The organism is Scytonema sp. UIC 10036 (genome assembly GCF_009725235.1).
Window position 1 is genome coordinate 1 of sequence record NZ_WJFC01000108.1, and the last position, 43010, is coordinate 43010.

Consider the following 43010-nt stretch of genomic DNA (forward strand, 5'->3'; position numbering starts at 1 on the left):
CCCTTGTCCCCCCTGTCTCCCCTGTCCCCTTGTTGCTGCCAAGCGAGAAAAAGCAAGACAAAAACTTCAGTGCAAAGAGTTAATGTAAAAAAGTAATGAGAAGCAATGCCCAAAGCATTAATTCCCGTCCAAGAAAGGGCAATCCATAGGGGTAACTGAGTGCGCTCTTTAATACATCGCGTCGTAACAACCAGGCACGCGAGAGAAGCAATAACCCATACAATTGCTAAAGTATAATGACGGGATTCCTGTGCTAGAAAAATGGCATAGGGAGAGGTAGCCGCGATTGCTGCAGCTATATGGCTGACTACACGGGAACGAAAAGTAAGCCTAGATAAGGCATAAATTGCGGGGACAGACAATGCACCCAAAAAAGCAGCAAGCGATCGTGCTCCCCAGAGAGAAACCAAACCATCTTGGGTAGGAAATAATTTTGTCCAGTAGTGAGTCAGAATAAAGTAAAGCGGTGGATGATTGCTTTCGCTCAATAAGTGCCTCAGTACGTCTTTAACCCCTACACCAATTTGGGGTTGCAATGGGTGCAACAAGATATCGGTAGGAATCGGTTTATCTAAAGGGACTGGTAAAAAACTATTACCCAAGCTGAATACTAGAGTAGAAAATTCATCTGTCCAAGGAGGCTTGGCAGTCAAATTCATCAGGCGCAAACCAATACCAATAAGCAGCCACACCAATAACAGTGGTAGGGTGTTAAGTTTTGAGTTTTGAGTTTTGAATCTTAAATACATAAATTATTTGCGATCGCTCATAACTTATAACTCACAACTCCTAGCACTTTGTTCCTGGATCGATCTCTAATCCCTCAAGAACTACTTCACCTGTGTCACTCGCCAACTCAACTTTAGGTTAACCCAAAAGTTCCAGATGGTGGCAACTGCAATTGCAATTAAGTTAGCAACGTAGAGATTGCGAATAATAAAGGTTAAAGCTAGCTGTAAGATGAATACATTTAATGTTAAACCAGCAAGGCAAATAAGATTGAATTTGAAAAACCGTAAAATGCGTTGATGCCATTGATTTTGTTGACTTGAGACATCACTAAAAGTCCAAATGTCATTCCACAAAAAGTTATTAAAAATTGCAATTTCTCCTGCAATGATTTTGCTGAGAGTTGGGGGCAAAGCTAAAGTCGTAGAATCACCAAGCAAATAAAGCACAGTCATATCTACAAAAACGCCACTCAACCCTACCAAACCAAAGCGAACAAAGCGACCGATAGGAAAACCCAAGCGTTGACTAAATCGTCCCAGCTTTCCGGTAGACAGGCGTAAGCGTATCAAATGATGCAAGTAGTCAAAATAATGTTTCCATGTCACTTTACTTTCACCCTGTTTGCGCTCGCAAAATACATATCCTACTTCACCAACTTGGTTTACATCACCCCGCCCAATAACTTCCAAAAGAATTTTATAACCAACGGGATTCAAAGTTTGACCGACAAGGCAGTTTCGGCGTACTAAAAAATAACCACTCATGGGATCGGAAACCCTACCAAGAACACCTGGTAAAACGATCAATCCCAAGACTTGAGCACCACGGGATAAGAAACGCCTAATAAAACTCCACGTACTAACCCCTCCACCTTCTACATGACGGCTAGCTACTGCTAAATCAGCTCCTCGTTCAATAGTACTTAACAGCTCCAAGAGGACATGAGGCGGATGTTGCAAATCACCATCAATCACTCCTAGAATATCGCCTTGTGACACTTGCCAGCCACGAACTACTGCACTAGAAAGTCCTTTTTCGTGTTGACGCCGCATCACTCGGAGTTGGGGGTATTCTCGCATCAACGATTTGGCAATATCCCATGTACCATCTGGACTATTATCATCAACTACAATCAGTTCGTAGTGACCGGGAATAGATTCATCTAGCAACCCACTCAATACCTCAATTATTTTTTTGATATTTGCCGCTTCGTTATAAGTTGGGATAACCAGGGAAAAGAGAACTGCTTCACCTCCTATGCGCGGGCTTTTGGGTGGCAATTCAGAAATCCTCAAAGGACCTGTCGGTACTAACAAAAGTGAATTAGGTTGGATGATACTCATTGAAAGGGAATAGGGAATAGGGAATAGGGAATAGGGAATAGTGATTTCATTCCCCTGCTATAATGCGATCGCTAGTGGGTGTTTGGCTTGAAATAATTTGATTAAAGGTTAAAGGTTATTCTCTTATAATTTCTTCAAAAATTCTATTTTCCAGGAATTTTTGTTAGTAATAAGTCATGTTTTATACTAATAACAGTGACATCGGTCACTGGTCACTGGTTACTGGTTACTGGTTACTGGTCACTGAAAAAAATGTTAACCGTCTGCTTCTACTAACCTGTGGTTACTGTAACTGTTGATGCTATCCTTGACCGTACCCTTGGGGGGTATGATTTGTCTCCTGAAGAAGGACTGACATTGTTAAAACAAACCGATCCGACTGCCATTGCTGCCATTCGCGCTACATCTGATAAATTGCGTCAACAGCAAACAGGAGATATTGTAACTTACGTTATTAACCGCAATATTAACTTTACCAATATTTGCGAGCAGCATTGTAGCTTCTGTGCTTTTCGCCGAGATTCAACAGAAGAGGGGTCTTACTGGCTAGATTGGACACAAATTTTGGAAAAGGCAACAGATGCTGTGCGGCGAGGCGCAACCGAAATTTGTATGCAGGGGGGATTGAACCTCGAAGCCAAGGTGAATGGCAAATCATTGCCTTACTACCTTAAGCTTGTAGAAACTATCAAGGCAAAATTTCCCAAGATACACCTACACGCGTTCTCTCCTCAAGAAGTGCAATTTATAGCAAGAGAAGATGGGCTAGAGTTGAGTGATGTTATTCTAGCTTTGCATGAATCTGGTGTGGATTCCATGCCAGGAACAGCAGCTGAAGTTCTAGATGACGAAGTCAGACGTATTCTTTGCCCAGAGAAAATAAATACAGCTACTTGGCTGGAAATTGTGACAACAGCTCACAAACTGGGTTTACATACTACCAGTACGATGTTATCGGGTCATATTGAGACCCCAGAGCAACAAATAAAACATTTGGAAAAATTGCGGCATCTCCAACAAGTGGCTATTCATGGCGAGTATCCAGCTTGCATCACCGAATTTATACTGTTACCATTTGTTGGCAAAGAAGCTCCCAAATCCTTGCGCCGCCGTGTGGGACGAGATCAACCTGTTTTGGCAGATGCACTGTTACTAACTGCCGTGGCAAGGATTTTCTTAGGACATTGGATACCCAACCATCAACCGAGTTGGGTAAAACTGGGATTAAGTGGAGCAACAGAAGCTTTAAAGTGGGGTTGTAACGATATCGGTGGCACATTAATGGAGGAACACATTACCTCAATGGCAGGTGCTCGAGGTGGTACGAATATGGAAGTCGAAACCTTACAAAGTGCCATCGCATCCACAAATCGTCCTTACCAGCAGAGAGATACGCTTTATCGATTGTTGATTGCTGATTGCTAATTGCTAATTGCTAATTGCTAATTGTTCGTTGTTCGCCATTAGCCATTAGCCATTAACCATTAGACTAACCAATCTCTTGATCCCCAGGATACCATTCCAGGATAGGATGGACGTTGATTTAGGTATTGTTTCACTTGTTGCATATGAAGCGCTATTGGTCACGTCTACTTGCCCTGGTTTTGGTAGTCGTTGTTGGTCTAGTGGGCTGTTCTACTAACGAAGTGGGTGCTTTAACAGGGGATTACTCTCAAGACACCTTAACTGTAGTTAGTGCCTTAAGAACTGCCTTGAACATAACAGAAGACGCACCAAACAAAACAGCAGTTCAAACAGAAGCACGTAAAAAGATAAATGATTTTGCCGCCCGCTATCAGCGCGATCCTTCTATCTCTGGACTGAATTCCTTTACAACCATGCGAACAGCTCTTAACTCTCTAGCTGGACACTATAGTTCCTATCCCAATCGGCCCGTACCGAAAAAACTTAAAGACCGTTTGGAACAAGAGTTTCAGCAGGTTGAATCAGCACTCCGGCGTGGTGCATAAGTGCCATTTGTCACAGCATTCTGTTTTCCTCAGTCATGGTTTAGATCGCCGACTTCTTGAAGAAATTGGGGGTCTAAACTCCTTTTATATAAGTAAAGTTTATCACAGTTGATTCAGTAAAATTTCTAAATATTAATTAATCCTTTAGGACAGTACGTTGGCTGAAAATTGTAATTAAAGTATTATATTTAACTTACTTATGTACTTAAAGTAAATTGTAGAATATGGCAACAGAAATCTAGCTTTAGAAGTCTATGGCACATGGACTTCTAAACCTTATACTATGGCATTCAATATACATTTCCTTATTTGAATGAATACAAGTTGAGGTTCAATACTGCAAGGACTCTCGAATTTTTGTAGGTTGGGTAAACCCGTGGTGACATCCAACAAATTCCTGTGAATGTTGGGTTTCGTTCCTCAACCCAACCTACGTGTTTTCGTATTTTTACGCTTAACCGACAAGTATTGAGTTGAGGTTGATGATTGTTTTGTACTTATAGTTCTACGTATGTCTAAACGTTTTTTGAGTGTTGTAAAACCAATATTTTTTTGGCAACGCCTGTTAGCGGCTGCTCTTTTCACTAGCGGTTTGCTGATTCCTTGGATTGATAATCAATCTGCAAAAGCACAATTAACCGAATATTGCCAGCTTACGCCAGAGGCAACGCAAGAAAAAGAAAACTTACGTTTGTCAGCCCTTAAAGGCAAACAAGCTGCTCAAAAGCGCTACCAGCAATTGGTACAAAAACAAGCACGAGATTTACAGGAATGCCGAAATCGTAATTGGCCGCAAATCCAAGCGATTTGGTTGCGTTTATATCCTTGTGATGCTCGCTCTGGAGCCATTGACCAAGTTATGGATCGGATTGTGAACAAGGGTTATAACCAAGTTTATTTGGAAGTTTTTTATGATGGACAGGTACTACTACCAACAGGGGCGAACCCAACAGTTTGGCCTTCTGTTGTTCGCACACCAGGGACAGAAAAAACCGACTTGCTTGCTGAAGCTATTCAAAAAGGGCGAGAACGAGGTCTCAAGGTTTATGCTTGGATGTTTACAACTAATTTTGGCTATACTTACGCGCAACGTCCAGATCGGGAAGGCGCAATAGCTCGTAATGGGAAGGGGCAAACGAGCTTATATGTTGTAGATAATAATTCTCAAGTTTTTATTGACCCCTATAACTTACAAGCAAAACGCGACTACTACCAAATGTTGCAAGAGGTGTTGCGCCGTCGTCCAGATGGAGTGCTCTTTGACTATGTACGTTACCCACGACAGGCGGGAAGTGACTCGATCGCAACGAAAGTGACAGATTTATGGTTGTACAGTGATGCCACTCAACAAGCCTTATTCCAACGAGCACTTAATTACAAGGGGCTAGATTTAATTCGGCGTTTTTTGGGCAAGGGATATGTAACAGCAGGCGATATTGCTGAAGTCGATCAACTCTATCCTCAAGAAGGAGAACCCTTGTGGCAGGGTCGAACTTCAGCCACAGAACAAAAGTCCATCATTCCTCCCAACCAAAGGCAACCACAACTGCAGTTAGAGTTGTGGCAGCTATCCGTTGCCCATGCCATGCAAGGCATTCTAGATTTTGTCAACCTAGCTGCTTATCCGGCACAACAGATGGGAATTCCAGCTGGCGCTGTTTTCTTCCCCGATGGTAACCAAATGGTAGGTCGGGGGTATGACTCCCGCTTACAACCTTGGGATAAATTCTCAAGTTCTTTGGAGTGGCATCCCATGTCGTATGCAAATTGTTCTAATGCTGATTGTATTGTGGCTCAAGTACAACGAGTTTTAAACGTAGCACCACCAAACACTGTAGTTATTCCAGCTTTAGCTGGTAATTGGGGAGAATCTGTAAGCAACCGTCCATCCCTAGAAGTACAAATGCAAGCACTTCGCCAAGTGACTCCGCAATTAAGGGAGTTAGCCATTTTGCCTATTCTTGGCAAGATCCAGAGCATGATAATGAGCGCAAGTTCTGTCGGAATTAGGGGGTAGAGGGTAGGGGTAGGGGGTAGGAGTAGGGAGTGGGGATTACCCACCCTATCCCTATCCTTAAAGACCTGTAAAGCAAATGAGATCATCGATAGGAATGTAAAAAACCCAAGAGCATCCAACGTAGTTGTCATGAGCGGACCACTAATTAGGGCAGGATCGAGATTGATTCGCTTCAACCCCATAGGTAATAGCGTTCCTAAGGTGGCAGCTAGGAGGACATTCACGATCATTACCATTCCTGCAATTAGCGATACCCAGCGATCTTGAGGAGGCGACCAAATTAGAGAGAGTGTGCCAAGGGCTAAACCTAGTGCGATGGCTGTACCCACACCTGCCATAACTTCTTTACGCAGAAGCGGAATTGTATCTTTTGATGTGACTTCTCCTACGCCAATGCCTCTGACTGTCACTGACACGACTTGAAAGGCTACGTTGCCACTGCTATTAGCCAAAATTGGCATGATGATTGCCAAAACCGGTACCTGTGAAATGACTCCCTGAAAAGGTGAAATGGCACTGGCTGCACCAATGTACAAAACGATATTTGCTAACAGCCAAGGCAGTCGCTTGCGAATAGTCACGTGGGGAGGGGACAACGCATCTTCATCGCCACCACTTACACCTGCCAATTTTTGAATGTCTTCTGTGGCTTCTTCTTCCAAAATGTCTATGACATCATCAATCGTGACAATTCCTACCAACCTGTCTTCTCGGTCAACTACGGGAATGGCTATCAAGTCATACCGCTTCATAATGCGGGCAACTTCTCCTTGAGATGTTTCTGTCTTGACTCTAACAACGCGATCGCTAGCTATCTCTCGTATTAAGACATCAGGGAAAGTAAATATTAGCTGGCGCAAGGAGACAACACTTACGAGCTTGCGATTATCGTCAGTCACATAGGCGTAGTAGATAGTCTCTTTGTCTTTGTCTTGAAGACGGATTTTGCTGAGAGCTTCCCCTACTGTCAGTCCTTCCCGCAAGCGCACGTATTCTGTTGTCATGACACGTCCTGCAGTGCCTTCAGAATAGCCGAGAATTGTTGCTGTGGCTTGACGTTGTTCTGGACTCAGTGTTTGTAACAGCCGTTTGACAACTCCGGCTGGCAGTTCGTCAAACAATTCTGCCCGTTCATCGGGACTCATTGCTTCAACAATTTGGGCAACTTGAATATCGTGTAGGGAATTTATCAAATCCTCCTGTACGTCCGGAGGTAAGTATTCAAATACGTCGATCGCCTGACATTTGTTGAGTAAGCGAAATGCGATCGCCCTTTTCTTCTTGGGCAATTGTGCAATGTAGTCTCCGGCGTCAACAGGTTGCAAACCATTCAAATCCAACTTAAGTTGATTGAGGTCTGCAATGTCAATGGCTGAATTGCGAATATCCTCAGTGAGCATCATAAAACCTCCTATTGTCTCCCCCGCGCTGGGAGACAAACTCGCCAGCTCAGAGGAGGTTGGTACTGCCGTCGTCTTGGGGATTCTGGTCCATAAACCTAGAAAATCAACATCGACTCCAAAATAACTATGGAATCGCTAAGTTATAATACTAACCCGGATTAGTGTAATCCGGTAGATGCTGAAACTTCAGTATAGGCAACTTCTGATATCCAGACAACCAAATTTCTTACTGCCCTGATGTCTGTTGATCTGAGTAGATTCTACTACTGTGGCTATCTGTGTCAAGCCCATAGGTAAATTTCTTTAACCGCTTTTTAATGTTAAAATCCTTACTCAGCAAGAAGTAGCCTTTATTTGAGCACAAAAATAAAGATTGTGTAATCATACGGAACTCCATGACTTTTCATCGAGAAAATCGAAAAAACCTTCGATACGCGTCACCCTAACGAATTAAATTCCCAAGGTGATTTGTATTGTAAGCTACAATTGGTGAGAGATACGATCGAAATGCATTGCCAAAAAAAGCAGAAGCTGCTACAAGCATTAAATCGCGATATTTAGAAACAGCCATCTGACTTTTGGTGAGATTTGTATCTACCTCATGGTGAGTAGTGTTATCAATCCCAAATATCTTTATTCGCTGTTCACAAATCACTAATTTGTCCAAGCTCCTAAAGTTTTCGCCAGCAAGTTAGAAGGTTTTTGTTGATGTGAAGCCTTCGATACTGCGGCTGTTTATCTTAGGATAAGCGATCTGCTAAAACTCCTCACTACCAAACGATATCAATTATATCGATCTGCTGTTGAGGTGTAAATCAAAGGACGTTTATTTAGTCAATAATACACCAATTTAATTATATAGCAATCCTATTTAATTTGTGAAATACACGTAGGTTGGGTTGAGGAACGAAACCCAACATTTACAGATTTTAGTGAGTGTTACAGCAAATTTCAACTTGATGAGGTACGAAAATTACCCCCCTCTGTCCCCCCGATGCCTTGGGGGATGAAAGGGGGGTGTACCTCATAAGACTGAGAAAGGCTATAACACTTTCAAGTAACACCCTATCTTTTCCGGAAGTTACAAAACCAAAATTTTTTATCTAATCCCAATAAGTCCACTGAAAACATTTTTCCCCTCATTGCCATTCCCTCTTACAGTTTAGAAGACCACCTCCTTAGACAATAAGAAAAACCCCCTACTTAGCTTTTTGGAGTAGGGGGAATGCGCGAGGAGGAAAATAAAATTGCTTTCAAGAGTCAACAGTTAAAAAAATAGTTCTTTAACCGGTCACTGGTTACTAGTCACTGGTCACTGGTAAGTCCAGCGCGTTTCAGAGAACCATCGGCATATAACTCTAGTGGAATAAGTTCAAGCCTACCGTTAACTTTAACTTGGCTGTAGACAACTTTTACAAGTGGCGATTGGTTTTGATTATAACGTAAAGACATGGTTTGCTTCTCCTTTATATATAATTAATTGATAGGTGTCTTCATAGACTTATAACTTATTTATTTTGTTTCCCGAACAATTTTTATTGGCTTATATTTTTGTCCCGATCTATAGATAACAGAGGGAGTATAAAGATAAAGATAAAGTAGACTACTAACTGATAAAGATTTGAAAAAATCTTCAATTTAGAGTATATTTTTCTCAATCGTAGAAAACCAATGAATCAAAAACGAAAAACTCGTCTCCAACTCACGATCTCCCAAGCCAATACTCTGGTTCAGAACTGGTTTTGGTTTGGTGACATCATTTACTTCACAGCCTAATGGTGCTATTCCGAAAACCAGGATAAGACAAGTATGAAAACAGATGCTCAACTGCAAACTCGCCTTGATTCTTATTATCAACAAATCAAGACAATTATCCTTGCCCGTCAGAACCCAATGACTGGATTGCTGCCAGCGAGTACAGCAATAACCGCCCACGGTGATTATACGGATGCTTGGGTACGCGATAACGTTTACAGCATTCTGGCAGTTTGGGGTTTGGCGCTAGCATACCGAAAGGTTGATGAAAGCAAGGGACGGACTTATGAGTTAGAACACAGTGTTGTTAAATTAATGCGGGGACTGCTGTTTGCCATGATGCGGCAAAGTGCCAAAGTCGAGCAATTTAAGCACACTCAAGCTCCCTTAGATGCTTTACACGCCAAATACAACACGGCGACTGGTGACATTGTTGTTGGTGATGATGAATGGGGACATTTACAACTGGATGCAACATCAATCTTTTTGTTGATGTTGGCACAGATGACGGCTTCTGGATTGCAAATTATTTACACTTTTGATGAAGTCAATTTTGTCCAAAACCTGGTATATTACATTGGAAGAGCTTATCGTACTCCAGATTACGGTATTTGGGAGCGAGGTAATAAGATCAATCACGGTAATGCTGAATTAAATGCCAGTTCCATAGGGATGGCAAAAGCCGCCTTGGAAGCTATCAACGGTTTAGATTTATTTGGCGTTCATGGTTGCCAAGCATCAGTTATTCACGCTTTGCCTGATGAAATCGCCCGCACTCGGATTACTCTAGAATCTCTGTTACCTAGAGAATCCGCTTCAAAAGAAATTGACGCAGCATTGTTAAGCATAATTAGTTTTCCTGCGTTTGCAGTAGAAGACGCGCCGTTGCGAGAGCGGACTTACAACGACATTATCAACAAACTTGAAGGAAAATACGGCTGCAAGCGATTTTTGAGAGATGGACACCAAACAGTTTTGGAAGACACAAATCGCTTGCACTACGAACCTTTTGAACTCAAACAGTTTGAAAAGATTGAGTGCGAATGGCCTTTATTTTTTACCTATCTCTTTTTGGATGGGTTGTTTTGTGGCAAACAAGAGCAAGCTAAATACTATCAAGAGCGTTTGGAGTCTTTATTAGTTGAGCGAGATGGCTTGCTCTTGTTACCGGAATTGTATTATGTGCCAGAAGAGTCAATAGAAGTAGAAAAGCAAGCACCTCACAGTCAGTTGCGTTTACCTAATGAGAACATTCCTCTTGTGTGGGCACAAAGTTTATATTTTCTCGGTCAAATGTTGAGTGAAGGTTTGATAGCTGTTGGTGATATCGATCCTTTGGGAAGGTATTTGTACATAGGAAAAAACCAGAGACCTTTAGTTCAAGTTGCCCTGATTGCAGAAGATGAAGATTTACAAGCAAAACTGGCAGTTCATGGTATTGAGACGCAAACACCCAAGCAAGTAGAACCCATTCAAATCAGGCAAGCAATTGACCTTTCAGCGATGTATACCCAAATTGGGCGGAACGATAAATTAGGTTTAACGGGGCGTCCAATACGACGGCTGAGAAGTTTAACAACATCTAAAATTTTTCGCATTCGCGGTGAAACGGTTGTCTTTTTACCTTCGTTTTCCGACTCTCAAGTGTTCTACTTAACTCTGGATTACCATTTTTTGGTGGATCAGATCAGAAGTGAACTAGCGTATATGCAAAAATACTGTACTGAGTTGGGACGACCCACGATAACTTTAATGTTAACTCACACCATATTAGAAACAGGGAGTGAAGCATTACTGTCGCTGATGCAAGAACTAAAGGACGGTATTTGTAATGGTGTTCGGGTAAAATTAGGGCGGCTCAATCAGTTAATGCTAACTGCTGCAACTCAAAGAATTGATGTTCTCCAAGACTTTGAGTTTTCTCAATCATCAGTGCAAAATGCTATGCCTCGCTGTTCTTATTTAGTTTACAATCCACAGAAAAACTGGCAGTTGGGTCATATACGAGAGTTTCAAGTGGAGTGTGAAACAGATCTTGGATTGTTGCTTGTTTCCTTGCGATCGTCAGAAAATCTTTACGAGCAGATCGAGTTGTTACAGACTTTGACTCGTTTGCAAGGGCTGGAGTTTGATACTGGTTTTGGCGGACCGGGACGTCCCGTGACTGTGGGCGATCTGCTAGATGAAGTGTATACAAAAGCCGGAGATGCAGGGATTTGGGCAGTTGTCCGTCGCGCTGCTGGATTACGACAAATGAGTGACATTGGCTTGTCGGATGTAGTGACTAGTATTTTAGTCCGTGGCAAGCAAATTGCAGTCGGTAAAGCTTACAGCGAAGATTCACTTATCACGCTTCCACTGTCTCACAGTGAAATTGTTGAGAAAATTAATATCTTTTGTCGTGAGGATATTCGCGATGGCGTTCTCACTCAAGAAATACTCATTTATTTGAGTGCCTTGATTAAAGCAGAGCCAGAACTTTTTCAAGGGCTGCTGACGCTAAGGATAGGGTATATTATCTTACTTATTACTAGTGAGTTGGCACGAGAGTTATATGTGACTCAGGATGAAGCATACGAACACTTGATGCAGCTTTCTCCTTTTGAGGTGAAAGCGAGAGTGCGTCAGGTGTTGTATGAGTACTCTAGTATGAGCAATTTGTTACGTCAACAAGAGTCCTTACACGTTAAACAAAAAGAAAGCGATATTGATTGGGTGGTGCTACCAACTTTAGTTGATGAAATACAAGATGTTCCACCAGGGGGCTGGCGGCGTTTCCGTCAAGCCGAAGGAACAACCGGACGCGTGCCAAAAGACTTTTTTAAGCAGGTTTGGTTGGTTATGGGACACTGTAAAGGATTGGTCATTGGCGATAAATTAGAGCGACGCAATCGTTTGGATAGTGAAGAAATTTTGTCAGAAATGACTCCAGGGGAAAAGAACTTTGCCCTGCAAATCGAACATCTGTTGAATAAAATAGAAGCTCCTGAGTACAGGCAGGTATGTATTGAGACATTGATGGAATTGGCTGCGATCGCATCTAGTAATCCCAGTTTACAGATTGAAGAATACATAGTGCTAGATGTATTGATCGGTCACGCAGTACGGTTGGCATGGTTGGACAATCATGGTAATAGGCGCGATCGCTATGATGAGGACAAAGCCAGTGCGTGGCGATCGTTTTACAACACTTCCCCCAAAGAATGCGCTAGCTATATTGTCAAAGCATTCCGCTTCTTAACCGAATTTGGTCAAGATTTGGCAGCTTAATATTTGTGCTAGTGGTTCATATCACCTCGTTTCATATCACCTCGTTCCCAGCCTCAGGCTGGGAATGCCTTACACAAGGCTCCGCCTCCTATATCGTTTGGTCGCAATGTCTAAACTGTACGTTCGCTTATTTTGAGATCCAAAGGGGAATTAAAGCCTTAATGTAAAAGGAAAAAGAGGATTTTTACGTGAACCATTATTTTTGTGTAAAATTTGTGACCATTCAAAAAGGCTAAGAGAGGCGGTTATTTAAGCCGTAGGCATAGGATAAATCATAAAATGACCAAAAGCTCCTATGGGACTAAAAATGCCTGAATCCATTTCACAGCCTGAATTACAACCCCTGTAAAGCTTAATTAAATCTTGCGGTTAAAAATGAGCGAACGTACAGTCTAAAAATCCGTTAATAAAGAATTATTTTGACTTTTTAGGAATAGATTCAGGATCGCGAACTTGCGGTAAGTTCTCTAAAATTGCCGTCAGTATAGAAATACCAGTATCCAAATCGGAGTCAACCAACACAGCAGTAACAGGTGTGGCAACGATTGGTTCAATCAATTCTTTGATGCGTGGCTTGAGTAGCTCGTGTAACTCCGAGCGAAATTGCTTCGCGGACTCTATGCGATCTGCATCAAGCAAGGTTCGTTCTGCGGGAGCTAATGTGTCGTGCAGAATCACTACAACTCCATGGTGAAGGATTTGGCAAACTACTTTGGAAGGACGTTGCCCTACGTATTCTCGAAAGAAGGCTTGTAGTTGTTGAGTGATAGTACGTTCAACCTGGGCACAAGTGGGTTTAGTTAAGGACATAGCCATGGGGTATCAAGCTTTTTCGAGTGAATTTCATCTATCCTAAGATGGATTATGAATTAACTGCACTAATATAGCAATAGATGGAGTTGCTAAATAGCTTCTTCCTGTAGTATGAGATATATTATAGGGTCAAATATTCCACATTCTAGCGTCAAATAACTAGCCAACTGCTAGCTTTCAAGTAGCCCAAGCGCATTTGCCTAGTTTAGATGGAAGCGAGCCAGATTCACCGACGTTTTTGTGTTTGGGAATGCCTCGTTGATGCTGTGAATAGCTCTAAGCTCTTTATTGGGTTGAAGCGGCTATCAAGTGTTGCAGATCTTTAAGAGGCAGTTGGTGTCGATGAACTTACATCATCCAGTAAATATTCTGATTATTGTTGATAATCTGACAGATTGTCACACTTACCGACGCTATTTATTGCAAGATCCAAACTGTCAGTATAATGTGCGAGAAGCAGCATCAGGAAAAGATGGGTTAGCCTTGTGCGCTCGGATGTTGTTTGATGCAATTGTTGTGGATTTTCCGCTTCCTGACCTTGACAGTTTGGAATTTTTTACAGAGATCGAGAGACAAGCGAGACACCTTTCCGACAGCGCTATACCAGTCATCTTATTAGTAAAATCAGAGAAGAAAGCAGTTGCTATCCAAGCCATGCAACTTGGCGTGCAAGACTACATAATTAAAGAGCAAGTCAATCGCGAAGTTTTTCTATCAACTGTTTCTGGAGCGATGCTGCAAGGCAGCCGCTACGCGAACGCAAATTTTCGCCCTAGAAATGGTAGATTAAATGATGGCTTTTTTGTTAAGTGGTCTAATAGTAAAAAGCAGGAGTTAGAAATTTCCCAGCAACAGGCAATAGTCTTAGGACAGCAAACGAGTTTACTAAATGATGTGAGTGAAACAATTTTAGAACTCGATCTCGAGACCAGTAAATACAAGCAGATAGAAGATGATTTAGCACAAACAAAAAGTATCTTGCAATCTGTTATTGAAGGGATATCAGATATCGTTTTTGTTAAAGATTTACAAGGGTGTTATGTCCTAGCCAACGATGCTACAGCTTCATGGTTGAATACTACAGTTGAGGCAATGCTTGGTCAAGATGATACTGCTTGGTTTCCTCCAGATGTTGCTCAACGCTTAATGCACATAGATCGGCAAGTTATTCATACTGGAAAAAGTATGACCTATGAGGAGCAAGTTCCCAGACAAGGAATGATGCGATCGCTACTGACAACTAAGTACCCGTGGCGCGATGCACGAGGAAACATTCTAGGAGTAACAGGGATTTCACGAGATATCAGCTCTGGCAAACAAGCAGAGGAAATGCTCAAGCAACGCGACTCAGAATTTCAAGCTCTAGCAGACAACGTGTTGCACCTGTTTTGGACAACTCGCCCTGATGGTTATCACGAATATTTCAATCAGCGTTGGTACGAATATACTGGATTAACGCCAGAACAGTCACGCGGATGGGGCTGGAGTCACCTGTTACATCCAGATGACCGACAAAGGAGTTTGGAAATTTGGCATCAGTCACTGCGTACAGGTGAAAATTATACCATAGAGTATCGATTTCAACGAGCAAGTGATGGACAATACCGTTGGTTTTTAGGTCAGGCATTTCCTTTACGAGATTCCAATGGGCAAATTATCAGGTGGTTTGGCTCTTGTACGGACATTCACGAGCAAAAGTGCGCGACTGAAGAACGCGATCGGGCGTTGGAAAGAGAACGCTTGGCTCGCGAGCAAGCAGAAGTTGTCAACAGTCTTAAAGACGAATTTCTCGCGATACTTTCTCACGAGTTGCGATCGCCACTGAACCCCATTCTAGGTTGGACGCAACTTTTACAAAATCACCAGTTGAGTGAAGCCAAAACTAAACAAGCTCTAGCATCAATTGAGCGCAACGCCAAACTTCAAACTCAACTAATAGACGATTTACTAGATATGGCTAGGATTTTGCGTGGAAAATTGGCGTTGGATCTCGTTCGAGTCAATCTCGTTTTTGCGATTGAAGCTGCTATTGAAACCGTTCGCAAAGCAGCAGATGACAAGTCAATAGCGATTGAAACAAAGTTAGAAAATATTGGGCAAGTATTAGGCGATACAGCTAGGTTACAGCAGATTATTTGGAATTTACTTTCAAATGCAGTAAAGTTTACCCCAAAAGGCGGACGAGTCGAAATTAAACTCCAGCACCTTGGCGATTTTGCCCAGATCTTAGTTAGCGATACGGGTAAAGGAATTCCGCCTGAATTTCTGCCGCACGTATTTGAATACTTCCGCCAGGGGGATGCTTCTATAACCCGTCAGTACGGTGGGCTAGGGTTGGGGTTAGCTATTGTTCATCACCTTGCAAGCGTACATGGGGGTACGGTAACAGCCGATAGTCCTGGAGTTGGGCAAGGAGCTACTTTTACCGTAAAATTACCGTTGTTAAAGAATAAAATTAATACAATAGATGAAGCAAGTCAACTTTCAAACAATCAAATCGATCTCACGGAAGTACGGATACTTTTAGTCGATGATGAGGCAGATTCGCGACACCTTATCGCTTTCGTACTAGAGCAATATGGGGCTGAAGTTATGGCAGTGGCTACAGCAGCAGATGCATTAATTGCCCTTACCTCCTTCAAGCCAGATATATTGATTAGTGACATCGCAATGCCTGTAGAAGATGGTTACACTTTAATGCGTCGCGTGCGATCGCTTCCTCCCGAACAAGGCGGACAAATTCCAGCAATTGCTCTGACAGCTTATGCACGAGAAGAAGATCGGCAAAAATGCTTTGCTGTGGGTTACCAGCATCATCTCTCAAAACCTATTAACTCTGCTACTTTGTTAGCGGCGATCGCGTCACTATTGTTGGCAAGCAAGCTTTGAGTTTCTAGAACCAACAGCACTTGCGGAAGAAAAATATAACTTACTCGTCTATCCTGTACTGATTAACATTCTCAAAAACACAGAGGACGATACTGCAATTGTCAATCGTTATGAGTCGAGCTTTGCCGGATTACAAGCTCGTCAAGATTATCGTGTGATTAATCTGTGGGAAGTTGATGTGGATATAGTTTTCGAGCAACCGCTACCTGCATTGCTGCCATTTGTGCCAATTCTCAAGGGCGGGGCAGAAGAATCGACAATTCAACAAGCGTTGCGACAATTGCGCGACAACGAGCAATTAAATCAGTTAGAAACAGTGCTGGCATTTTTTGCTAGCTTCGTATTAGATAGTGCGGTAGTACAACAAATCATGAGGTGGGATATGGCGGTTTTAAGAGAATCTCCCTGGTATCAGCAAATATTAACAGAGGGTGAAGTACGTGGGGAAGCACGTGGGGAAGCACGTGGGGAACGTAAAGGAATTATATCTGGGATTGAACTAGGGTTGGAAATCAAATTTGGTACTGAAGGGTTGCAATTGATGCCACAAATCTCTCAGATTACCGATCTGCAACAGTTAAAGAGTATTCAACAGGCTATCAAAACTGTGAACTCTTTAGACCAATTGCAGCGATTTATTTCGTAATTATTGCGCGAGTGTACGGTTTGAATTGTTGGTTAAAGCTAATTTTTGAGTTCAATAAGAAGGGAACAGGAAACAGGGAGGAACGACCTGTTTCCCTTTGAACCAATGCTGTTTACCTCCTTGTTCACGAAGGCTGAAACCCTGTTTTTTTCTTTTATTTCTAAAAGTTTGTGGTTTACTGAATGTTGGGTTTCGTTCCTCAACCCAACCTACACAATATATTTGGCGATTTAAGATTTACTTTATAAATGACCTTTCATGTCATAAAATGTGGCGCAGGCGGTTTTGTGAAAGCCGCTTCTACTTAGCTTATCCATTTGTAAAAGTGCTAAATTTATGTACGGCTTTGACTAAATCGTCTGGTGTTCCTATATCTAAATAAGTTCCATCGGGAAATGCTTCTGCTTCCACATGAAAACCTTTTTCAATAGCAGATTGAATAATATCGCCAATAGGTATTTCTGGTAGTTGTGATAGAAGGTTACTTTTTGCCTTGAGAGGCATGAGGTACTCGTGTAAAAATAGTGTGAAAGCTGGTGTCCAAACTGCAATACCCCACATATAACGCAGTTGCGATCGCTTGGGTTTTTCGACTACAAGATGAACTCTACCCATATCGTCAAACTCAACCATTCCCGCTTTATGAGGTTGATGCGTTGGAAATAATCCTAAGACGACATCAGCACCACTCATTTCCAAGCGCGAGAGTACTCGTGCAAAAGCGTCTTCGGGTTGAAACAAAATATCGGGAAAGCCTAAAGCAATTATGGCATCTTGAACAAACGGGTACGCCTGATCCAAGGTGAAAGGGACTCCATATGGTAAACCCATTATCAGGTAACCCAAGTTCATGGAAAGCATAGTGCCATCACCAAAATATGCCGGGATATCCCACTTACCGGGGCGCAGTATAAAATATGCTTTATCAATACCTGCTATCTGCATTTTTTCTAGCAAGTATTGAGAAACGACTTTTGGTCGCCAATCCTGTTGGTTCCCGAAGTCTTGAAAGCCAATAGGATACAACTCTTTACTCAGTGGTAAAGGAGAAATTCGCTTTGCTTGTCCACCGGCTGGCAATAGTCCGATAATTTGGCGCTTGTTCATAGGCGATTGAATTTCCATGATTATACTTTTGCATAATCTATAGCCACAATGCCTAGTCGTCCAGTAACAAAAAAATATCCCTCCCCAAGAAATACTGTTCCAAGCAGCAGTCAAAGGAAGGGTTGCGAAATTTTTATCCTGAAACAGACACTATTTAACAGAAACAGCATCAATATCTATTGTTTCTGTAGTGGAAGTAGAATTTTCTGCGGTACTAGCTGCTTGAACGCCATCTTGAGTCTTACGGGCTTTAAAGCCTTCTATCAATATCTGGGATACCTCGGAAACCAGTAGAGTTAAAATCACTACATCGTCCAGTTCTCCCAAAACTGGAATGAAGTCAGGAGCAATATCAAATGGGCTGACAACGTAAAGTAATGTTCCTAAAACGATCCACCAACGATACTTTGGATTGCGTAGTGTATTGCGATACCAGCTATAAACTGATTGAATGGAAAAGTTCATATTTTTATCCTCCAGTTACCTTTAATTCTGGCAAGATATGCCCTAGATTTCCTGTGGGAATAACCGCCCTAGTTTTTCTGGAATATGCTACATAACGTGTTACTACTTACCACTGATGTTAACAATTAGTTATTGAATTTGTACATTAATCTCTAAAATAAAAGTGCTTTGGGAATAGATACATTATCCTAGGATGGAGGGAGCAAAAACTGTGGATATCTTAGATCTGTTTCAGAAGGGCGGTCCGGCGATGTGGCCATTGCTTGCCCTGTCGATTCTATCTTTAAGTGTCGTTTTCGAGCGTTTGTGGTTCTGGTTGCGGATATTGAACCAAGAAAAACAAATCGTCGATCGCGTCTTGGATGCAGCCCAAACTGATTGGGGCGCAGCACGTGAAATTGCTAAAAAGAGAATCGATCAACCCATAGGAAGATTTCTCTATGCCCCCTTACGCTTGCTGAAAAACGATCCAGAAACTTTTCGACTGGCTTTAGAAGCAACAGCAGAAGATGAATTGGCTGGGATGCGACGGGGAGAAAAAATATTGGAAGCAGTGATTGCTCTTGCACCTTTATTAGGATTATTAGGCACGGTTTTGGGGTTGATTCAATCTCTTGGCGATTTACGAATAGGAGATTTGGGCACCGAAGCTACAGCAAATGTACCTGCAGGTATTGGTCAAGCGCTGATTAGCACGGCATTTGGTTTGATTGTTGCCATAGCAAGTTTAGTATTTTATCGTCTCTTCCAAGGTCTTGTTGTTAATCAAGTCAAGATTTTTCATAAAGCAGGTAACGAGTTAGAGTTGCTGTACCGTCAGTCGCCTCCTGACTACACAGAAACTACACCTGACCCTCTGGCACTACCGCAAAGTATCATGAGAGATTCTCAGGATAGCTTCAACTCTCCCCGAAAAAAAAGTAGAGGTCGGTTTACTGAAACTCCCGAACCACCACCAGAGTCCGATCTCCCAAGACCAAATGATGGCTGACAAAAAGCTCGAATAACCATGAGATTTATAAAATGAAAGTTAACTTACATACCCCTGTAGAAGAAGCTCAAATTCAAATCCTTCCTCTCATTGATGTCATTTTTTGTATTTTGACATTCTTTATTTTGGCTGCTTTGCAATTTACTCGACAGCAGGCAATTAACATCGATTTGCCCAAAGCTAAAACAGGTACTTCTGCTGCCACTGTCGTATCACAAGCAGGACGGGAAATATTACCTGTGACTCTTGATGCTGTTGGTCAAACTTACGTAGAAAAACAACCAATTAATCGGGAACAACTCAGATCTGCTTTAGAGGACTATATCAAAAAGAACCCTAAGGGCGTTTTTGTTCTCAATGCCTCTCGGTCTGCAACCTATAACGATGTGATCGAAATGTTAGACTTATTGCGATCTGTGGGAGGCGATCGCGTTTCTTTGGGAATCATTCCCAGTTCTTCAGGGCTATCGACAGAGCCCTCTTTACCCGCTTCTCCCTCTTTTCCCAATAGTCCCAATGCACCGGGAGGAGCACCTTTACCAAATACCGTGCCCCCCGATCTGTTCAATCTTCCACCTGCGCCCAATCAAATTCCTTCCGGACAAGGTATTACTCCGGTGAATCCATCCGGAAATTCTCCTTCTTCACCTCAAGGAAGTGCAGGTGGAAAACCGAATCCTGCTCCCAAAAGGTAATCGTAGGTAAGCATTTGTCCTCTCGTTCCCAGCCTGAGGCTGGGAATGCCTTCGGTGGAGGCTCCGCCTCCTGTATTGCGAAACAGCTCCAATGAAAAAATTTCATCCCGATAGTGAAAAAGGTAAAGTAGGGTGGGCAATGCTTACCCTACTCCTGTATTGCGAGGCAGAGCCTCGCTTAATGCATTCCCAGGCAGAGCCTGGGCACGAGGGTGAGGCAGAGCCTGGGAACGAGGGTGAGGCGGAGCCTGGTAACGAGGGTTATTAGTTTAAAGAAAGATTTCTGCTAACTTACAAGTTGTTAGTTTTATGTCAGGCTTTGTTTAAGCAATAGATCGAAATCCTTGTGATGAGATCGCCTTTTAGGCGGCTCCCATTGGAAGTATAGCCATTCACATTTGCTAAGAGGTTGTGGCAATGAACATCGGGGCATTATTACTTGTTTGGTTGGTAACAGCCATTGGCTTATTTATTGTTAGCAAGCTACCATTTGGAGTTGAAATTGACTCACCAGAAAAAGCTTTTATTTCCGCAGCCGTTCTGGGAATTGTAACAGCAGTTGTTAGACCAATTTTACGCCTTGTATTTACCGTCCCCAACTTTCTGACTTTTAACTTGTTATCCAGCTTCTTCACGTTTATTATCTCTGTTGTCAGTTTTGGGATTGCAGCTTGGTTAGTACAAGGCTTCCGCCTGCGTTACGGTGCAGGAAGCGCTATTTTAGGAGCTCTTACGCTCTCTATTCTCAGTAGTTTAATTTACCATTTACTAGGAGTATAAAATTTGTTAGTTGTTAGTTGTTAGTTGTTGGTTGTTAATTGTTGGTTGCTCTTAGCTACTAACCACTAACCACTAACCACTAACCACTAACCACTAACCACTAACCACTACTAGACTGCTGACTTCTTTGTTCTCGTCTTTTACGATCTGCAGAAAGCAGATCGGACATAACTGCTAGTGCCTGAGACACTTTATCTAAGTTAGAACGGTAAATTTCCAAATCTTTACTGAGTTTGTCATCAGATAAATGTAATCCATCAGCAATTTTTTTCAGTGCTTCAGTGAGTTGCTTTTGGTCTTTTACAAGTTCTGGATCTGACAATTCTAGTAAAGAAAAAACTCCAATGGCAAACAAGCGATTATACTTAAAGGCTGGGTTTTTGGAAATTGCTTGCAGTGAGGACTGAAGATCGACATCTCGGTCTAAATGCGTTTGTTGACTTAACCACGCAATTAATTCTGAAGGTGGTAAGCTTTTCGCTACAGATTGTAATCTTTGAGCATCTTGTCTGTAACGCTGCGGATCTTCTTCTAATGCCCGAACAAGAGCGTTAAAAATCGACTCCTTATCCCGTTCTGGCTGGTAGCCTTGCATAAAACGCTCAAAGGCTGTGACGACGCCCAGGGCATAAATTGGTTCGTAGCTAAAATCTACATTGACTGACAGCAAATGCATTTCCACCATTAACTCTTCCACAACCCGACGGTAGATTGTATTTATCGGGCGGGTATGAAGGTTATAGAAAGTTCGCTTAGTATCAGAAACAGTACGGACGTTATTCACAAAGCATAATTATAAGGGCGACTTATTTTTATTCTCTCGCTTTACGGCAACTTTGCCAAGTTCGGGTTTTCTCTTTGTATCAAACTCGTCTAGAATTCGGGATCGATAGCTGTTTGCTTCTACACATTATGATTCTTTCGCAACAACTACAGACCCTTGCTAGTTACCTTGTTGGTGAATTTGATAATCGAGAACAAGCTCTTGCAGATCCTGCTTGGTACGTTCATTTGCGCCTGTGGCACAGAAGAGTTCCCCTTTTTCAAGAGGATAGCGTAACCATTTTTGCCGAACAAGCCAACATTGTCACACTTGATAAACCTTACCGTCAGCGAATTCTACGTCTCACTGAAGGACAAGATGCTCATACGTCTATTAAAGCGCAATACTATATGCCAAAAAATCCCAGTTCTTTAATAGGTGCTGGTTGTAACTCTGATTTACTCAATACGCTGACTCCTGACCAATTAGAATTGCTACCAAGCTGCGTACTTGATGTCAGCTATAATACTATAGCTCCAGGCAGCTATAAATTTACTGCTACTCCACCAACTAACACTCTTTGCAGTTTTACTTATGGTGGTAGTACTATACAAGTTTCTTTGGGCTTTGAATCTACTCAAGATAAATTCATGAGTTTTGACAAAGGTATCGACCCGATAACTGGAAAAGCGACTTGGGGTGCAATTTTAGGACCATTTCGATACACTAAACGAGAACGGTTTTAATTTTGGATTTTGGATTTTGGATTTTGGATTTTGGATTTACCGATTTGGGCATTGGGATTTGAATCTAAAATCCAAGCGTTTAGCTAGCAATGCTGCGAGGTATACCTTCTAAAGCTTCCTCTTCAGTTTCAAAGATTTCAAACACAGTGTCCATCATAGTGACTTCAAACACCAGTTTGGCTTCTGGATGGACATTACAGATCCGAAAACTACCTTTGACTTTATCAGCATCGCGCATTCCAGCAACTAAGGATGTTAATCCAGAACTATCAATAAAATTGACCTGACCGAGATTAACTACCACATGGCGGCTGAGTTTGGAAATACATTCTTGCAACTTCAAGCGAAATTGCCAAGCTGTCGTGATATCAAGTCGTCCGGATGGGGTCAGAACGATAACTGTATTCCCATCCTGGGTTGTATAAGTTTGCTGATCGATATAAATCACTGAGTCTCCCCTTAGCACTCCTCAAACATCCTCTTATTTCAAGTAAAATGGACTATTTCTGGCTTTAGCACTAGATGACAAAGCTACAGATCTTGCTGTCATTATTTTTGCTTGGTGCTTACCTTTAGTAGTTTAACTCACTTAATAGGGGTTAGGGGTAGGGGTAGGGGTAGGGGGTAGGGGTTAGGGGGTAGGGGTAGGAGTTAGGGATTGAGGGTGGGTTAAAATTCTTTGTGTAACATTCACTGTTCCCCGTTCCCTGTTCCCTGTTCCTTTTAATTACGAATTATGAAAGTTTGCCCAATCTTGGGGTTTGAGGAAGGTTTCGTACAATTCGGCTTCAGGAGAATTGGGTTCGGGTTGGTAGCCGTATTCCCACCGCACTAGGGGTGGAAGTGACATCAGGATAGATTCGGTGCGTCCGTTGGTTTGCAGCCCGAAAATTGTTCCTCTGTCATACACCAAATTGAATTCTACGTACCTTCCCCGGCGATACAGTTGAAAATTTCGTTGGCGATCGCTATATTCCATCTTGTGTCGCCTTTCCACAATTGGCATGTAGGATGGTAGAAAAGCGTTACCACAATTTTGTACAAAAGCAAACAGTTGTTCCCAAGAGCGTGGTGCCAATTCCCCAATTTCATTGCTGTAAATAGCAGCTGCACTGTCTTTATAGGGACCGCGATACAAAGCTCCGCGTCCATCTTGGTAATCAAAAAATAATCCACCAATACCGCGTGTCTCTTGACGGTGTTTTAAGTAGAAATATTCGTCACACCAACGCTTGAAAACCGGATAATACTCTGGGGAATTGGCATCGCAAGCCTGCTTGAGTGTTTTGTGAAAATGAGATGCATCTTCAGCAAAAGGATAGTATGGTGTGAGGTCGGCTCCGCCTCCAAACCACCAAACGGGTCCTGCTTCAAAGTAGCGGTAATTTAAATGAACTGTTGGTACATAAGGATTGCGAGGGTGTAACACCATTGAAGTGCCTGTGGCATAAAAACCATGCCCTGCCGCTTCTGGACGTTGAGCTATGATAGAGGGCGGCAAGTGAGAACCCCAAACTTCTGAAAAATTTACACCGCCTTGTTCAAATATTGCACCCTCACGCATGACACGAGAGCGTCCACCACCCCCTTCTGGGCGTTCCCATGTGTCCTCTTGAAATTGTCCCATGCCATCGAGTTCTGCCAACGTTTGAGAAATTTGGTCTTGTAACTGTTTCATGAACTGACTGACTCTGGTTTTAGCGTCAGTTGGCAGGGTATGTGTCGGTTCTGCTGGCAAAGTAGGGATTTGGGCGTTGGTCAACATAAACTCTATACAAGTGTTTGGCATGACTACAGTTTAGTTATTTTCTCTCAAATGCGTGTAAGCTTGTATGTTTGTTTATTTTTCTCAACTTATTTGTGGTTGCGTAAAGTTTAAGTATTGTTTCGACCATTTGGCAAACCCCTTTGTATTTCATACTTCATCCTTCAGATGGCTTGCTATGTATGGGGAAATTTTGAGAAAGTTAAATGCGAAGTTTAACGACAGAACAGATGTGTACTGTGTCAAAGTTACCAGTTGTAGCGTGTAGCGAGGAGGAAGACTAGGAAGATGCTAAGTTGTTTATCCAAATTCGTCCGTCGCAAACGTCGTCTGTTTTGCGCTTCTCTGGTACGAACGTATCGAGAGATCAGTTCTGCTTCTGTAGATGAATTATGGCAAAAAGTGGTTGATATAGCAGATGTTTCCTGGCATCCACTGCTTAAAAGTACTAACGTCCCCTATGGCTTAGTCCCGAAACCTGGGTTAATTTATCAAGCAGTCACGCGCTTGTCTCCCATTCCCATCAGAATTTTTGTTGAGAGTGTTAATCCAAGAGAATTATTAAGTATACGAGTGCTAGCTATTCCCGGAGTTGAGGAACGAGTCACGTACAAAGTTGAGTCCACAGTCTGTGGTACTTGTTTATCTTACTCTGTGACTTTACGTGGTTGGCTATCACCTTTAATTTGGCCCTTTTCCCGTCCTTATGCAGTTCGTGTTGCAAGAGCTTTAGTTGAAGCGGCTGAGGTGTCAGGGCAAAGAAAATCTATCAAGGATAGTTGTTTTGGTTAGTGGTTAGTGGTTAGTGGTTAGTGGTATAAAAGTACTAACAACTAACAACTAACAACTAACAACTAACCACTAACAACTATACAATTAAAAATTGTTCGGTATTAGGATAACAAAATACTATGTATGATGTGCTAGATTCTCGTTCAGTTTTAGAAGTATTGCGTCCAGTACAAGATCCAGAACTTCGTAAAAGTCTGGTAGAAATGAATATGATTCGCAATATTAAAATTGATGGCGGTCAAGTTAGCTTTACTTTGGTACTGACAACTCCTGCTTGTCCTTTACGTGAATTTATTGTTGAAGATTGTCAAAAAGCTGTTAAGCAGTTGCCAGGAGTAACAAATGTTTCCGTAGAGGTGACAGCAGAAACGCCTCAGCAAAAAAGTTTGCCGGATCGCAATGGGATTCCTGGTGTAAAAAATATTCTTGCAGTTTCTAGTGGTAAGGGAGGAGTCGGTAAAAGTACGGTTGCCGTTAATGTTGCAGTTGCGCTAGCACAGACAGGAGCAAAAGTTGGGTTGCTTGATGCCGATATCTACGGTCCTAACGATCCCACTATGCTTGGACTTGGTGATGCTGAAATGGTTGTCAGGTCAACACCAAAAGGCGAAATTCTAGAACCTGCTTTCAACCATGGTGTCAAACTCGTCTCCATGGGATTTTTGATTGACCGGGATCAACCTGTTATTTGGCGCGGTCCCATGCTGAATGGAGTGATTCGTCAGTTTCTCTACCAAGTAGAGTGGCAAGAGTTAGACTATTTGATTGTAGATATGCCTCCCGGCACGGGGGATGCTCAGCTAACGTTAGCACAAGCAGTTCCAATGGCAGGGGCAGTGATTGTCACTACCCCACAAACTGTGGCTCTGTTGGATGCTCGTAAGGGTTTGCGGATGTTCCAGCAAATGAACGTTCCAATTTTGGGAATAGTAGAAAATATGAGCTACTTTATTCCACCAGATATGCCAGATAAACAGTATGACATTTTTGGTTCCGGAGGTGGTTCTAAAACTGCAACTGAATTGGGCGTACCATTGCTAGGATGCGTACCTATGGAAATTTCTACCAGAATTGGTGGCGACAGTGGTGTTCCCATTGTTGTTTCTGACCCAGATTCAGCAAGTGCCAAAGCTTTGAGCGCGATCGCACATGCTATTGCCGGTAAAGTATCAGTTGCTGCTTTGACCTAAAATTGTCAAAATTTGTCTGGTTAAAGTACGGGCAACACCGAATACCTATGTCAGATATTTAATTTATTTAAAAACCCACAATGTTGTTAAAACGTTCGCTTCCTAGAGTTCGCTGGAAGTTTTGGTTTAAACCTTGGCAGCAAGTAGATTTGTTGTTATTTATATTACCAGTCGCGCTTACCGTATTTGGCGGTGTCATGATCCGCAGTACAGAATTGAACCAGGGTCTTACGGACTGGTGGTGGCATTGGCTTATGGGCGGTATTGGTCTCGTCCTAGCCCTTTTCATTTCTAGATGCCGTTACGAAAATCTCATTCAGTGGCATTGGATAACATACGCCCTAACAAACGCCAGCTTAATTGCAGTTATGTTGGTTGGTTCCAGCGCTAAAGGCGCACAAAGATGGATTAGTGTTGCGGGCTTTAACGTACAACCTTCAGAATTCGCTAAAATAGGTTTAATCATTACCTTAGCAGTGATGTTACACAAACGCACTGCTTCTAATTTGGATAATGTGATTAGAGCTTTAGGAATTACCGCAGTGCCTTGGGCATTGGTGTTTTTGCAGCCAGATTTGGCAACATCACTTGTATTTGGTGCGATCGTATTGGGGATGTTGTATTGGGCAAACGCTAACCCAGGTTGGTTAATACTGCTAGTTTCTCCTATTTTTGCAGCCATTCTGTTCGGCATACACTGGCCTTTCTCCATTGCGTTATTTGGTGACTTCACTTTGACCCCTTTGGGATTGCTGTGGTCATTTGCTATGGGATTGCTTGGCTTTTTAACTCTTCCCTGGCGTCGGTACGGGCTTGGCGGTATAGGTGCTTTGTCTCTAAATCTTTTAGGTGGGGAATTAGGCATTTTTGCGTGGAATCACGTATTAAAGGAGTATCAAAAGGATAGATTAACAGTATTTGTTAATCCCGAACACGATCCTTTGGGAGCAGGATATCACCTCATCCAGTCCCGTATTGCTATTGGTGCAGGTGAATGGTGGGGATGGGGTCTTTTTAAAGGTCCCATGACTCAGTTAAATTTCGTGCCCGAACAGCATACAGACTTTATTTTCTCGGCTGTAGGTGAGGAATTTGGTTTTATTGGCTGTTTGGTCATTCTATTTGCCTTTTGTTTGGTGTGTCAGCGTCTGCTGCACGTTGCCCAAACTTCTAAAGATAACTTTGGTTCGTTGCTAGCTATAGGCGTTTTATCCATGATCGTGTTCCAAATGGTTGTAAATATTGGCATGACGGTTGGTTTAGCGCCAGTTGCGGGAATTCCCCTTCCTTGGATGAGTTATGGACGTTCTGCCATGCTGAAAAACTTTATTGCTCTGGGACTTGTTGAGTCTGTCGCAAATTTCCGCCAACGGCAAAAGTATTAACTATAGCTAATGGCTAATGGCTAATGGCTAATGGCTAATGGCTAATGGCTAATGGCTAATAGTCAATAGGGTGTAGGTAGGGCTATGCCATATATTCTAATGTTTGGTGGGCTGTGTTCCCTACCTATTACGGAGTAGCAATTAGCAATTAGCAATTAGCAATTAGCAATTAACTAAAAACTCGTAGTAAGCTAGAGGTAGGAGCAAGCAAGGGTAAATAACGATGATTCTTCTGCCTGGAGCAACTGTTCGTGTTAAGAATCCTGCAGATACTTACTATCGCTATGAAGGTCTAGTGCAACGGGTGAGTGATGGAAAAGTAGCTGTTCTATTTGAAGGTGGTAATTGGGATAAATTAATTACATTCCGTCTCTCAGAGTTAGAACTCGTAGAAACAACAGCACGAAAGAAAAAGTAGTTGTTTGTCATTAGTCATTTGTCAAAAGTCCTTTGAAAAAAAATAAATGACTAATGACACTTGACCAATGACACTTGACCAATGACTTATTATGCGCCTTCCCCTACCACAGTTTGATAGAAGCAATCGTCATCCCAACCACATTGCTGAGGTGATCGAAACGGCAACTTGCGAGTTTTTAGCTCAGTGTTTGGAACCGGAGGATTTAAGTTTTCCCTCAATGCCTCCTTTTGGTAGCTGGGTTCGTTCTCTGGATGAAGAGACTGGGAATGAAATTTATGGGATTGTCTATCACGTAACAACTATGCCTATAGATTCGGTGCATCGAGCAGTGGCTTTAGGTTTATCACTAGAGGACTTGCGCTCGGAGCAACCTCAAATTTTTGCTATGCTCAAAACCGAGTTTCGGGCTGCGATTGTGGGGTTTCAACAACCTGGAAGTGATAATACGTTTGTCAATGGTAGAATTTACCAATATCTATCACCTCGTCCACCTCAAATCCATCAAGCAGTTTACCGCTGTGAACCAGAAAAAATTATTAAATTCACCGAAGAACTGGATTTTTTACAAACATTGCTTTCTATCAGTGGTGCTCCAGTAGATTCTTTAACTGCAGCAGCTATTAGAGATGTATATCAGCTACGCAAAGCCGACAGACAATGGCTTGTGAAAGCAGGACGTACTCTTAGTGTACTGCTTAAAGAGGATTACGATCGCCTGCGATTTATCTTAAGCCAAATCCACCCATAGGTCATTAGTTTTGAGATAATCGTTTGGGTAGTATAAGGAAAATTTTTATTTTTTTTCAGGGTATGAAGTTGCTGTCTCTAGGTCTAAAAAAACCTTGTAAGTGCAGACAAACGGAATCTACTCAAATTTCTTTAAATTTAAATTAACGGTAGATTTGCAATTTGTTAAGTTTTACTAATCTAAGAAAGACCTCAATTGAAGCCCCTCTAATGCCATTTCTGCGTCCTACCTATGGAACTCACATTACAAGTTCTTGCTTTGGAACCAGCTTTCCCAGTTCTTAGCAAGGAACCTATTGTTCCTATTGCTATTCTGTTGGTAGTCATTTTAATTGTACCAATCCTGTTTGAGCGGCTGCGATTGCCAGGATTAGTAGGATTGCTTCTCGCCGGGTTAGTCCTCGGACCAAATGGCTTCGAGATTTTGCTTAAAGATTCTGCCCTCATAAATCTATTGTCGGATATTGGGTTAGTTTACCTGATGTTTGTGGCAGGGTTACAAGTAGATATACAACAATTTCGTCGTGTAAAAAGTCGTTCGTTAGGATTTGGATTTTTTGCATTTATAGTTCCTTTACTAGTAGGAACTGCTATAGGGCGGATTTTTAACTTTGACTGGAATGCTGCTATTTTGATTGGCTCTTTATTGGCTTCCCACACTCTGGTTGCGTATCCCGTAATTGCTCGCTTGGGTGTTGCCAATAATGAAGCTGTGGCTGTTACTGTCGGAGCCACTATTGTCACCGATATTGGTGCTTTGCTAGTATTGGCAATTAGCTTAGTCGTTCAAAAAGCAGAACAGTTTAATTATAGCTTATTGATAGGATTAATTAGTTCTTTAATTGTCTACTCAATTGTAGTTCTAGTTGGTTTTGATTGGTTGGGTAAAGAGTTTTTTCGCCGTTCTGGAGACGAGGAAGGCAACCAATTTTTATTCGTGCTTCTTGCTGTATTTATGACTTCTGTAGGAGCGCAAATCATTGGAGTGGACAAGATTGTAGGAGCTTTCTTAGCTGGTTTGGCTGTTAATGAAACAGTGGGAGAAGGTCCAGCTAAAGATAAGGTATTATTCGTTGGCAACGTATTATTTATTCCTATCTTTTTCGTTAATCTAGGTTTGCGGCTCGATTTACCTTCTTTGGTAAACAATTTTCAGACTTTATGGTTAACGGTTCTGATTGTTGTTGGTTTAATTATAAGTAAATTTATCGCAGCTTTTTTAGCAAAGATCGCTTACCGCTACACTTGGCAAGAAGTGCTCACAATGTGGTCGCTGTCAATACCGCAAGTAGGTACGACGTTAGCAGCAGCATTAGTTGCTTATCAAGCTAAATTGCTAAATATTCAAACTCTAAACAGCGTTATTATTTTGATGCTGCTGACTTCAATACTGGGACCGTTAATAACGAGTCGCACTGCTGTAGGGTTAACTTCTCCACCGTTCAAAGAGCAGAAGGTTATGGTTCCTTCTTACCAAAAGCCAGAGGAACGAGATAGCCAGTATACTATCATAGTCCCCGTTTACAATCCCCAAACACAGCAACATCTTATTGAAATGGCGGTTCTGCTGGCACGACAGACACATGGAAGAATTGTGCCCCTAGCGATCGCAACGGCTTTTGCTCATATGGATGCACCTCAGTTGGATGCTTCCGTTGAACGGAGCCAACGCTTGCTAGCAAAAGCAACGGCACTGAGTAAAGTTTTGGGTGTAGAAGCTCAACCGTTGATGCGAATTGATGATGCCTTTGCTCAAGGAATTAGTCGAGCTGCTCGAGAACAAAAGGCAAGTTTGATTGTCATGGGTTGGGGTAAAAGAACTGGGTTAAAAGCACGTTTGTTTGGCAATGTCATTGATAACGTTCTGTGGTCTTCTCATTGTCCGGTAGCTGTAACTCGTTTGGTGGATTCACCAAGTAAAATTCAACGGATTTTGGTTCCATTAGAAAATTTAACGCCACCTTCATTGCAATCGGTACAGTTTGCCCAAATATTAGCAGAAGCAAATCAAGCACAAGTGACAGTACTAAACGTCTGCGAACGTCGTACCAGTTCACACAAGATTGCTTGGCGGCGATCGCAACTCTCACTGACTGTATCTAAACTTGGGACACCAAATCCACCAGAGATTCAGATCGTAGCTCATGAGAATACCGCTCAAGCAATTTTACAGGCAGCCAGATTGTTTGATTTAGTCGTATTGCCTTTTGTCCGCAATCGTACTAGCCCCGATAGGTTGGCAATTAGTGATGTCACGACTGAACTGGCGAATCAACTCACCTGTTCCATCGTGATGCTTGGAGAACCCCAACGCACTCAAACAGCCGCTGTACCTGCGGGTGTTCCTACGACTACAGCAGCCATGTCTGAAGGAATTGTATAATTACTGAGCAGTGACAAATGACAAATGACAAATGACAAATGACAAACTTTATTTTTATAAAGATTTTGTAAAATCTAGGTTAAATACTAACAACAGGCAGAGAATGTCTGTTATTTTTTTTATGACTTGTTAAGACCCGCGAGTACAGAGATAACAAGCGCTCATCCAGGGGCAACTAACTACATCCATCCATCACTCTTTCGAAAAGTATATTTCTTCTGCTGTATTTTTGTTTAAAGCCTGGGTAATCTAAGTACAAGCGCAAGCGAAGAAAGCAAACATCTGTTAGTAACTGGGAAACTATGAGAATTTTGGTAACAGGCGGTGCTGGGTTTATTGGCTCCCATCTTATCGATCGGTTAATAACCGATGGAAATGAAGTCATTTGCCTAGACAATTTTTATACAGGGCACAAACGCAATATTTTGAAATGGCTGGATCACCCATATTTTGAGATGATCCGTCATGATATTACCGAGCCAATTAGATTGGAAGTCGATCAAATTTACCATTTGGCTTGTCCTGCTTCCCCAGTACATTACCAGTACAATCCCGTAAAAACAGTGAAAACCAACGTCATGGGTACGTTGAATATGTTGGGATTGGCTAAGCGAGTCAAAGCAAGATTTTTGTTAGCTTCAACAAGTGAAGTATACGGCGATCCAAACGTTCATCCTCAAAGCGAGGAGTATTGGGGTAATGTGAACCCTATCGGAATTCGCTCTTGCTATGACGAAGGAAAACGCATTGCTGAAACTCTGACTTTTGATTACTACAGACAAAATAAAGTTGATGTCCGAGTTGCAAGAATATTTAATACCTACGGACCTCGAATGCTGGAAAACGATGGTCGGGTGGTTAGCAACTTTGTAGTTCAAGCGTTACGAGGGACTCCTTTGACTGTTTATGGAGAAGGTTCGCAAACCCGCAGTTTTTGCTATGTCTCCGACTTGGTAGACGGTTTGATGCGTCTCATGAATAACGAATACGTCGGTCCGGTCAATTTGGGAAATCCAGATGAGTACACAATTCTTGAGTTAGCGCAAGCAGTGCAAAACCTAGTTAACCCCGACGCAAAAATTCAGTTTGAGCCACTACCTTCTGACGATCCGCGTCGCCGCCGTCCTGATATTACAAGAGCAAAAACTTGGTTAAATTGGGAACCTAGCGTTCCTTTGCAAGAGGGGTTAAAACTGACTGTAGAAGATTTTCGCGAGCGTATTAAAAATGGTCAGTAACCAATAGTTAGAAAACTGCTGGCGTTGGGAACTATCAATTTATAACCCTTTGCTCCCACTGAAAGTTTCTTCAAACAATTACCCCATAAAACGAGGAATAAAACGAAATGCGTGTTTGTGTTATAGGTACAGGTTACGTCGGTTTGGTTACAGGTGCGTGCTTAGCTCATATTGGTCATGATGTTATTTGTGTAGACAATAACGAAGAGAAAGTCAAAATTATGAAGTCCGGGCAATCACCAATATTTGAGCCGGGACTGTCAGATATTATGCAATCTGCAATTAATGCAGAAAAAATTGAATTTACCACCGATTTGGCAGCTGGCGTTGCTCACGGGGAAATTCTGTTTATTGCAGTCGGAACACCGCCTCTACCAACTGGTGAAAGCGATACTCGCTACGTTGAGGCTGTAGCCCGTGGTATTGGCGCTCACTTAAATGGTGGTTATAAGGTTATTGTTAACAAGTCTACAGTGCCTATCGGTTCTGGTGACTGGGTACGGATGATTGTTTTAGATGGTATTGCCGAACGTCAAAAAACACTTGTAACTGCAGGTGGAGCTTCGGAATTAGAGAAGTTACCTGAAATTACAGCTGAGTTTGATGTGGTGAGCAACCCAGAGTTTCTACGGGAAGGCTCAGCGGTATATGATACTTTTAACCCAGACCGGATCGTTTTGGGTGGTAACAGCCCAAGAGCGATCGCTTTAATGCAACAACTTTACGCTCCCATTGTTGAGCGTAAATTTGCTGAAGACCAATCTTTACCTCCAGTACCAGTGTTGGCAACAGATTTGAGTTCGGCAGAAATGATTAAGTATGCCGCTAACGCTTTCTTAGCAACTAAGATTAGTTTTATTAACGAAGTTGCTAACATTTGCGATCGCGTTGGAGCTGACGTGACTCAAGTTGCCAAAGGTATCGGTTTAGACTCCCGTATTGGTAACAAATTCTTGAATGCTGGTATTGGTTGGGGTGGTTCTTGTTTCCCCAAAGACGTTGCAGCCTTAATTCACACTGCTGATGACTACGGTTATGAAGCTCAGTTAATGAAAGCAGCTGTGAGCGTTAACGAACGCCAGCGTTTAATTGCAATTGAAAAACTGCAGCAAGCCCTGAAAATCCTCAAAGGTAAATCTGTTGGATTGTTAGGTTTAACCTTTAAGCCCGATACAGATGATATGCGTGATGCGCCCGCCCTCAATATTATCGAGCAGTTGAACCGCTTGGGAGCAAAAGTTAAAGCCTATGACCCCATTGTTTCCCAAACAGGTATGCGTCACGGTTTGACTGGCGTGTTAGTAGAAACCGATGCAGAAAGACTTGCTGATGGCTGTGATGCTTTGGTGTTGGTAACTGAATGGCAGCAGTTCAGAAACTTAGATTACGCCAAAATGGCTACACTCATGAGCCATCCAGTGATGGTTGATGGTCGTAACTATCTCGATCCTGAGACAATGATTCGGGCTGGTTTCCAATATATTGGCGTTGGTCGGTAGATTTTAGATTTTGGATGCGTGGATGCGTGGATTTTGGATTAAAGCCAAAATCCTGTATCAATCTCTCGTTCCCAGGCGGAGCCGCCTATCTCGTTCCCAGGCGGAGCCTGGGAATGCCATCTTAGAGGCTCCGCCTCTGTCACCCATCCAACCCAAGCAAGCGAGCGGATTTCGTTGCTAGAAAAACCGCTCTCAACACTTGGTTGACCGTTATTGGTTATGATAATTAGCTCTTCAATAAGAGGATATTTGTAGAGTTTACTTGTTATATTCAGATTCCCCTAACTCCCTTAAATTGGAACCATGATAATTGTTACAGGTAACTGAAAGAAGGGAAAAAATATTTACTTAGCTCCAAAAAAAAGGAAAAAAATATTTACTTAGCTCCAAAAAAAAGAAAAAAAATATTTACTTAAGTCCAAAAAGAAAGATTGAAAAGATTGAAATACTAGATTTTAGTTGATAAATTTTAATTTAATTGGTAAAGAAGGCAGAAGTACGCTCGTCTGACGGCAGAAGGTTCCCCACGCGCTTATTGCGGGGGATTTAATAAAGTTACGGAGCATTTATTTGTCTCCATAACTAAGGTAGGGGGCGCTACACCATCTGAGGTGATGGCACAGAAGACTTATTTTTGTATTAAAAACTACAATATTCCTTCTGCCCCCCGCAGGAGCAAACGTGCCTTTCTTCTGGTAAAACTGCTGCTAAGCTAATTCAACTGTTGATGACTATTTAAGTTATAAAGTAGTATTTTTTGTGGGAGAAAAAAATGGCAAGCATTGAAATTAATGAATTGCGTCCTGCAGGCGCTGAACTGTTTCATGATTCTGAAAGCTTTCTTGATGAGCTAAGCGATAGGGAAGTTTGGGGTGGCGCAGCGAGCGCCTCTGCTCCTGCCACCTTAGGTGCGCTATTAAGTCCCACATTAGGAGATGGCAGCATAAATATAACGGGAGGAAACGGCAGCTTACCCATAGACATAACAGGAGGACCTGGCAGCATACCTCTAACGGGATCTGACAGCATCGGTGACCTCTTCGGTAACACCCTCGGTATAGTTCCTGCACCTAGAAATTGAATCCAGTAATGCCAAAACTCCGGTTTCTTTGTGTTTAACCAACGAGAACTCAAGCTTTCAGTGTAGAAACCGGGGTTTTAGCCTTGACAAATCGCTCATTGTCTGAAATGTTCATTCATAACAGGATGCCCAACAAGGCTTTCCTAAATCCAAAATAGAAACAATTCGCAAAAAAAGTCAAAGAAATGGATAAATGACGATCGTGGCATTTCTTTATTGGTAGTGAGAGAATACGTGTAAGTAAAAACCAAAGGCTTGATGGTACATTATCAACATCATGGGCAATACTTTTGGGCATTTGTTTCGCGTGACTACTTTTGGTGAATCCCACGGAGGCGGTGTGGGAGTCGTTATCGATGGTTGTCCTCCAAGACTGGAAATTTCTACAGAGGAAATTCAAGTAGAACTAGACAGGCGGCGTCCCGGACAAAGTAAGATTACCACTCCTCGCAAGGAAGCTGACGCTTGTGAAATTCTATCTGGAGTGTTTGAGGGTAAAACTCTGGGAACGCCAATCGGAATTTTGGTGCGTAACAAAGATACCCGCTCTCAAGACTACGATGAGATGGCTGTTAAGTACCGCCCTTCTCACGCTGATGCAACTTACGATGCCAAATACGGTATCCGTAATTGGCAAGGTGGAGGTCGATCTTCAGCACGAGAAACGATTGGACGAGTCGCTGCAGGTGCGATCGCGAAAAAAATTCTCCGTCAAGTTGCTAACGTGGAAGTCATAGGTTACGTTAAGCGCATCAAAGATTTAGAAGGTGCGATCGAGCCAAACACTGTGACTTTAGAACAAGTTGAGAGCAACATCGTTCGTTGTCCCGATACTGAATGTGCAGAAAGGATGATTGAACTGATCGAACAAACCGGGAGACAGGGAGATTCCATCGGTGGCGTCGTGGAATGTGTGGCGCGAAATGTACCTAAAGGTTTGGGCGATCCAGTTTTTGATAAGTTGGAAGCTGAGCTTGCTAAAGCTGTCATGTCCCTTCCTGCTAGCAAAGGTTTTGAAATTGGTTCTGGTTTTGCAGGGACGTTGTTAACGGGGTTTGAACATAACGACGAATTTTATATTGATGAAAATGGTGAAATCCGCACCACCACAAATCGCTCTGGGGGAATTCAGGGAGGGATTTCCAACGGTGAGAATATTATTTTGCGTGTTGCCTTTAAGCCGACAGCAACTATTAGAAAAGAACAAAAAACGGTTACCAATGAAGGAGAAGAGACAGTTTTAGCAGGTAAAGGACGCCACGATCCTTGTGTACTACCTCGTGCTGTACCTATGGTGGAAGCAATGGTGGCAATTGTGCTGTGCGATCGCTTATTGCAGCATTACGGGCAGTGCAAAGTTTTGTAGGTAAGTTTTACTTTATATGAAGTATTAGTACGAGGGGGGACACCCGTATCACAACTCTCACCTCGTTCCCAGGCTCCGCCTGGGAACGAGATAGTGCTAACTAGAGGGGGTAAGATACTAACTCTACCATTTTAATGTCAGTGCTGTTATAGTAGCATTAGTAACAAAAATATAAAGTATATTGTACTAGACATTATTATGGAAGAAGAGTTTCAGAATCGGGTCAAACACTTTACAAGCTTGAAATATAAATATAAAGCAACTTCATATCAAGATTCAGCCCCTTCTAGCTTACTGTATCTTATTTTGCAAAAAATTGATATAGGAATTAAACTAACTCAAATTGAGTTGGATTGGTTAAAAGAGCACAAGCTTTTTGAAACTGTAGAAAATTTCCTGAAAGAGGAACAGCGTAAAGCAGAAGAAATCATAAAACTTGAAAATGAATTTTATCATCTCAAGTCTCAGTACAAAATTCCCAACTACTGGAATAGTTTTAAGAATGATATTTCAAGCCCTCTATTTGCAATTCTTTGGAAACTAAACTCAGAAAATCAGCTGAACTTTGAAGAGATTGAATGGTTAAAGGCAAATCAGCTTTTTGCTACAGTTATAATGATTGAGGAGATGGAACTGCAGCAGCAGTTTATTGCGTTAAAAGAGAAATACCACGCAACCAAGTATGAGGACTCATCTCCCTATAATCCATTACACACAATTCTTAAAAAACTAGACACAAAAACACGGCTAGAATATAGTGAAATTGAATGGTTGATTAATCATGGGTTAGCTGAAACCGTAGCAATTTTTCAGCAACAAGAAACAGAAAGAGAGGCTGTCTTCGCACAACTTAAGGACAAGTACAAAGCCAATAAATATACAGAGGTCTCTACAGCTAGTTTATTATACCTGATTTTACAAAAGCTTAATGCCAACGAAGATCTGATTTACTCAGAAGTGAATTGGCTGGAGCAGCATGGGTTAACTGAAACAATAGCTATAGCTAATGAATTGGAAAAAGAACGAGAGTTTTGTATTTTAAAAAGTAAGTATAAAGCAGAGCATATAGATGAATTTTCACCATCCAGCCAATTATACAATGTTTTGAAATTAATTGATACAGACAATGCTTTACAAGAGGACAATATTGAGTTCTTGAAAAAGTACCAACTTTATGGAACCATTGCCATTGCTAACGAAAAGTATGCTCGCAATCTAAAATCAAAAGTCACATTAGGATGGACTTTAAGTCAGTCAGAAATTGATTGGTTGGTGAATAATAATCGACATGATATTATTACTTTTGCTCAGCAACATCACTTTATAGAGTTAAAGAGAAGGTTTGGCATTTCCGACTCAAAAAATCAATTACCTTTTGAAATATTTTACAAAATTCTGTTGAAACTTGAGTCTAAAGAGCGTTTGGATTCAATATCAGTAGCACATCTTGTAGAGAGAGACTTTTTATTCAACTCTGGAAAGATAGCGAATGTATATTATACACTGGAAGCAGAATTTTATGAAAAAGAATTCGCTCGAACTCAGGAACAATCACATATTCCGACTGCTAGCAATTACTGGCGGAAAGCAGGCGAGCTACAAAGAGCATTGAATATACTTACAAATATAGAGTTAGAAAAAATTTCAGACAACCATATCAAATCAGCTATCCTACTTTCTAAAGGTGCTGCTTTGAGAGATATGTTTGATTTAATAAATGCAGAAAGTTCTGCTATAAGAGCAATAGACTATAATTCTGAAAATTATCAAGCTTACATTTTATTAGGAATTATATCTTACGATAGAGGTAATTATTTACAAGGGGACTATTTCTTTGAAAAAGCAATGATGCTGGGCCGTCAACCCGAAGAAATCGATGACGAAATTAAGCAAATTTTGAAAACAATGACAAGCGATCGTCACAGAAAGAATACTGTTGACCACTTACTTAAAAAAGATATAGAGCGTTATGCTTGGGCTAAATTCTATCAAAAGAGAGTGAAGAACAAGGATATAAAATAAAAAAGTTGTCAAAAGGGTGCATTCCATGGATTTTGTTATGATTTTAGGCTTGCTCGCTGCCACGATTACAACATTTTCCTTCTTGCCACAAATGTTGAAAACATGGCACACAAAATCAGCCAAAGATGTGTCCTACATTATGCTGATTTCTTTTAACACGGGTATATTCTTATGGTTGCTCTACGGTATTGCTCTCAAATCCTTGCCAATTATTCTTGCAAACAGCATAACTTTAGTTTTTAACCTGATAATTCTATGGCTTAAAATTAAATATAGATAAACCTGTTATTAATTAAACACCTGTGACATCTTCTGTATTTTCTGCGGAACGCCTTTTATTTGAAAGAGCTACTTCCGCGCCGGACGCTATTCCTACTGTATTTGCCTTTCCCAACGAGTACGGTGTGGGCATTACAAGCCTTGGATATCAAGTGGTATGGGCTACTCTGGCTATGCGTTCCGATGTACAGGTGAGCCGTTTATTCACTGATACTCGCGAACAACTTCCCAGAACTCCTGAGTTAGTCGGATTTTCAATGTCGTGGGAGTTGGATTATGTCAATATCTTGAACTTGCTCGAATCTCTGACAATTCCCATTAGAGCAAATTTTAGAGGCGATCGCGACCCTATTGTTTTTGGCGGGGGTCCCGTGCTCACAGCCAACCCCGAACCTTTCGCAGATTTCTTTGATGTCATTTTGCTGGGAGATGGTGAAAATTTATTAGGGAATTTTATTGAAGCGTATAAAGAAGTTAGAAACGCAGATCGACAAACCCAACTGAAAGCTTTAGCACAAGTTCCTGGTGTTTACGTTCCTAGCTTGTATGAAGTGGAGTACCATCCCTCAAATGGAACAATCAAATCCATTCAACCTACTTCTACAGAAATCCCCAGTACACTACACAAGCAAACCTACCGGGGAAATATCCTCTCAGCATCCACAGTCGTTACAGAAAAAGCAGCTTGGGAAAACATCTACATGGTAGAAGTGGTAAGAAGTTGTCCCGAAATGTGCCGTTTCTGTTTGGCGAGTTATCTCACACTTCCTTTTAGAACTGCTAGTCTGGAAAGCTCGTTAATTCCAGCAATTGAAAAAGGTTTATCAGTGACTAACCGCTTGGGATTTCTCGGAGCTTCAGTTACCCAACATCCAGAGTTTGAGACTTTGCTAGATTATATCAGTCAGCCAAAGTACGATGACGTGCGTCTCAGTATTGCCTCAGTAAGAACCAATACAGTGACAGTACAGCTAGCACAAACTTTAGCAAAACGAGACACAAAATCGCTGACTATTGCTGTAGAAAGTGGTTCTGAAAAAGTGCGACGTATTGTTAATAAAAAGTTGCAAAATGACGAAATTGTGCAAGCAGCAATCAATGCTAAAGCGGGAGGATTATCTGGGTTAAAACTTTATGGGATGGTCGGTATTCCCGGTGAAGAACCAGAAGATTTGGATGCAACAGTCGCGATGATGCGCGAACTGAAAAAAGCAGCTCCGGGACTGCGGCTAACACTGGGATGCAGTACTTTTGTCCCGAAAGCGCATACTCCCTTCCAATGGTTTGGGGTCAATCCTCAAGCAGAAAAACGACTGCAGTTTTTACAAAAGCAATTTAAACCAAAAGGGATAGACTTTCGCCCTGAAAGCTACAACTGGTCAATTATTCAAACTTTATTGTCGAGAGGCGATCGCCGACTTTCCGAGATGCTGGAACTGACGCGAACATTTGGAGATTCCTTAGGTAGCTACAAACGTGCTTTCAAACAACTGAAGGGAAAAATTCCCGACCTAGATTTTTACGTTCATGCCAATTGGTCAACGGAACAAATACTTCCTTGGAATCACTTGCAAGGACCATTGCCTCAGTCTACACTACTGAAACATTTGGGAGATGCCACTACACTTTAAACGGTCATAAATTGAGCTTTTTTAAAAGTCTGGAATTGCAGAGTAAGTAAGGAAGTTAATTCTTTTTTATGTGTTTGGTGTGCTGTATTTATAAAATTAGTCATGGCTGCTTTAAATTCAGAAAACTCTGGATAATACTTGGAGTATAAACATTGTTGCTTATAGTTGTTCGTATGTAGTAAAACCCTTTAATTTATCAAAAAATATTTCCGCAAGAGTTCTATTAAAACCAGAAGTTCCTTGTTGCAACCCAATATACTTCACTGTTTTGCACGAATACTTTATTCCCTCCTCTTTCCTAAAACCGGCAAACCTGAGAACTTTCAAGCAGTTTTTTTGTATCATCAGCTTCCCTTGTTACCCATTCTGCAATGACACTTTGACCGTTTTTGTATGCACCAAACAATAGCGCCTACAGGAAGAGCGAAGATAACTCCAATTGCTACATGAAAAAGCACGTCAAGAAAATTGTAGTAGGAGAGGTATGTGAGGGAGACAGCTAAAGGGCTGTCCGAGGAATTAGAGGGATTATCTTTGGCTAATTTAGTAAAATGATGTTTTTAACAGGTTCAGAAGCAACCTGAGAAGAAACACCGCTAACTGCTAAACCCGTAGATACGACACTAATTAAAAGCTCCGATCTTTCTTGTCGTTTTTCAGCCGCTGTTTGCTGTACGCGATCGCTTTCGGCTTGTTCAATTTCTACAATACCTCGAATAGTAGCAATCATTTCCTCAAATAGTTGTTTGGCTGGGGTAAGGTAGCCTAAATCCACGCGAATTTGTTCCTTAATATTATATTCTGTGCATTTAAGGAATTGTTCGCAAAATTCTAAATAAAATAACTATCTCCCGTGTCCTTCATAACAAGATAGACTTGAAAAAACACCAACCATTGCAGTGAAAGTTCCCCTGAACTTTACCTCTCGGCGATCGAGCGTGTTGGCAATAGATTTATGGTTATCGGTTGGTGTTTAATATTAAGTTAGAACGAGCAAACCGATAAAATTAAGGAGTGCTTATGGTTCCTTACCGCTCAAATACCTTGTCCAATAATTATTACAGCCACTAAGTTAATGCAAACAACAGCCGAATACTATTGTGCCTTTTGTGGCGAATCGAACACAACTTTCGTAGACCTAAGTGCAGGCGGACAGCAATCTTACGTGGAAGATTGCCAAGTTTGCTGCCATCCCAACATTTTGTACGTGAGGGTAGATGAAGATACGCTTGATGTAGAAATAGATACAGAGTACGAAGAATAAATAGATGAGTTGAATTGATGAGTTGTGACCCCAAATTTCATGGCACAGTAAACCTGCATATTAACCTATGTTCCCCAACTAATGATTTCTTACCCATTGAGTCAGGAGTAAACTCCTTATTTATGTCTTCCCGATCTACACTACTTAATTTTGTCCATGTTGTTAAATCTTTGGCTATACTGGTATCAAAACCATTATTAAGACAAATCCCGGTAAGATTGCTAATAAGATAGCGGTCGTGAAAATCATCCCAGACGGGCCAGAGAGCCGAGTTTTGCAGTCTGCCATTTCATCCTACTGCCTCCACATCGTGTAGTAGCTTTTCTAACCCAGAGGCAATTTCTCGCTCAATTTCCAATACTTCTCTTATCAACTCCGCTGGATCGTCATCAGAAACAGCCTCAGTTACTTTTGGTTTATAACGCCCAGCAGCTAAATTATAATTATTCTCAGCAATAGTATCCAAAGTTGCCCACCAACACCGGGGTTCCTCATTTCCCAACTTCAACAGCGTACCCGTTTCCACACCGGGCGGCACTTCAAAACCTGATTCCTTATATACTTTCCACTGCTTTAACAAATTAGGAATATCATTTTTTTCTGGTGTTTCCGGTCTACCTCCAGCCGTAATTTTATTGGTTTCATAACCATCATTATCATAGAATCTCTTAACACAAAAATTATTTATTAAGAATTTTTTTTAAAGAAAGTATAAATATCCAGGACATTACACTGTTCGGGATTTTTTTTGTCTGATAATAATTAAAGTCTTACATCCGTTAAAACACTGAAGTCAAGTACCTCTTTCACAAAACTGTTGCGGATTTTACTGTTTCTCATTGGAAAAATATGAAGTTATTTGAAAGTTCATTAAAATACGTAAGTATAGGGAATCTAGTGTTAGTAACAATCGCAACTTTATTATTACCGATAATTGATGCCAAAGCGCAAGAAAAGATAACAAGGCAAATAGAACTGACAAACAACTCAACCAATTTCCCATCTTTACCAGCCCAAGAAAAAGTTTGCCCATCTTCTAGATTGCTACCAAAACGCAGTTTTGAAACAACCAAATATTTAGTATATATTTGTAGGGGAGAGAAAGCAGGTTCTCTTGGATACTATGTTCGGGTTTCCAAAACAGAGGGCGGTAAAACAACGATACCCGTGACTCAAGCAAATGGAGAAACTTATATTGCTGTTAAAGAAGAGTTAGCACACGCCATAAACCCTTACGAGCTGGTAGTGATTAAAAAGGGGCGTCTCATTCTTAAAGAAAAAGTCAGAAGTGCATTTAAAGGTGACGGTCAACCTTTAACAATTAGTAGATAGTGGTTAGTTGTTAGTAGATAGTTGTTAGTAGATAGTGGTGAACAACCAACAACTAACCAACAACCAACAACTAACCACCAACAACCAACAACTAACAACCAACAACCAACAACTAACAACAAACAACAAACAACTAACAACAAACAACAAACAACAAACAACTAACAACTAACAACTAACAACTAACTAAACTGTAAAAAGACATACATTCTTAAAGAAAAAATTAAGCA

General features: G+C 41.7%; 36 protein-coding genes and 3 pseudogenes. 26 read left to right on the top strand and 13 right to left on the bottom strand.

The annotated features are described in order from the left end of the window. Together F7734_RS36615 and F7734_RS36620 are read right to left on the bottom strand one after the other, a co-directional pair. The coding region (locus tag F7734_RS36615; protein WP_155749393.1) for a glycosyltransferase family 39 protein at positions 1-749 on the bottom strand (749 nt) is incomplete at its 3' end. An 81-nt stretch (positions 750-830) separates the two neighbouring features. Then, a complete protein-coding gene (locus F7734_RS36620) occupies positions 831-2075 on the bottom strand; it encodes a glycosyltransferase (RefSeq protein ID WP_155749394.1) in 1245 nt (414 codons plus the stop codon). Between the two features lie 279 nt (positions 2076-2354). Between F7734_RS36620 and cofH the strand changes: the two genes are divergently transcribed. The 3 genes and pseudogenes from cofH (at position 2355) to F7734_RS36635 (ending at position 6055) form a co-directional block, all read left to right on the top strand. Beyond that, the gene (gene cofH / locus F7734_RS36625) at positions 2355-3500 is read left to right on the top strand and encodes a 7,8-didemethyl-8-hydroxy-5-deazariboflavin synthase subunit CofH (RefSeq protein WP_166482379.1); all 1146 of its coding nucleotides are present in this window, start codon (positions 2355-2357) and stop codon (positions 3498-3500) included. Between the two features lie 143 nt (positions 3501-3643). After that, a complete protein-coding gene (psb27, locus tag F7734_RS36630) occupies positions 3644-4045 on the top strand; it encodes a photosystem II protein Psb27 (protein WP_155749395.1) in 402 nt (133 codons plus the stop codon). A 511-nt stretch (positions 4046-4556) separates the two neighbouring features. Next, positions 4557-6055, top strand: a pseudogene (locus F7734_RS36635) (family 10 glycosylhydrolase). A 66-nt stretch (positions 6056-6121) separates the two neighbouring features. Here F7734_RS36635 and mgtE read toward each other — a convergent pair. The 3 genes and pseudogenes from mgtE to F7734_RS61065 all read right to left on the bottom strand — a co-directional run. After that, positions 6122-7462, bottom strand: a pseudogene (mgtE, locus tag F7734_RS36640) (magnesium transporter); the annotation flags it as partial. A gap of 445 nt (positions 7463-7907) precedes the next feature. Next, the gene (locus tag F7734_RS65650; RefSeq protein WP_279239807.1) at positions 7908-8036 is read right to left on the bottom strand and encodes a hypothetical protein; all 129 of its coding nucleotides are present in this window, start codon (positions 8034-8036) and stop codon (positions 7908-7910) included. Between the two features lie 734 nt (positions 8037-8770). Next, on the bottom strand, positions 8771-8917 hold the full coding sequence (locus F7734_RS61065; protein WP_166482380.1) for a hypothetical protein: 147 nt from the start codon (positions 8915-8917) through the stop codon (positions 8771-8773). Positions 8918-9274: 357 nt separating this feature from the next. On the opposite strand from F7734_RS61065, the gene F7734_RS36645 reads away from it, so the two are divergent. After that, complete coding sequence (locus F7734_RS36645) at positions 9275-12490, top strand: glycoside hydrolase family 15 protein (protein WP_155749396.1); 3216 nt, start codon at positions 9275-9277, stop codon at positions 12488-12490. A gap of 414 nt (positions 12491-12904) precedes the next feature. On the opposite strand, the gene F7734_RS36650 is transcribed toward F7734_RS36645, so the two are convergent. Then, positions 12905-13306 carry a DUF2294 domain-containing protein gene (locus F7734_RS36650; protein ID WP_155749397.1) on the bottom strand — a complete coding sequence of 134 codons (402 nt, stop codon included), beginning with the start codon at positions 13304-13306 and terminating at the stop codon, positions 12905-12907. Positions 13307-13645: 339 nt separating this feature from the next. Here F7734_RS36650 and F7734_RS36655 point away from each other — a divergent pair, with 339 nt between their 5' ends. Then, on the top strand, positions 13646-16192 hold the full coding sequence (locus tag F7734_RS36655; protein WP_155749398.1) for a response regulator: 2547 nt from the start codon (positions 13646-13648) through the stop codon (positions 16190-16192). 16 nt (positions 16193-16208) lie between these two features. Beyond that, positions 16209-16838 (top strand): annotated as a pseudogene (locus F7734_RS36660) (transposase); the annotation flags it as partial. 309 nt (positions 16839-17147) lie between these two features. On the opposite strand, the gene F7734_RS36665 reads toward F7734_RS36660, so the two are convergent. Then, positions 17148-17945, bottom strand: a complete 798-nt coding sequence (locus F7734_RS36665; protein WP_155749420.1) for a sugar phosphate nucleotidyltransferase — start codon at positions 17943-17945, stop codon at positions 17148-17150. 150 nt (positions 17946-18095) lie between these two features. Continuing rightward, complete coding sequence (locus tag F7734_RS36670) at positions 18096-18410, bottom strand: YkvA family protein (RefSeq protein ID WP_155749399.1); 315 nt, start codon at positions 18408-18410, stop codon at positions 18096-18098. Positions 18411-18621: 211 nt separating this feature from the next. Between F7734_RS36670 and F7734_RS36675 the strand changes: the two genes are divergently transcribed. From F7734_RS36675 to F7734_RS36685, 3 genes are all read left to right on the top strand, one after another. Next, complete coding sequence (locus F7734_RS36675; protein WP_166482381.1) at positions 18622-19401, top strand: MotA/TolQ/ExbB proton channel family protein; 780 nt, start codon at positions 18622-18624, stop codon at positions 19399-19401. A 32-nt stretch (positions 19402-19433) separates the two neighbouring features. Then, the gene (locus F7734_RS36680) at positions 19434-20096 is read left to right on the top strand and encodes a biopolymer transporter ExbD (RefSeq protein ID WP_155749401.1); all 663 of its coding nucleotides are present in this window, start codon (positions 19434-19436) and stop codon (positions 20094-20096) included. A 417-nt stretch (positions 20097-20513) separates the two neighbouring features. Then, positions 20514-20876: a phage holin family protein gene (locus F7734_RS36685; protein WP_155749402.1), complete on the top strand. Its 363-nt coding sequence runs from the start codon at positions 20514-20516 to the stop codon at positions 20874-20876. 100 nt (positions 20877-20976) lie between these two features. Here the strand turns inward: F7734_RS36685 and psb29 are convergent, their stop codons facing one another. Further along, positions 20977-21660, bottom strand: a complete 684-nt coding sequence (gene psb29, locus F7734_RS36690; protein WP_166482382.1) for a photosystem II biogenesis protein Psp29 — start codon at positions 21658-21660, stop codon at positions 20977-20979. 128 nt (positions 21661-21788) lie between these two features. On the opposite strand from psb29, the gene F7734_RS36695 reads away from it, so the two are divergent. Then, the gene (locus tag F7734_RS36695) at positions 21789-22385 is read left to right on the top strand and encodes a chromophore lyase CpcT/CpeT (protein WP_155749403.1); all 597 of its coding nucleotides are present in this window, start codon (positions 21789-21791) and stop codon (positions 22383-22385) included. Positions 22386-22464: 79 nt separating this feature from the next. Here F7734_RS36695 and F7734_RS36700 read toward each other — a convergent pair whose 3' ends face one another. Both F7734_RS36700 and hemF read right to left on the bottom strand, forming a co-directional pair. Continuing rightward, positions 22465-22833 (bottom strand): STAS domain-containing protein, encoded by a 369-nt coding sequence (locus tag F7734_RS36700; RefSeq protein WP_017740539.1) that lies wholly within the window; start codon positions 22831-22833, stop codon positions 22465-22467. Positions 22834-23112: 279 nt separating this feature from the next. After that, positions 23113-24150 (bottom strand): oxygen-dependent coproporphyrinogen oxidase, encoded by a 1038-nt coding sequence (gene hemF, locus F7734_RS36705; RefSeq protein WP_155749422.1) that lies wholly within the window; start codon positions 24148-24150, stop codon positions 23113-23115. 288 nt (positions 24151-24438) lie between these two features. Here hemF and F7734_RS36710 point away from each other — a divergent pair, with 288 nt between their 5' ends. The 13 genes from F7734_RS36710 (at position 24439) to F7734_RS36770 (ending at position 40184) form a co-directional block, all read left to right on the top strand. Continuing rightward, positions 24439-24942, top strand: a complete 504-nt coding sequence (locus F7734_RS36710; protein WP_155749404.1) for an SRPBCC family protein — start codon at positions 24439-24441, stop codon at positions 24940-24942. A 119-nt stretch (positions 24943-25061) separates the two neighbouring features. Continuing rightward, positions 25062-26132 (top strand): Mrp/NBP35 family ATP-binding protein, encoded by a 1071-nt coding sequence (locus F7734_RS36715; protein WP_155749405.1) that lies wholly within the window; start codon positions 25062-25064, stop codon positions 26130-26132. An 80-nt stretch (positions 26133-26212) separates the two neighbouring features. Next, complete coding sequence (gene rodA, locus F7734_RS36720; protein WP_155749406.1) at positions 26213-27517, top strand: rod shape-determining protein RodA; 1305 nt, start codon at positions 26213-26215, stop codon at positions 27515-27517. Positions 27518-27743: 226 nt separating this feature from the next. Next, positions 27744-27935, top strand: a complete 192-nt coding sequence (locus F7734_RS36725) for an NAD(P)H dehydrogenase subunit NdhS (protein WP_038084475.1) — start codon at positions 27744-27746, stop codon at positions 27933-27935. 91 nt (positions 27936-28026) lie between these two features. After that, positions 28027-28686 (top strand): HAS-barrel domain-containing protein, encoded by a 660-nt coding sequence (locus F7734_RS36730; protein ID WP_155749408.1) that lies wholly within the window; start codon positions 28027-28029, stop codon positions 28684-28686. A gap of 231 nt (positions 28687-28917) precedes the next feature. Next, complete coding sequence (locus F7734_RS36735; protein ID WP_155749409.1) at positions 28918-31068, top strand: cation:proton antiporter; 2151 nt, start codon at positions 28918-28920, stop codon at positions 31066-31068. Positions 31069-31370: 302 nt separating this feature from the next. Beyond that, on the top strand, positions 31371-32306 hold the full coding sequence (locus F7734_RS36740) for a UDP-glucuronic acid decarboxylase family protein (RefSeq protein WP_155749410.1): 936 nt from the start codon (positions 31371-31373) through the stop codon (positions 32304-32306). A 107-nt stretch (positions 32307-32413) separates the two neighbouring features. Continuing rightward, on the top strand, positions 32414-33805 hold the full coding sequence (locus F7734_RS36745) for a UDP-glucose/GDP-mannose dehydrogenase family protein (protein ID WP_155749411.1): 1392 nt from the start codon (positions 32414-32416) through the stop codon (positions 33803-33805). A gap of 772 nt (positions 33806-34577) precedes the next feature. Continuing rightward, entirely contained in the window at positions 34578-34886 is a 309-nt protein-coding gene (locus F7734_RS36750) for a hypothetical protein (RefSeq protein ID WP_155749412.1), read from the top strand. A gap of 277 nt (positions 34887-35163) precedes the next feature. Further along, entirely contained in the window at positions 35164-36252 is a 1089-nt protein-coding gene (gene aroC, locus F7734_RS36755; protein WP_155749413.1) for a chorismate synthase, read from the top strand. 198 nt (positions 36253-36450) lie between these two features. Beyond that, complete coding sequence (locus F7734_RS36760; RefSeq protein ID WP_155749414.1) at positions 36451-38274, top strand: hypothetical protein; 1824 nt, start codon at positions 36451-36453, stop codon at positions 38272-38274. A gap of 25 nt (positions 38275-38299) precedes the next feature. Further along, positions 38300-38554 carry a SemiSWEET transporter gene (locus F7734_RS36765; RefSeq protein WP_155749415.1) on the top strand — a complete coding sequence of 85 codons (255 nt, stop codon included), beginning with the start codon at positions 38300-38302 and terminating at the stop codon, positions 38552-38554. 22 nt (positions 38555-38576) lie between these two features. Continuing rightward, a complete protein-coding gene (locus F7734_RS36770; protein ID WP_166482383.1) occupies positions 38577-40184 on the top strand; it encodes a radical SAM protein in 1608 nt (535 codons plus the stop codon). 538 nt (positions 40185-40722) lie between these two features. Here the strand turns inward: F7734_RS36770 and F7734_RS36775 are convergent. Beyond that, positions 40723-40959: a hypothetical protein gene (locus F7734_RS36775; RefSeq protein ID WP_155749416.1), complete on the bottom strand. Its 237-nt coding sequence runs from the start codon at positions 40957-40959 to the stop codon at positions 40723-40725. Positions 40960-41259: 300 nt separating this feature from the next. On the opposite strand from F7734_RS36775, the gene F7734_RS36780 reads away from it, so the two are divergent. Beyond that, positions 41260-41448: a CPXCG motif-containing cysteine-rich protein gene (locus F7734_RS36780; RefSeq protein ID WP_155749417.1), complete on the top strand. Its 189-nt coding sequence runs from the start codon at positions 41260-41262 to the stop codon at positions 41446-41448. A gap of 289 nt (positions 41449-41737) precedes the next feature. Here F7734_RS36780 and F7734_RS36785 read toward each other — a convergent pair whose 3' ends face one another. Continuing rightward, complete coding sequence (locus tag F7734_RS36785; RefSeq protein WP_207714297.1) at positions 41738-42028, bottom strand: SAM-dependent DNA methyltransferase; 291 nt, start codon at positions 42026-42028, stop codon at positions 41738-41740. A 317-nt stretch (positions 42029-42345) separates the two neighbouring features. On the opposite strand from F7734_RS36785, the gene F7734_RS36790 reads away from it, so the two are divergent. Both F7734_RS36790 and F7734_RS61070 read left to right on the top strand, forming a co-directional pair. After that, entirely contained in the window at positions 42346-42780 is a 435-nt protein-coding gene (locus F7734_RS36790) for a hypothetical protein (RefSeq protein ID WP_166482384.1), read from the top strand. Positions 42781-42801: 21 nt separating this feature from the next. Further along, positions 42802-42945, top strand: coding sequence for a hypothetical protein (locus F7734_RS61070; RefSeq protein WP_166482385.1), 144 nt, complete (start codon positions 42802-42804; stop codon positions 42943-42945). Positions 42946-43010 lie beyond the last annotated feature (65 nt).

Bases quoted from the DNA above. Each gene is read 5' to 3' on its own strand.
- F7734_RS36735 (WP_155749409.1), top strand. From the start codon at position 28,918: ATGGAACTCACATTACAAGTTCTTGCTTTGGAACCAGCTTTCCCAGTT.
- F7734_RS36740 (WP_155749410.1), top strand. From the start codon at position 31,371: ATGAGAATTTTGGTAACAGGCGGTGCTGGGTTTATTGGCTCCCATCTT.
- F7734_RS36745 (WP_155749411.1), top strand. From the start codon at position 32,414: ATGCGTGTTTGTGTTATAGGTACAGGTTACGTCGGTTTGGTTACAGGT.
- F7734_RS36655 (WP_155749398.1), top strand. From the start codon at position 13,646: ATGAACTTACATCATCCAGTAAATATTCTGATTATTGTTGATAATCTG.
- F7734_RS36645 (WP_155749396.1), top strand. From the start codon at position 9,275: ATGAAAACAGATGCTCAACTGCAAACTCGCCTTGATTCTTATTATCAA.
- psb27 (WP_155749395.1), top strand. From the start codon at position 3,644: ATGAAGCGCTATTGGTCACGTCTACTTGCCCTGGTTTTGGTAGTCGTT.
- F7734_RS61065 (WP_166482380.1), bottom strand. From the start codon at position 8,917: ATGTCTTTACGTTATAATCAAAACCAATCGCCACTTGTAAAAGTTGTC.
- F7734_RS36670 (WP_155749399.1), bottom strand. From the start codon at position 18,410: ATGAACTTTTCCATTCAATCAGTTTATAGCTGGTATCGCAATACACTA.
- rodA (WP_155749406.1), top strand. From the start codon at position 26,213: ATGTTGTTAAAACGTTCGCTTCCTAGAGTTCGCTGGAAGTTTTGGTTT.
- F7734_RS36750 (WP_155749412.1), top strand. From the start codon at position 34,578: ATGGCAAGCATTGAAATTAATGAATTGCGTCCTGCAGGCGCTGAACTG.
- F7734_RS36760 (WP_155749414.1), top strand. From the start codon at position 36,451: ATGGAAGAAGAGTTTCAGAATCGGGTCAAACACTTTACAAGCTTGAAA.
- F7734_RS36695 (WP_155749403.1), top strand. From the start codon at position 21,789: ATGATTCTTTCGCAACAACTACAGACCCTTGCTAGTTACCTTGTTGGT.
- F7734_RS65650 (WP_279239807.1), bottom strand. From the start codon at position 8,036: ATGGCTGTTTCTAAATATCGCGATTTAATGCTTGTAGCAGCTTCTGCT.
- F7734_RS36650 (WP_155749397.1), bottom strand. From the start codon at position 13,306: ATGGCTATGTCCTTAACTAAACCCACTTGTGCCCAGGTTGAACGTACT.
- F7734_RS36620 (WP_155749394.1), bottom strand. From the start codon at position 2,075: ATGAGTATCATCCAACCTAATTCACTTTTGTTAGTACCGACAGGTCCT.
- aroC (WP_155749413.1), top strand. From the start codon at position 35,164: ATGGGCAATACTTTTGGGCATTTGTTTCGCGTGACTACTTTTGGTGAA.
- F7734_RS36730 (WP_155749408.1), top strand. From the start codon at position 28,027: ATGCGCCTTCCCCTACCACAGTTTGATAGAAGCAATCGTCATCCCAAC.
- hemF (WP_155749422.1), bottom strand. From the start codon at position 24,150: ATGTTGACCAACGCCCAAATCCCTACTTTGCCAGCAGAACCGACACAT.
- F7734_RS36715 (WP_155749405.1), top strand. From the start codon at position 25,062: ATGTATGATGTGCTAGATTCTCGTTCAGTTTTAGAAGTATTGCGTCCA.
- F7734_RS36680 (WP_155749401.1), top strand. From the start codon at position 19,434: ATGAAAGTTAACTTACATACCCCTGTAGAAGAAGCTCAAATTCAAATC.
- F7734_RS36780 (WP_155749417.1), top strand. From the start codon at position 41,260: ATGCAAACAACAGCCGAATACTATTGTGCCTTTTGTGGCGAATCGAAC.
- F7734_RS36665 (WP_155749420.1), bottom strand. From the start codon at position 17,945: ATGAACAAGCGCCAAATTATCGGACTATTGCCAGCCGGTGGACAAGCA.
- F7734_RS36685 (WP_155749402.1), top strand. From the start codon at position 20,514: ATGAACATCGGGGCATTATTACTTGTTTGGTTGGTAACAGCCATTGGC.
- F7734_RS36765 (WP_155749415.1), top strand. From the start codon at position 38,300: ATGGATTTTGTTATGATTTTAGGCTTGCTCGCTGCCACGATTACAACA.
- F7734_RS36710 (WP_155749404.1), top strand. From the start codon at position 24,439: ATGCTAAGTTGTTTATCCAAATTCGTCCGTCGCAAACGTCGTCTGTTT.